Origin of the sequence: Polaribacter sp. KT25b, from assembly GCF_900105145.1 — a bacterium.
Lineage (GTDB): Bacteria > Bacteroidota > Bacteroidia > Flavobacteriales > Flavobacteriaceae > Polaribacter.
In genome coordinates this window covers 3,145,858-3,203,528 of the sequence record NZ_LT629752.1, presented here as the reverse complement: position 1 = coordinate 3,203,528, position 57,671 = coordinate 3,145,858, and the positions used below count along the sequence as shown (strand labels likewise).

Genomic DNA, 57,671 nt, shown 5'->3' with positions numbered 1-57,671 from the left:
AATAGATTATTCTTTGGATAAAACAGATGATGATAAATCTTGGGATATCTCAAGAGACTTAAATGAGTTTGCAAAAGTACTTTTGAATGAAGATGATATCAAGCATTTTAGAGCGCTTTCTGTTAAGAATTTAGAAGATTTTACTAGTTTGAAATCGAAACTATTTACACATCAAAAAGAATTAAAAGAAGCGATAAAAAAAGTTGGTGAAGATTGTTTAGAGTTGATAGAAAATAATGATTTAGTGCATAAGGATTTTATGCGAGCTACAATTCCTAAATTCTTTACTGATTTAAGTGTAAAATCTGTAAATATTGATTTTTTAAAACGAAGTGAAACAATAGAAAGAGCAATTGATAATCATCAATATTATGCAAAATCAACAAAGGATGACATTGCAGCGATTATAGAAAATATAGTTCCAGAAATTGTTAGTTTTTATCAAAAATCAAAAGAAATTTATAGTCAGTTTTTGATGAATAAATTAGCGCTAAAAAACATCATTCCTTTAGCGGTTTTAAATAACATCAATCAAGAATTAGAACAGATTAAAGAAGATAATAATATTCGATTAAATTCAGAATTTAATCAGCTAATTTCTGATAATATTAAAGAGCAACCTGCGCCTTTTATTTATGAAAAAATTGGGCAACGTTTTCAGCATTATTTTATTGATGAAATGCAGGATACTTCTGTGTTGCAATGGCAAAATTTAATTCCTTTAATTGATAATGCTTTGGCGCAAGAAAGTAGTAATTTATTGTTGGTTGGCGATGGAAAACAAGCAATTTACAGATGGAGAGGAGGAAAAGCAGAGCAGTTTATTGAGCTAGGTTCTGATGTTGAAAATCCTTTTCATATTGGTAAGGAAATCAGAAGTTTAGAAACTAATTTTAGAAGTTATTCAGAGGTCATTAATTTTAATAATTCCTTTTTTCAACACACGGCAAATTTTCTTCAAAATGAATCGTATAAAAACTTATTTATTGAAGGAAATAAGCAAATTGAAAATGCTAAAAAAGGCGGATTTGTTTCACTTACTTTTTTAGAGGATGAAAAAGATAAAGAAGAGAAAAAACTAAGATATCCGAAGAAAGTTTTAGAGAAAATTAAGCATTTAAAAAATGATTTTTCTTTGAATGAAATTTGCATTTTAACACGTACAAAAAAAGACGGAGTTGCTGTTGCAAATTACTTATCAGAAAACGGAATTGATATTATTTCATCAGAAACGTTATTGCTGCAAAATAGCGCAAAAGTCAATTTTATTATTGATGTTTTAAAGGTTCTAGAAAATCCTAATGATGAAGAAACCCGATTTGAAATGCTGTATTTTTTGCATCAACATTTACAAATTGGAAGTCCAAAACATATCTTTTTAAAAGAGTTTGCAAAAGCGGATAATCAAACCATTTTTGAGTCTATAAAAAGTTACGGAATTTCATTTGAAATTGCTACTTTTCATCAGTTACCATTTTACGAGAAAATTGAAGATATTATTAGAGGTTTCAATCTCGTAAATTCTTCTGATGCGTATGTGCAGTTTTTCTTAGATGTTGTGTTAGAGCAACAGCGAAAATCTACGGATGTTGCTGAGTTTTTAGAGTTTTGGGAAATCAAAAAAGACAAGTTAAGTATTGTTGCTCCAGAAAGTAAAAATGCGGTTCAGATTATGACAATTCATAAATCTAAAGGATTAGAATTTCCTGTAGTAATTTTTCCTTGTGATGTTGATATTTATAGACAAATAAATCCGAAAGTTTGGTTAGATGAATTGCCAGAAAATTATGATAATTTCTCAGAGTTGTTAGTGGATTATAATAAAAGTTTGAGTTATGTAAATAATACAGGTTTAGAGATTTATAATCAACAAAGAGAAGAGTTAGAATTAGATAATTTTAACTTGTTATATGTTGTTTTAACGAGAGCTGTAGAGCAATTGTATGTAATTACAGAAAAGAAAATTTCATCCAAAGGAGAAGAAAATACGGATTTTTATTCTGGCGTTTTTATCAATTATTTGATGCAAAATAATCTTTGGAATGATGAACTTTTAGAATATACTTTTGGTGATGAAAATCGAGTTAGTAAAAAAGAAGAAGAAAGTTCTTTGGCAGAAATTCACGAAAAATTTATTTCAACTCCATGGCAAGAACATAATGTAGTTTTGTTGACAAGTGCATCAAAATTATGGAATACAACACAAGGAGAAGCTATTAATTTTGGAAATTTGTTTCATGAAATGCTCTCGAAAATCATCACAAAAAAGGATGTAGATAAGGTTGTTGAACAGTACCAGCAACAAGGTTTTATTGATGAAAATCAATCAAAAGAAATGATCAGTAAAATTAATGCTGTGGTAAATCATCCAGAATTGATAAACTATTTCTCAGAAGCAGTCATTATATATAATGAAAGAGAAATTGTGGATTTTGATAATCAAATTATGATTCCTGATAGATTAATTTTTACAGATAAGAATGAAGTTGTTATTATTGATTATAAAACTGGAAATCAATCAAAAGAGCATCACCAACAAGTTTTAAAGTATGAAAGAGTTTTAAAATCGATGAATTTTAAAGTTGGTAAAAAACTACTTATCTACATAAATGATAAAATTGATATTATTGAAATATAATCAAAGAAAATAAACTTTGTAACTTTGTGTTTTTTAAATCGATAAAAAATGTACGGAAAAATTAAAGATACTTTAAAAAAAGAGATTCAAGAAATTAAAGAAGCAGGTTTGTATAAGTCTGAAAGAATTATTACGTCTTCACAAGATGCAGTTATAAAAATTTCTACAGGCGAAGAAGTAATAAATTTTTGCGCAAATAATTATTTAGGATTATCAAATCATCCAGAGGTAATTCAGGCAGCAAAAGATACTATGGATACGCATGGTTTTGGGATGTCTTCAGTACGTTTTATTTGCGGAACTCAAGATATTCATAAACAATTAGAGGCAAAAATCGCAGAATTTTACACTACAGAAGATACTATTTTATATGCAGCAGCATTTGATGCAAACGGAGGTGTTTTTGAACCACTTTTAACAAAAGAAGATGCAATAATTTCTGATGGTTTAAATCATGCTTCTATTATTGACGGTGTTCGTTTGTGCAAAGCAGCGCGTTATAGATATAATAATAATGACATGGCTTCTTTAGAAGAACAACTAATTGAAGCGAATAAACAAAATCATAGATTCAAAATTATTGTAACAGATGGTGTTTTTTCTATGGATGGAATTGTTGCTAAATTAGATGAAATATGTGATTTGGCAGATAAATATGATGCTTTAGTTATGGTTGATGAATGCCATGCAACAGGTTTTATTGGCAAAACAGGAAGAGGAACTGTTGAGTTAAAAAATGTAATGGATAGAGTAGATATTATTACGGGAACTCTAGGGAAAGCTTTAGGAGGAGCAATGGGAGGTTATACAACTGGTAAAAAAGAAATTATTGAAATTTTACGTCAACGTTCTAGACCTTATTTGTTTTCTAACTCTTTAGCACCAGCAATTGTTGGCGCAATTTTAAAAGTATTCGATTTAATTTTTGATGATACAACATTACGTGATAAATTAGAATGGAATACCAATTACTTTAGAACAGAAATGGAAAAAGCAGGTTTTGATTTAGTAGGTGCAGATGCAGCAATTGTTCCTGTAATGTTATATGATGCAAAACTATCTCAAGAAATGGCAAATTTACTACTAACTGAAGGAATTTATGTTATAGGTTTCTTTTTTCCAGTAGTTCCTAAAGAGAAAGCAAGAATTAGAGTTCAACTTTCTGCAGCGCATGAAAAAGTACATTTGGATAAAGCAATTGATGCTTTTACTAAAGTAGGTAAAGCATTGGAAATTATTTAGAATTTAAAAAAAAATCGTTTATTTAATAATATTTTGTAACTTTATCTTTGTTAATAACTTTTAAGAACTTACTTTTGCTTATTATAATAACGAACTTTTAATTTAAAAAATTTTGATAATGAAACAATTAAAAATGGCTGTGATGGCTTTGTTTACGTTAGTAGCATTTAGCAACGTAAACGCACAAGATGCAAACAACCCTTGGGCTGTTGGTTTTGGTGTAAATGTTGTAGATTTTTACAACGGAAGTGATTTTGGGGATCAAGTAGATGATTTATTAGGTAATAAAGACTGGAATTTTTTACCGTCTATTTCTAGAATTACTGCAGAAAAATACTTAGACAAAGGTTTTTCTTTACAATTAGCAGGGTCTTTAAACAAGATAACTTGGTATGAAGCTGAAGATGATGTAGATGCTCTATATTACTCACTTGGTGCAAACGTGAAATACGATGTAAACAACTTGATAGGTGATACTTCTCAATGGTTTGATCCTTACGTTTATTTAGGAGGATCTTATGTTTCTTATGATTCAAATGGAGAAGGTATGCTTAATGTAGGAGTTGGTTTTAATACTTGGTTTAATGATAACTTAGGTTTGAGTTTTCAACATGGATCGATTGTAGGTTTTGCTGATAATGTAAAAGCTCACTACCAGTCTTCTTTAGGTTTAGTAGTTAAATTTGGAGGTACAGATACTGATGGAGATGGTGTATATGATAAAGAAGATGCTTGTCCAGAAGTAGTAGGATTAAAAGAGTTTAATGGTTGTCCTGATGCTGACGGAGATGGAATAAAAGATTCTGATGACGCTTGTCCTAATGTAGCAGGTTTAGCAGCTATGAATGGTTGTCCAGATTCTGATGGAGATGGTGTTGCAGATAAAGATGATAAGTGTCCTAATGCTAAAGGAACTAAAGCAAATAAAGGTTGTCCTGATTCTGATGGAGATGGAGTTGCTGATAAAGATGATAAATGTGCTAATGTTGCAGGTCCTGCAGCTAATAATGGATGCCCTTGGCCAGATACAGATGGTGATGGTGTTTTAGATAAAGATGATAACTGTAAAGATGAAGCAGGACCAGCGTCTAATAATGGATGCCCTGAAGCAGCTATGACAGAAGCTCAAATTGCAACTTTAGCTGAGTACAGTAAAGGTCTTGAATTTGCTTTTGATAGAGCAGAAGTAAACAAGAAAACAGCTGAGAAATTAGATAAAATATTTGATTTAATTAGCCCTATTAAAGATGTGATTTTTGTTATTGAAGGTTACACTGATAGTATAGGTGATGCAGGTTATAATCAATACTTGTCTGAAAGAAGAGCTGTATCTGCTAAAGCTTATTTAGTTAAAAAAGGTTTTGATGCTAATAGATTAGAAACTTTAGGATTTGGAGAAAAGAATCCTATTGCAAATAATAATACTAGCGCAGGTAGAAAAGATAACAGAAGAGTTGATGTTAAGTTAACTGAGTAGTCTTTCTTATATATTAGAATAAATAAAAACTCTGCTCTTTTTTGAGCAGAGTTTTTTTATTGCTTTTTTTTAATTAAAAATTCTTTTTAATTAAAAAAAAAAGTACCTTTGCACCTTTGAAATTAAAGTGAATATTGCATGAGAAGGTGTATATTTCACATATTATACTAATAATTTAATTAGATACAAAATGTCTACAGCTAAAGGTAAAGTTTCTCAAATAATTGGGCCAGTTATTGATGTTGAATTCAATACAGAAAATGAACTTCCTAGAATTTACGATTCATTAGAAATAAAGAAAGAAGATGGTTCAATTTTAGTATTAGAAGTACAACAACATATTGGTGAAGACACTGTAAGAACCATTTCTATGGATGCTACAGATGGATTAAGTAGAGGAACTGAAGTAACTGCTACAGGAAATCCAATACAAATGCCAATCGGTAATGATATTTACGGACGTTTATTTAACGTTACCGGAGATGCTATTGACGGTTTAGGTAATTTGCCAAAAGAAGGAAATGATGGATTGCCAATTCACAGATCTGCACCTAAATTTGAAGATTTATCCGTATCTACAGAAGTTTTATTTACAGGAATTAAAGTTATTGATTTGATTGAACCTTATGCAAAAGGTGGTAAAATTGGATTATTTGGAGGAGCTGGAGTAGGTAAAACAGTATTAATTCAAGAACTAATTAATAATATCGCTAAAGGACATGGTGGTTTATCTGTATTTGCAGGTGTTGGAGAAAGAACTCGTGAAGGAAATGATTTACTTCGAGAAATGTTAGAGTCTGGTATTATTAAATATGGTGATGACTTTATGCATTCTATGGAAGCAGGTGGTTGGGACTTATCTAAGGTAGATAAACCAGGAATGAAAGATTCTAAAGCTACTTTCGTTTTCGGTCAAATGAATGAGCCACCAGGAGCTCGTGCTAGAGTTGCTTTGTCTGGTTTAACTATAGCAGAATACTTTAGAGATGGAGCAGGAGAAGCTCAAGGAAAAGATGTGCTTTTCTTTGTGGATAATATATTTAGATTTACTCAAGCTGGTTCAGAGGTTTCTGCACTTTTAGGGCGTATGCCTTCTGCGGTAGGTTATCAACCAACTTTAGCTACAGAAATGGGTGCAATGCAAGAACGTATTACATCAACTAAAAAAGGTTCTATTACATCTGTACAAGCGGTTTATGTGCCTGCGGATGATTTAACAGATCCGGCACCAGCAACAACATTTGCGCATTTAGATGCTACAACAGTATTGTCTCGTAAAATTGCTGAGTTAGGTATTTATCCAGCAGTAGATCCATTAGATTCTACTTCAAGAATTTTATCGGCAGAAATTTTAGGCGAAGAGCATTATAATACAGCAACTGCAGTAAAAGAAATTTTACAACGTTATAAAGAATTACAAGATATTATTGCCATTTTAGGAATGGAAGAATTGTCTGAAGAAGATAAATTAGTAGTTCATAGAGCTAGACGTGTACAACGTTTCTTATCTCAACCTTTCCATGTTGCTGAACAATTTACAGGTATACCAGGAGTTTTAGTAGATATTAAAGATACTATTAAAGGTTTTAATATGATAATGGATGGTGAGTTAGATAAATATCCAGAAGCTGCATTTAACCTTAGAGGTTCTATTCAAGATGCAATTGATGCTGGAGAAAAAATGTTAGCAGAAGCTTAAAATAGTTGATAGTTGCTGGTTTAGACTAACAACTATCAACTAAAAACTATATAAATATGTTTTTAGAAATTGTAACACCAGAAGCTATTTTATTTTCTTCAAAAATTGATTCTTTTTCTGTACCTGGTATTGATGGTGAGTTTCAAATGTTGAATAATCACGCACCAGTAGTTTCAGTTTTAAAAGAAGGTAGAGTTAAGATTCACATGCATACACAACAGCATTTAGAAATTGATATTATTAGTGGTTTAATTGAGCCTCATATAGATGATGATAAGATTTTAACACTTGCTATTAAATCAGGAACTTTAGAGTTAAAGGATAATAAAGCCATTATTTTAGCTGATTAATAAAGAGTAGCATTTCTTAATAATTAAAATCTCAAAATAGTTTTCTGTTTTGAGATTTTTTTTGTCTAAAACTTTAATTTAAGACATAAAAAAAACACCTTTAAAAAGGTGTTTTTTTTAGCAATTTCCCCTAACGAATTAAATAATTATATTCTTATTAAAGAACACTTCAAAAATCGGAAAAATAAATGAGTATTTCACTTAGGAAAAACCCCTTAATTTATAGGGGAAAAACCCCTTTTTTTTAGTTTTATTAATTTTGTATAATTATTTATGTTGTATTTTGTGAATTATTAATAAAAAACTACTAATATCATGAAAACTAAATTAATAAGGCTTTTAACTTTTTTTGTATTATCAATTTTATTTTTTTCTTGTAAAAGTGAACTTAAACACGAAGAACATATTCAAAATAGTGAAAGACCAGTACAAGCAATTTCTTACACAGAAATGGCAAGTATGTTTAAAGAATATGACAACGGTCAAAGAATTGTTTTAAATGAATATATTACTAAAAAATCCAAAGGGAAAGATAGTGTAGCTACAATTTCTCAATTTTTTAGTTTATCAGAAATTAAACAATATATAGCTTATATAGAAAGATTGTCTAAAGAAAAAGATATTGATCTAACCGGAATTAGAATATTTACTTCTGCTTATCCATCAGATTATAAAATTAAAGAATATCAAAATAGAATGTGTTTTATTTTAGCGCCAACAACAAATATTGGTGATCAAAAAAATATAGCTTATGAGCCTTTAAAATCTGGTAAATCTAAACCAGTAGCTATGAAGAGTATTTTAGATAAATATGCAGATGAAACTACCAGAAATGTTAATAGAGCTTCTTTGTTTTCTTTAAAACTAGCTCTTCGTGATAGTAGCTCTGCTTTAAATAGGGGAGAAGTTAATCCCCCAAATTAGAAACTATGTTGGGAGATTTTTATAGTTATTTTGAATATGCTTCTTTAATTTTTGCCTTAATTTATTATACAAAATATAAAGAATATAGTTTTTATAAATATTTTATCCTTTATTTATTGTTTATTGTAATTTTTGAAAAATTATCTTCCTTAGATACACCTAAAGATAATTGGTATGAATGTTTTAACAATGGGGTTAAAATTCTGAATATATTTACTTTTTTTGAATTTAATTTAGTCGCCTTAATTTATCATAGTTTGTTAAAAGAGAAAATTTCAAAAAATATTCTACTTTATTTAGTGTTATTTTTTAATATCATTTATCTTTTTAGTTTTTATTTTATTAAATTACAAAATTATACTGTGGTATTAGAAGGTATTGTAAATACTGTACTTGTAATTCTTTATTTTAGAGAACTGTTAAATTCTGATAGAATATTAAATTACAAGAAATTGTTGCCTTTTTGGGTGTCTGTTGGGTTTTTATTATTTTATTTAACATCAATACCTTTTTTTACTTTGGTATATTCTAGTTATTTTAATTCTAGAATAATGTTTCCTATACTTTATTCTATTATTATTGTATTTCATTTGTGTTTTATATATGGTTTAATTTCATGCAAGAAAGTGAAGGGATAGTTTTAATAGTTTCAACTTTATTAGTGCTTTTTATTGTTATAGCTCTAATTGTTTTGTTTACTGTTTTTCAAAAAAAGAAAAATTCATTGGTGGAAGAACGTAAGGAAGCGTTAGAAAAGTTTGAAAGAGAAATAACAGAAACTCAAATAGAAATTAGAGAAGAAACACTTAGAAACATTAGTTGGGAGTTGCATGATAATATTGGTCAACTTTTAACCTTAGCTAAAATTCAACTGCAAAACGCTACAGAAGAAAATATTAAAGATGTTTCAGAAACTATTACAAAAGGATTAACAGAAGTACGTGCTTTATCAAAATTAATTAATCCTGAAGCTATTAATAATATCGAATTAAAAGACGCAATTCAATTAGAAATAGACCGTTTTAATCGTTTAAATTTTATAGATTCGAGCATTATTGTTTTAGGTGATAAAAAGAATATTGATAAAAAACACAGCATTATTATTTTTAGAATTTTACAAGAATTTTTTTCAAATACTATTAAGCATTCAAGAGCATCAAACTTAAAAGTAGTCTTAGATTATAAAGAAGATTTTCTTAATATTATAGCTCAAGATAATGGAGTTGGTTTTTCTTCGGATGTTAAAAAGGATGGAATTGGTTTGATAAATATTAAAAAAAGAGCTCAGCTAATTGGTGCAGAGATTGATTTTGAATCAGAAAAGAATATAGGAACATCATTAGAAATACATTATAAATTATGAAACAATTTACAGTTGTTATTGTAGATGATCATACATTATTATCACAAGCAATTCAAACAATGGTTAATACTTTCCAAAAGTTTAAGGTGTTGTATACGTGTAAAAATGGAAAAGAATTATTAGAAAAATTTTCTGATCAAAAAAATATACCAAATATTGTTTTAATGGATATTAATATGCCAATTATGAATGGTGTAGAAACTACAGAATGGATTACTAAACACCATCCAAAAGTGAATGTTATGGCACTTTCTGTAGAAGATGAAGAGTTTACAATTTTAAAAATGTTAAAAGCAGGTGCTGCTGGATATTTATTAAAAGATACAGAAAAGTCTGTTTTAGAAAAAGCTTTAATTGAAATTGCAGAAAACGGGTTTTATCATACAAAAAGTGTAACCACTATACTTATGAATTCTCTTTCTGGTAATGAAGTTAAAGAAATTGATATAAATGATAAGGAACGTCAGTTTTTAAAACTTTCTTGTACAGAATTAACGTATAAAGAAATTGCAGATCAAATGAATTTAAGTCCGAAAACTATTGACAATTATAGAAATAGTTTGTTTTCTAAATTAAATGTAAAAAATAGAGTTGGTATGGTAACATATGCAATAAAAAATAAAATTTACACTCTCTAAAAATGTCGTAAATTTGCAGCATGGAAGAAACTAACAGACAAAGAAAAATTGCAGGAGTTCTGCAAAAAGATTTGGTAGATGTGTTGCAAAAAGCAGCGCAAGATGGTATGAAGGGCGTTATTATTTCTGTTTCTAAAGTACATGTTACTTCAGATTTAGGAGTAGCAAAAGTGTATTTAAGTATTTTTCCATCAGTAAAAAGAGATGAAATTATAAAAGGTGTGGTTTCTAACACGGTTTTAATTCGTCATGAAATGGCAAAAAGAACTAAAAATCAATTACGTAGAATGCCAGAGTTATTGTTTTTTGGCGATGACACACTAGATTATATAGAAGAAATTGACAAGTCTTTGAGTGGTAAAGATGAAGATCCTATTAAAAATCCAGAAGTTTTACCAAAACGTAAAAAAATATAATCCCATTCAACTCATTTGAGTTTTCCTTTATACATAGCTAAAAGATATCTATTTACAAAGACTAGTAGTAATGCCATAAACATTGTTACTATAATTGCTTCATTTGGAGTAATTGTGGGGTCTTTGGCGCTTTTTATTATCCTTTCTGGATTTTCTGGTTTACGTACTTTTAGTTATAGCATGTTAAATGCTTCAGATCCAGATATTAAAATTACATCTGTAAAAGGTAAATCTTTTTTTATTACGGATGAAGTTAAGCAAGTTCTAAAAAATAATCAATTGATAGCAGCGACTTCTAAAGTTATAGAAGAACGAGTTTTTTTAGAGTATAAAGATAAAAGTGAAATTGCTTACATAAAAGGTGTTGAAGATAATTATTCGCAAATTACACAGATAGATTCTGTTTTAAGTCAAGGCGTTTGGTTAGATACAACTTATGTAAACACAGCAGTTATTGGTAGAACTATTGCAATAAAATTATCTTTAGGTGTTAGAAGTTATGGCGAACAATTACAAATTATGGTTCCTAAACCAGGAACAGGATTTATAAACCCTACCAACGCATTTTATAAAACGGAAGTTCAAATTGTAGGTTTGTATACAGGTACAGAAGAGTTTGAAAGTAAATATGTTTTTGTAGCATTACCGCAAGCTAAAAGATTATTAAATTTTAAAGAAAATCAAATTACAGCATTAGAATTAAAATTGATTGATGATAATTTTGCTGATGCTGTTGCAAATGAACTTCAAGAAAAATTAGGAAACAGTTATAAAGTACAAACCAAAGAGCAATTGAATGAAGTTTTTTATAAGGTTATAAATACCGAAAACTTTGTTTCTTATCTTATCTTTACATTAATTGTAATTATTGCCTTATTTAATGTTATTGGTACAATAATAATGATGATTATTGATAAAAAAGACAATTTAAAAACCTTATTTAGTTTAGGAGCAAATGTAAAAGAAATTAAAAAAATATTTGTTCTTCAGGGATTTTTACTCACCTTTTTTGGAATGATAATAGGTTTGACTTTAGGAATTATATTAGTCTTTATTCAACAGCGTTTTGAGTTATTTATGATTACAGACAACTTGGCGTATCCAGTAGAATTTAGAATCTCGAACTTATTAATTGTTATTTTAACAATCACTATTTTAGGTTTTATTGCGGCTAAAATTGCTAGTAGTAGAATCTCTAAAGAGTTTATTGAAAATTAAATTTTATGAAAAGGCTATCACTTTTTTTTTCTTTTTTTATTTTTATTTCTGTAGGTTGTAGCTCAACAAAGAATACACCAAAAATTGAAAAATTTACAGAATTGGATGCTACAACTGTTAAAACCTTGATGAAAGAGTATTCTATCGATGTTCCAAATAATTGGTATTCTTATTTGGAAGGTCATAATCATTTAAGTCATTCTCCTAAAGAACTTCTTTTAAATAAATACGTACCACAAACAAACTTATATATTTTTAAGAAAAAGGCTAAGAAATACACTAATATCAATGATTTAACAATATACTTTGTTAAAAAGCTGGAAAAAAAATATCAGAATTTTAATTATGATTTAGTAAAAGGAAGTCTTCCATTATATGGTAGATATAACTTCATTATTTACAAAACGAACTATTTTAATAAAGATTATACTACTTTAAATGCTATAATTTTAAAAGACAATTATTATTATACAATTACCTATCGTGCTTTAAGTAATGACTATCAAAAATACGCAGATGATGTTGTTAAAATGATTCATTCTTTTAGAATAAAAGAATAACTATTTATATTCAGGAATAATCATATTCCCAAAAGTTTCTTCCACTTCATCAAAAGCAGCAAATACATCTTTTGCATCATCAGAAGTAACCATTTTCATTCTATATTCTTTAAAATGCGGAATTCCTTTAAAATAATTTGTATAATGTCTTCTAGTTTCTACAACACCTAAATGTTCACCTTTCCAATCAATTGCCATTTGCAAATGTCTTCTAGCCATTTCTGTTCTTTGAGCAATTGTAGGTTTTGCTAAATATTCACCAGTTTTAAAATAGTGTTTTACTTCATTAAAAAACCAAGGATAACCAATAGCAGCTCTACCAATCATAGCGCCATCTAAACCAAATTTATCACGCATTTCCATCGCTTTTTCTGGAGTTGTAATATCTCCATTTCCAAAAACAGGAATGTGCATTCTTTGGTTATTTTTAACATCAGCAATAGGTTTCCAATCGGCATTACCTTTATACATTTGTGCACGCGTTCTACCATGAATAGAAATTGCTGCACAACCAACATCTTGTAAACGTTCGGCAACTTCAACAATTCTTATAGAATCATGATCCCAACCTAAACGTGTTTTAACTGTTACAGGTAAATTGGTGTGTTTTACCATTGCTTCAGTTAATGAAACCATTAAATCGATGTCTTTTAAAATTCCTGCGCCAGCACCTTTAGAAACTACTTTTTTAACAGGGCAACCAAAATTAATATCAATAATATCTGGATTCGATTTTTCTACAATTTCGATAGTTTGTAGCATCGATTCTAAATTTGCACCAAAAATCTGAATTCCTACAGGGCGTTCTTTTTCATAAATATCTAATTTCATAATGCTTTTTGCAGCATCTCTAATTAAACCTTCGGATGAAATAAATTCTGTATATACAACATCCGCGCCATTTTCTTTGCACAAAGCTCTAAAAGGTGGATCAGAAACGTCTTCCATTGGTGCTAATAACAATGGAAAGTCTGGTAATTCTATGTTGCCTATTTTTACCAAATTAAAAATTTATTTCAGATTCAACTTCTTTTTCTCCTCTTTTTACAAGAACTTTACTTTTGTCGCCCGCTTTAAAAACCGATAAAGCACGCATATAACTCATCATATCAACAACAGTGCTGTCGCCTAATTGAATAACAATATCGCCTTTCTGTAAACCTGCTTTTTGTGCTGGTTTATCTTCGGATATTCCATCAATACGCATTCCTTTGCCATCAAACATATAATCAGGAATTACGCCTAAACCAACTTTAAATCTTGGTGTTTCTTCGCTTTCATTTTTTGTTTTTCTAAAAGCTAATTTTCCATTATTATCTAAATCAGTTATAATATTAAAAATATAATCAGAAATTAAATACATTCCTTCATAATTCAGTTTTTCAGAATCATCACCAGGTTTATGATAATCTTCATGTTGACCAGTAAAAAAATGTAAAACAGGCATGTTGTTTAAATAAAAACTTGTGTGATCGCTTGGTCCAACACCAGATTCTTTCTGAATTAATTTAAAATTATCGTTATGAGATTTTAAAGTTTGCTTAAATATTGGAGATGTTCCTGTGCCATAAACTGCCAAAGCAGAATCTTTTTTTAAACGACCAACCATATCCATATTAATCATATATGAAACTTTTTTTGTGTCAATTGTTGGGTTTTTTACAAAATAATTAGAACCCAATAAACCCATTTCTTCACCAGAAAAAGCCATAAAAAGATAATTATTACTTGTGTTTTTTCCTTTTAGTTTTGAAGCTAAATTTAATAAAATTGCAACTCCAGAAGCATTATCATCTGCACCATTATGAATGGCTTTTATAGAATCTCTGTATAAAGAACCTTCGCCACCAAAACCTAAATGGTCAAAATGAGCGCCAATAATTACCGTATTTTCTGCTTTATTGTCTATAAAACCAATCACATTATTCCCTGTAATTGTGCCATCACCATTTACATCAAATTTTACTTGTTCATGAGGATTTGTTTTTGGTCTAAAAGTAAAAGGTTGCAGGTAACCTTCTGTACCTTTTTTAGTTAACCCTAATTCTTTAAATCTTTTTACAATATAATTTGCAGCTTCTTTTTCTCCTTTTGTGCCTGTTTGTCTTCCTTCTAACTTGTCTGAAGCTAAAAAGGTAACATCTTCTTTTATTCTAGTTTCCTGATTAATTGAAGGTTTGCAAGAAATTAAAAAACATAAAAAGATTAGAAATAGGATGTTTCTCATGATGATAAATATTATTTTTGCAAAACTAGAGAAATATTATCACTTATTGAAATCTACAAAAAATGAAATTTAAATTACATTATTTACTTCTTATAGCTGCTGTATTAACTACTGCTTGTAAAAAAAGCAAAAAAGAAGATGTTGATGCAAAATCTGGCGAAACTAAAAAATGGGAAGGTGGTTTAATTTATCCAGAAGAAGTTCACTTTAAGTCGATGAAACAAATCACTTTTGGAGGCGATAATGCAGAAGCTTATTGGAGTTTTGATGACAAACAATTAATTTTTCAATCAAATAATAAAGATTGGGGCGTAGATTGTGATCAAATGTTTTTAATGAATGCAGATGAAACTTTTAAAGACTCGAAACCACCAATGATTTCTACAGGTTTTGGGCGTACAACTTGTGCTTACTTTTTACCAGGAAATAAAGAATATGTATATGGTTCAACTCATTTATCTGGTAAAGAATGCCCAGAAGCACCTTTAAGAAGAGAAGGTAAATATGTGTGGCCAATTTATGAAAGTTACGATATTTTTGTGTCAGATTTAAAAGGGAATATTACCAAACAATTAACGACAGAACCAGGTTATGATGCAGAAGCAACAGTTTCTCCAAAAGGAGATAAAATTGTTTTTACATCGATGAGAACAGGAGATTTAGAATTGTTTACCATGAATATTGATGGTTCTGATGTAAAACAAATTACAGATCAATTAGGGTATGATGGTGGTGCTTTTTTCTCTCCTGATGGAACAAAATTAATCTTTCGTTCTTCTAGACCAAAAACTCCAGAAGCAATTAAAGAATATCAAGATTTATTAAAAGAAGGATTAGTTCAGCCAACAGAAATGGAATTATACATCTGTAATGCTGATGGATCTGAATTACGTCAATTAACAGATTTAGGAAACGCAAATTGGAGTCCGTTTTTTCATCCTTCAGGAAATAAAATTTTATTTTCATCAAACTTTGAAGCAGAAAGAGGTTTTCCTTTTAATTTATATCTGATAGATTTAGATGGTAAAAACTTAGAAAGAGTTACTCATGGAGAAACTTTTGATGCTTTCCCAGTGTTTTCTAATGATGGTAAAAAGTTAATTTTTTCATCAAACAGAAATAACGGAGGAGGTCATGATACAAACTTATTTATTGCGGAATGGCAAGATTAATTCAAAATTAAAAATATGGGAGCAAAAGAAAATATTTTAAAGAAAATTCATTCTTTAATTAGTACGAAGTATAAAAGCCCAACAGAAGCATTTCATTTTTATGATGAAGATAAAGACGGGAAATTAAATAAGGATGAAGTAAAAAAATTATTAAAAAGTGCAGATATTAGTGGATTATTAAGAGGAGTTGTAGCCGGTGAGTTAATTAAAGGTTATGATAAATCTGGTGATGAATGTATCAATTTAGACGAATTTAAGATTGCAATTGCAGAATTAGAAAGAGATATATAATTTTACCAAGAAGAACATAAAGTATAACAATTGTGTTAAATTTATTTTATTTGACAAGGAATGTAAATAACATATCTTTGTAGGTTAAACGCAGTAAGAAAAACAAAGAATGAAGAATATTAGAAACTTTTGCATTATCGCACATATTGATCATGGTAAAAGTACGTTAGCAGATAGATTGTTAGATTTTACTGGCACTGTAACCTCTCGCGAAAAAAAAGAACAGCTTTTAGATAGTATGGATTTAGAGCGCGAACGTGGTATAACCATTAAATCGCACGCAATTCAAATGGATTATATCTATAAAGGAGAGGAATACACTCTAAATTTAATTGATACTCCAGGTCATGTAGATTTCTCTTACGAAGTTTCTAGATCAATTGCAGCTTGTGAAGGCGCTTTACTAATTGTAGATGCAGCACAAAGTATACAAGCACAAACAATTTCTAACTTATACTTGGCTTTAGAGAACGATTTAGAAATTATTCCTGTACTAAATAAAGTAGATTTACCTTCTGCAAACCCAGAAGAAGTTACAGACGATATTGTAGATTTATTAGGTTGCAACCCAGAAGAAGTAATTCACGCTAGTGGAAAAACAGGTTTTGGAGTCGATAATATTTTAGCAGCAATTATAGATAGAGTACCTGCTCCAAAAGGAGACCCAGATGCACCCTTACAAGCCTTAATTTTCGATTCTGTTTACAATTCTTATCGAGGTATTGAAACCTATTTTAGAGTTTTAAACGGCGAAATTAAAAAAGGTCAAGAAATTAAATTCATGGCAACTGGTAAAAATTATTTTGCTGATGAAGTTGGTACTTTAAAACTAACTCAAGTCGTTAAAAAATCTGTAAAAACTGGCGACGTTGGTTATTTAATTACAGGTATAAAAACTGCAAAAGAAGTAAAAGTAGGAGATACAATTACAGATGCATTAAACCCAACAATAGAAAGAATTGATGGTTTTGAAGATGTTAAACCAATGGTTTTTGCGGGTATTTATCCTGTGGATACAGAAGATTATGAAGAGTTGCGTTATTCTATGGAAAAACTACAACTTAATGACGCTTCTTTGGTTTTTGTACCAGAAAGTTCTGCAGCATTAGGTTTCGGTTTTCGTTGTGGATTCTTAGGAATGTTGCACATGGAAATTATTCAAGAACGTTTAGAACGTGAGTTTAATATGACAGTTATTACAACTGTACCAAACGTTTCTTACCACGCATATTCAAAGAAAAATCCTGAGGAAGTTATTATTTTAAATAATCCAACAGATTTACCAGATCCATCGAGATTAGATAGAGTAGAAGAGCCATTTATTAAAGCGTCAATTATTACAAAGTCAGATTTTATTGGTCAAGTAATGAGTTTGTGTATCGAAAAAAGAGGACAAATTATCAATCAAACGTATTTAACAACAGAAAGAGTTGAACTTATTTTCGAAATGCCTTTGGCAGAAATTGTTTTCGATTTTTACGATCGATTAAAAACAGTTTCTAAAGGATATGCTTCTTTTGATTATCATCCTATTGGTATGAAAGAATCTAAATTAGTAAGAGTAGATATTTTATTAAATGCACAACCTGTAGATGCACTTTCTGCACTTTTACATGCAGATAATGCTTATACAATTGGTAAAAAAATAGTTGAAAAATTAAAAGAATTAATACCAAGACAACAGTTTGATATTCCTATTCAGGCAGCAATTGGTGCTAAAATTATTGCTAGAGAAACTACGAAAGCTTTGCGTAAAGATGTAACAGCAAAATGTTATGGAGGAGATATTTCTCGTAAACGTAAATTATTAGAAAAGCAGAAAAAAGGGAAGAAAAGAATGCGCCAAGTTGGTAATGTAGAAATTCCGCAAGAAGCATTTATGGCAGTCTTAAAATTAAATGATTAAAAAGGATGAATAAAAATCAAATTATTGGCTTATTATTGGCAATTATTGGAGTAACGTTAGGTTTACTTTGGAAAAAACCTGAATATGCGGATGTTTTAGACTTTCTATTTGGAGTACTTGCTGCTATTGGATTAAGTATGGTCTTAAAATTTTTACCCATAAAAAGAAAGAAAAAATCAGATTCCTAAATTTTAATATTTAGACTTTATATTACATACAGAAATCCTTTTTGAGAAATCAGAAAGGGTTTTTTATTTGAAGCTATTTCCTGCTTTCAATTATATCTTTTTTTGAGAAAAACAAAAAAAGGATGCCATTTCAATCAGGGCTAGGTTTTTTTACTAGCTTTTAGTTATTTTAAGTAATTAGTGTTTTTTAAAAATCAATTATAATAAAACACTTCACAGGTTTCTAAAACCTGTGAGGTCTTTCTCAAAAATATACTTTAATTATTATCCTGAATTCTATTTTCTTCATCGTTATTAGAATTTCTGCTAGACTTTTTCTTTCCAAATTTAGAACCAAAACTATACACTAATCTTAGTTGAATATTTTGTCTAGAACCATTACTTTCAACGGCTGCAATTCCATTACCGTAATCGATATTACCAACAAAACCTCTGTTTAGCATTTTGTTAAAACCAAGATTTACTTTTAGTTGATCGTCTAAAAACTTTTTACCAAAAGAGAAATCTAATTCTGCCAACCAATCAACTTCAATTTGCCCTTCTAAAGCTCCTGTTCCGTAATTTCCACTTAATTCAAGGTTTACATCCCAAGGCAATTGATAACTTGCTTGAACAAACCAAATTAAGTTCCATTTATTTAAATCAACATCAACATCAACATCAAAAGCAGAAGATTTATAGTCTTTATTTGTGACAATAATACCGGTGTAACCTTCTAAACCTTTGGTAAAACTTAAAGGTGCGAATAATCTAAAATTCCAATTTTCACTATTTTCAATATTTACATCTTGTTGTCTAATTTGTTTGGTTTCATTGTCTTGTTTTATCAACTGGAAAATAATATCCTCAGTTTTACTATAGCCAACAGTAAAAAAAGGTTGACCTTCATACGTTAAATTAAACTGATAATTATTAGTGTAAGAAGGCGTTAAATTAGGATTTCCTACTCCTGCAGAATAAGGGTCTAAATACGTTTCAAAAGAATTTAAACTATTATAAGAAGGTCTTTGAATTCTATAACTATAAGATAAACTTGTTCCTAAAACTTCGGTTAATTTTCTGCTAATTGATGCACTTGGAAATACTTTTTTTATCGGTCTTTTTTTAATGGCTGTTTTTTGTTCACCATCTTCCATGTAAATAGAAGTTCCATCAGTATTACTATTTTCGTAACGTAATCCACCAGAAAAAGACCATTTTCCAGCAGTTGCATTTACTTTTGTATATAAAGCAAAAATGTTTTCATCAATTAAAAACTGACTACTTGCATTTTCATCAAACTCAAAATCACCAGCTGTATTATCACTAAAAGTTTGTAAATCGTTATCTGTATTTACATTTGCAAATCTTGTTCCAGCACTTAATTTTAAGTTGTCAGAAAATGTTTTTGAATAATCAGCTTTATACGTTTTTATAGAATATTTGCCATCTTGAATATATTTTCTTTCATCAAAAGAAACTGTATTTCCAAAAGCTTCAGATAGAATATTAGTGTTGTCATTAGCATAATCTACATAATTAAAATCAATTACTAATTTATCTGTGTCCGTTTTGTATTCATAATAAGGATTGATGTTAAAGTTTTTTCTTTCTCTATCAAAACTGTTTTCAGAAAGTAACGTATTTGTGTTATTTACATCAGAAATAATTGTTGTACTACTTGCAATTCTGTTAGAATTCCTGGTACTTAAACTCCCGCCAATTCCAAAAGAATTTTTGTCATTTATGTAATAATCTATATTTCCACTTACTCTAAAATTTGTAGGATCATAAGGTTCTTTAGTAAGTTGATTGTAGTTTTCATCGCCAACAGTTCTGTTTAAATACAAATCTTCTCTCCAGGTTGGTTGAGAAAAAGTGGTGCTTGCTTGCCAATTTAATTTGTTTTTATAACTGGCGATAGAAAAACCTGTTCCGTATTCAAAACCTTCATCTTCACCAACCCACAAATTTGTACTTCCGTGAGTTCCTAAATGTACATTTTTCTTTAAAATAATATTGATAATTGCGCCAGAACCAGAAGCTTCGTATTCTGCTCCAGGTTGCTCTACCAGTTCAATTTTAGAAATATTATCCGCAGGAAAATCACGTAATAAAGTTTCCACATCCATATATTCAGTGGTTTTTCCGTTGATTAAAATTCTAACACCGCTATTTCCAGCAATTGTAATTCCGTTATTCGTAACTAAAACTCCAGGAATTTTACGCATTACATCTTGTAAATTGGTGTTTATCATTTCAGAATTTTCTAAATCTACAATTAGTTTTTCTGCAGTTTGTTTTATGACAGGTCTTTTACTTTTTACAACTACTTCGTTTAAAAGCTGACTTTCTTCCTTCAAAGTGATGTTAATTGTTTTGTTAGAATTTAATTCAAATTCGGTAATATTTTGAGTTTCAAAACCCAGCATAGATATTTCAACTTTATATTTTCCTGAAGAAATGTTTTCTAGTTTGTAAGTTCCTTTATCATCAGAAACAGTTCCTTTTGGATTTTCTTTACTTCCAATTTCATATAAAATAATATTTGCAAAAGGCAATGCCACATTTTGCTGATCAATAATTTTACCTGAAATGGTATGCTGTGAGAAGGTTGCTAAAATTCCGAAGAATAAAATAAAAATGCTAGTTGTAAAAAATTTCATTTGGTTGATTTTAATTAAAAGACATCAAAAGTGCCTAATTTGTTACAGTAGAAAATTAAAATTTGTTGAATTCGGTTACATTTCTAGAAAACAAATAAAATTTCTATCATAAATAAAAGACGCCGTTAAAACCAAAAAAGTTGCCTACAAAAAAAATACTCTTGATCAAATCAAGAGTATTTAAATATAATTTATTTCTAAGTTGTGTGTGAAATACATAAAAGTGTCTGCGACACTAATCTCTTCCTCCTAAAACTTGCATTCCCCAATATAATAACATTGCTAAAGAACCTAAAGCAGCAACTAAATACGTTCTTGCCGCCCATTTTAAAGCATCCGTTGCACCCGCTAATTCTTGTTGAGAAACCATGTTTTTGCTTTTTAACCAAGCCAATGCTCTGTTACTAGCATCATATTCTACAGGTAAAGTTATAAAACTAAAAAGTGTTGCAAAACCCATAAATATTAAACCAGTAATGGCAATGTAAAACCCAATTCCGGCAGAACCAGTAGCTGAATCATAAGTAGCGCCTAAAATAATTCCACCAATTACTAACCATTGAGAAAATTTAGAAGTAACACTTACAATTGGCACTAATTGAGAACGCATTTTTAAATAACTATAAGCTTGTGCATGCTGAACTGCGTGACCACATTCGTGAGCAGCAACTGCAGCAGAAGCAGCATTTCTTTGGTTAAAAACAGCTTCACTTAAATTAACTGTTTTATCAACAGGATTATAGTGATCTGTTAATCTACCAGGAGTAGAAATTACTTTTACATCAAAAATGCCATTATCTGCAAGCATTTTTTCTGCAATTTCAGCGCCACTCATTCCGTTTCTTAATTGAATTTGTGAATATTTTTTAAATTTACTCTTTAATTTATTACTAACTAACCAGCTTATTAAAGAAATAGCACCGATTAAAATATAGAATCCTATCATATATTATATTGTTTTAAATTTTTATATCATTTTTGTTCGATAAATTTACAACATAAATTATTCCATTTTTAATTTGGATGAAAAAAATGTCATAATGTCAAAAAAACCAAACATATTACTCGTTTATACAGGCGGAACAATTGGAATGATTAAAGATTATAAAACGAATGCTTTAAAAGCGTTTGATTTTAGTCAGATTTTAGAAAAGATTCCAGAATTAGAGCAACTAAATTGTGTTATAAAAAGCATTTCTTTTGATGTTCCAATAGATTCATCAAACATGAACACTCTATATTATAAAGATATTGTGTCTATTATTGAAGATAATTATCACGATTTTGATGGATTTGTTATTTTAACAGGTTCAGATACGATGTCTTATACTTCATCCGCTATCAGTTTTATGATAGAAAACCTGCAGAAACCAATTATTTTTACGGGATCTCAACTTCCAATTGGAGATTTAAGAACCGATGCAAAAGAAAATTTAATAACATCCATAGAAATTGCCAGTGCAAGAAAAGAAGGGAAGCCAATTATTTCTGAAGTCTGTCTATATTTCGAATACAAGTTATATAGAGCCAACAGAACCACAAAAATTAATGCAGAACAATTTGAAGCATTTGCGTCTATGAATTATCCAAACTTAGCAGAAAGTGGTGTGTATTTAAACTTTAGAGATCATTATATTTATAAACCATCAGAAGAAAGAAAGGAATTAATCATCAGAAAAAATCTAGTAACAGATATTTTAATTTTAAAATTATTTCCAGGAATAACAGAAAAAGTTGTTAAAAGTATTTTAAATACTGTAGATTTAAAAGGAGTTATTTTAGAAAGTTATGGCGCTGGGAATGCTCCAGATGAAGTTTGGTTTCTTAATTTATTAAAAGAAGCGATTTCTAAAGATATTAGAATTATTAATGTTACACAATGTTCTGGCGGAAATGTAATTCAGGGGCATTACGAAACTAGTATAGAGTTAAAACAAATAGGAGTTGTAAGCGGAAAAGATATTACAACAGAATCTGCTGTAGCAAAATTAATGTATTTATTAAGCGAAAACTTAACCTTAGATAAGTTTACTTATTACTTTGAAAAACCTTTAAGAGGCGAGATTTCTGATAAATAAACCCACTAAATTTTACGGATTTCTGAAAAATGAATGGTTTGCATAAAAAAACTGCTGAATAAATAGAAATTGAACAAAAAAAATTTTTTTATGCATAACATTTTTTGTTACTTGGCGGTCTCTAATGCAAAAAAGTTAAGATTCTAAAAACTTAAAAAATTTAAGTGTCTTAATTTTTCTCTATTTGAGATGAATATTATATCTTTAACCCGTTAACTATTAAAAATTAATTTATATCTAAGATGAAAAAAGTAGTAAATGTCTTATCTGTAACAGGATTTATGTTTTTTGGAGCTATTCAATCAACTTTCGCTCAAGAAGCAGCGGCAACAGAAGCAAAAACGTTTCACCAAATCTTAAAGCAAAACTTTATAGATGGTGGCCCAGGATTCATGGGAATTGTATTAGTAGCATTAATCTTAGGATTAGCTATTGCCATTGAAAGAATTATTTATTTAAACATGGCAACAACCAACACTAAAAAATTATTAGCAAATGTAGATGATGCTTTAAGTTCTGGTGGTGTAGAAGCAGCAAAAGAAGTTTGTAGAAATACAAAAGGACCAGTAGCATCTATTTTTTACCAAGGTTTAGATAGATTAGACGAAGGTGTAGAAGAAGCTGAAAAAGCAGTTGTTTCGTATGGAGGTGTTCAAATGGGACAATTAGAGAAAAATGTTTCTTGGATTTCTTTATTTATTGCATTAGCACCAATGCTTGGTTTCATGGGTACTGTAATTGGTATGATTGGAGCATTTAACGATATTGCGGTTGCAAATGATATTTCTCCAGCAGTTGTTGCAGGTGGTATTAAAGTTGCATTATTAACTACAGTATTTGGTCTTATTGTAGCTATTATTCTTCAAATTTTTTATAATTATATCGTTGCAAAAATTGATAGTATTGTAAATAGTATGGAAGATGCTTCTATCTCTTTGATAGATTTATTAGTAAAGTATAAAAAATAAAACTCAATATGAAAAGTAATAAAATTTTAAATATTTTAATTGCTGCCATAGCTCTTATTGGAGGTGTTCTTTTCATAAGAGTTCTTATGGAAGATTCCGTAGCAATAGAAGAGAGTGTAGATTTACAAAATAGTTTAGTAAGTCCATTAATATCTTTCTCTTATTGGTTATGTATCGCAGCTGTTGTAATAACAATTGGACTCGCTTTTTGGAGTTTAATTAGAAACCCAGAAAACCTAAAGAAAACTTTAGGAGGATTAGCAGTATTAGCAGTTCTTTTGTTTGTGGCTTATTTCTTATCTGATAGTAATGTAGTTTACGATGCAGCAGGAAAAATACAACCAGGAGGAGAAGAAGGATCTGCAACTAATCATTGGGTAGGAGCAGGAATATGGTATAGTGTTATCTTAGGTGGTATTGCTGGTGTATTCTTTGTTTGGGATTTAATTAAAGGATTAATCAAATAAATAATATGGCAAGAAGAGAAAATCCAGAAATTAACGCAGGTTCTATGGCAGACATTGCTTTTCTGTTATTAATTTTCTTCTTAGTAACAACGACAATGAATGTAGATTCAGGTGTCTCTAAGAAGTTATCAGAAAAACCGCCAGCAGATTACGTTCCGCCAATTATTAAAGAAAAAAATATATTTGTAGTTCTTATAAACAGAAACAATGAGTTACTGGTTGAAGAACAAAGAATGGATATAAAAGATTTAAAGAAAGCCGCTGTAGAATTTATAGATAATGGTGGTGGAGTTGGAAAGCCAGGAGAAGATGGTTCTCCAGGTAAACCTTGTGATTATTGTGAAGGAGCTAGAAGCGAATCTTCTTCAGATCATCCTAACAAAGCAATTATATCAGTTCAAAGTGATAGAGGTACAGAATATGGTACTTATATCAAAGTGCAAAATGAGCTTCTAAGAGCATATACAGATCTTAGAAATAGGTTATGTAGAAAACGTTATGGTATGTCGTTTGATGAGCTTGAAGAGGCTTTTAAAGGAGACAAAACTAATGAGGCTTTAAAGAAGAAAGTTGAAGATATTAAAACATCATATCCTCAAATTATTTCTGATGCAGAACCAACATCATAATTAATATTAAAATATAACATATGTCTAAATTTAGAAAGAAGAAAAAAGGAATACCAGCCGTAAATACTGCTGCTCTACCGGATATCGTTTTTATGTTATTATTTTTCTTCATGGTAACAACTACTATGAGAGAAACAGACTTAAGAATTGAAAACCCAAGATTACCAAGTGCTTCTGAAGTTAAAAAATTAGAACATAAAAGTTTGGTATGTACTATTTATGTTGGTAAATCGAAAGATCCTAGCAGAGATGGAGTTGGTTATAATAAAATTCAATTAAATGATAAGATTGCTTCTGCAGAACAAGTTCCTGCATTTATCATAAATGCAAGATCCAAAGTGTCTGAAGCTGAAGTTCCATTTATGACAACTTCAATCAAAGCTGATAAAGAATCTAATGTTGGAACTATAACTGATATAAGATTAAAATTAAGAGATGTAAATGCTCTTAAAATTAGTTATTCTGCATCTAAAGGTGGAGGTAATTAAATATATAATTTAGTTTTTAAAAAAAGGGTAATTCATTTGATTTACCCTTTTTTTATGCCTTAAATTCATTTATTCTGTAAAAGTATATTATACTTTTTTATTAATTTTATCTAAAACATAATAAATACTTAATGGTATTAGTATTTATTATGTTATACATTATCTGTTAAATCTTTAAGTTATAAAGTATTTATTCTTATAAAATCGATATATTTGGAAACCTAAAAATAATCTGACTTTTAATGAAGTTATTATACATTAATTTTTGCTTACTTACATTGTTCTTTTTTTCTGTAAAAAGTTATACCCAAGAAACTTTACCTATTTATCAAGATTATCTTTCTGATAATGTGTATTTAGTACATCCTTCTGCAGCAGGTATTGGAAACTCTAGTAAATTGCGTTTTACTGCAAGACAACAATGGTCTGGCATACCTAATGCACCAGCTTTGCAAACTATGAGTTTTCATACTAGGTTAAGTGAGGATTCTAATGCAGGTTATGGATTTGTTCTATTTAATGATAAGAATGGATATCATTCTCAAAAAGGATTACAAGGAACTTATTCGTATCATTTACCAATGAGTAATGGTACATATTTTAATCAACTTTCTTTTGGATTGGCGTTTACTTTCGTACAAAATCAATCAGACCAAAGAACTTTTACAGGAGATCAAGCTGTTTCAGCTATTATTGAGAGTACAAGTTACTACAATGCAGATTTTAGTGTAGCATATCATTTAGGTGGATTTTCTTCTTATTTTACTGTTAAAAACTTATTGCTAACTGCTAAAAATAACTTAAATATTCAAGAACCTTTAGATTTAAGAAATTATATTTTTTCTACTGGATATTATTTTGGTGAAGATCTTGTTGTGCAATTTGAACCTTCTGTAATGTTGCAGTTTAGAGAAAGTACGGGAGAAAGAATCGCCGACTTAAATATTAAAGCATATAAAAATATTTCAAAAACTCAATTATGGGCAGCCTTGTCTTATAGAAAAAGTTTTGATACAAATGCTATCGAAAATTCCCAATTTATATCACCAATAATAGGTTTAAATTTTGAGAACTTTATGTTTTCATACACATATACAAATCAAATGAATGAAACAGTTTTAACAACTTCTGGATTTCATCAAATATCTCTTGGTTTAAATTTATGGACGAGAAAACAAAGAGCATCAGCTTGTCCTAATATTAATTCTGCTTTTGGAAGTTTTTAAAAATCTAATTGATTGATTTTTATTTTTTTTCCATATTTAGAAATTAGCATTTCTAAAACCTTTTTATCTTTATTTATATAAAATTGATGATTTCCATCTTTAGATGTATTGTTTAATAATTGTTTTTTTTCTAAAATAGTTTTTGTTTGTCTAGCTACGGCTTCTCCAGAGTCTATTATTTGTATTTTATCTCCAACTATTTCTCTTATCACAGGTATTAAATAAGGGTAATGTGTGCATCCCAAAACTAAACAATCTACTTGTTTTTTAAGCATTGGTTCTAAATAAGAGGTTAGTAACTCTTTCATTTTAGATGTATCAATGTCACCGTTTTCAATTAATTCAACTAAACCAGTTCCTATTTTTTCTTTGACAGTTATTTTTCGACTGATAGTACTTGAAGTTTTTTCAAATAATTTACTATTAAGTGTTCCTTTAGTGGCAAGAATTCCAATAATATTAGTCTTAGTTTTTAGTGCAGCAGGTTTTATTGCAGGCTCAATACCAATAAAAGGAATTGAATATTTTTTCCTCAATATTTTAATAGCATTTGTTGTAGCTGTATTGCACGCAACAACAATTAATTTACAGTTTTGTTTTATTAAAAATTCGGTATTTTTTATAGACAGATTAATTATCTCTTGTTTGCTTTTTTCACCGTAGGGAGCATTTCTACTATCCGAAAGATATATTGTATTCTCATTAGGTAAAAGTGTCTTAATTTCTCTCCAAATTGATGTTCCACCAATTCCTGAATCGAAAATACCAATTGGAAAATTATTTGATTTCATACTTGTAAAAATAAAAAAAACCTACTTGTTAAAGTAGGTTTTTAAATAATATAATTTTGATTAAAATTATTTATTTTCAGCAGTAGGTCTAGGTAAATCTTTTAATAAACCTAATTTAGCTTTTACAGCATCATATAAATCTTCACCCTTTTTAACTATAAGAGAATTTTCTTCTAAAACATATAGTATTCCTTTAGATGCTGCAATTTCATTAATTGCTTTTTGAGCCTTTTCAGAAATTGGTTTTAAACCATCTTGTTCTCTTTGTTGAATATCTGCAGCTGCAGTTTGTCTTAATTGCTGATATCTTGCGATCTCTTGTTGTACCTCTTGTGCTCTAGATTCATTTATTTGCGGAGTTTGAGAGTTTTGCTCAGCAGTATACTTTGTTCTTTTTGCTTCTATTTTCTTACCCATAGTTTCAATCTCATCTTGGTAAGTTTTACCTAACTTTTCTAAAGTTACTTGTAGAGCTCTAGCTTCTGGCATATTTACAATAACTCTTTGGTAGTTTATATGCCCTATTTTTTGTGCATTTGCAACACCACCTAAACCTAAAGTAAATACAGCGATTAATAGTAACGTTTTTAAATTTTTCATTCTTGTTTTAATTTAATTATTATTTTGACTTTCTTGATTTAATTATTTTCGTTTTCCTCTTGTTCTTTCTTCTCTTCTTCTTTCTTTTTTCTAAGAGCTTCTTTTTTCTCTCTTAAAATTTTTCTTTGTTCTTCTCTTTTCTTTATAAGAGCAGCTCGTTTTTCTGCTATTGCATCTTTTTTAGCTTTATTTTCGGCAGCTTTTTTAGCTAACGCTTCTTCTTTTTTATTCTTTGCGTTTTCTTTTTGTTCTAATAATTCTTTTTGTCTGTCTGTTAGATCTTCATTAGGAGTATTTGATTTTTTGTTCATCAATTCCTTTTTTTCTTTTGATAATCTAGTTCGATCGATGGTAGATAAAACAAGCTCGCTAATATCGTATTTTTTATTTGAATATAGCATAACCAACTCACTTGATTTATCAAATACAAAATCATATTTTTTTCTTGCTGCTATACTTTGTATTGCATTATAAACTTGATCTTGAATTGGCTTAACTAATTGTTTTCTTACTAAAAACATATCGCCATTTGGGCCAAAATATAAAGACTCTAACCTTCTTAATTCAACTTGTTTAATTTCTATTTCTTCTTCTTTTTCTTCAATTAAATCTTTCGTTAAAATTGCTTTTTCATTTGCTAAGTCAGATTTCAAAACCTCGATATGACGTGCTTGTTTATCTAAATTGTTTTTCCATTTAGCTACTTTTGCATCTAAAGTATTTTGTGCTTGAATATATTCGGGAACATTTTCTAGAATATATTCCATATCAATATATGCAATTATCTGATTTCTTTGTGACCAAAAATTTGTTGCTGTAAATAAAAGAACGACTAATAAAAATATTTTTTTCATTTGTATAGTGTATTAGAAAAAACCGTGCCAAAAAAACAATGACATTACAAATGTACGGTTTTCCTAGAATTGTCTTCCGATAATAAAATGTGTTTGCCAGCCAGATTTTTCTGTTTCTCCAGGTAAAGGATCAAACCCATGAGCAAAATCTATACCTAGTAGACCAAATGCAGGCATAAATATTCTTACACCTAATCCTGCTGAACGTTTTATTTCAAACGGATTAAAAGTGTCAAAATTGTCATAAGAATTACCACCTTCTAAAAATCCTAGTGTATATATCGAAGCAGCAGGAGAATCTGTTATAGAATATCTTAATTCTAATTGAAATTTATTAAAAATTGTACCACCTTCAGAAGATGATAATCTATTATTTTCATAACCTCTTAATCCTACAGTTTCTCTTCCATCTAGCTGAAATTGAGAAATACCATCTCCACCTACATAGTATCTTTCAAATGGATTTTGACCTAATTCAGAATTATAGTATCCTAAATATCCCATTTCTGCATTAGTCATTAAAACTAATTTATCTGTAAATGCTGTATACCATTTACCTTTAGCAGTAAATTTATAATACTCTAACCATTTATATTTTTCTTGTGGATCTAAATTGTCATAATCTTTATTTGTAAATAAAGAATAAGGCAAAGTCGCTTTAACAGCTAGTGAAAATTCTGATCCATATGTAGGGAAAATTAAACTAGGTCCTGCAGAGTTTCTGCTAATAGCTGCATTATAAGATAAGTTATTTAATGTTCCTTCATTTAAAATATCTGTTCCTACTTGAAAACCATAATTATTTAGTTTGAAGCTTTGGTAGCTAATAGTTTGAGAAAGTTGAAAGAAATCATCAGGCCAATTTAAACGTTGCCCTAAACCTATAGAAGCACCAATAATACCTAAACTTTGATCTTTATTTACATCACCTGTTGTGTAATCATACTGATATTGATTAGAAGAATAAATAGAAAATGACAATGATTTTGGTTTTCTACCTCCTAACCAAGGTTCTGTAAATGAAAAACTATATGTGTTAAATGTTCTACTTGTTTGTAGTCGTAAAGATAAACTTTGACCATCTCCCATAGGTAATGGTTTGTATGCGTCTTTATTAAATAGGTTTCTAATAGAAAAATTATTAAAAGATAAACCTAAAGTACCAATGAAAGAACCACCTCCATAACCACCTTGTAATTCTATTTGGCTACCACCTTTTTCTGCAACAGTAAAATCTATGTCTGCTGTTTTATTTTGATAATCTGGAACAACATCTGGAGTTACATTTTGATCAAAGAAACCTAATTGACCAATTTCTCTAATAGATCTAATAATTGCACTTCTACTAAATAAATCTCCTGGCTTAACACGTAATTCTCTAAATATTACATGATCATTTGTTTTGTCGTTTCCAGAAACAGTTACTTTTTTAATTCTTGCTTTATCATCTTCTCTAATTCTAATTTCTACAGTTATAGAATCATTTTGTACTTTAGTTTCTACTGCATTTACTTGAGAAAACAAGAATCCAGAATCTTGATACATGGTTGATAAATCTTCGGATGTTGGGCTTCCATCTCCTTTTACACGTTCTTTTAAAACAGCCCCATTATAAACGTCTCCTTTTTCTATCCTTAAAATAGCTCTTAATTGATTGTCTGAATATTCTTTATTCCCTACAAATAAAATATCAGCAAATCGATACTGTTTACCTTCTTCTAAATCAATATTTATATTAATTGTATTATCATCATTCCAAGAAATATTATCACTTAAAATACGAGCATCTCTAAACCCTAGTCTACTATATTTGTCTAAAATACTTTCCAAATCTTCTTGATAATCTTCTTCTATATATTTAGATCCTTTCCAAAAACGACCAATAAATTTTCTTTTGGTGTTAGACATTACTTTTCTAAGTTTTTTGTCTGATAATTCTTTATTACCTGTAAAAACTATGTCTTTTATTTTTATTTTAGATCCTTTATCTACAAATACATTAATATTAACAGAATTAATATCTGAAGAGTCTTTTTGTACATCTAAATTAACTTTTGTTTTTAGAAATCCTTTATCTGTATATTTTTTAGTAATATAGTTTTTGGTAGTTACAATTAAATTGTCTGTAAGCATGGCGCCAAGTTTTAACTCGGCATCTTTTATAAGTTCTTTGGCTTTAGATTTTTTTACACCTGTAATTTTAACCTTATTTAATTGAGGTAGTTCTTGTACATCAAACTGTAGATACACTGTTTCTCCATCTAGTTTTGCTAGATATACATCTACATTACTAAACTGTTTACTTTCGTATAGTTTTTTTATAGAACTTGTAAGTTTGTCTCCTGGTAACTTTATTGTTTGACCGTCTCTTAATCCGGTAAAAACTTTTACTGTTTCTTCGCTAAATTTCTTTAAACCAGTTACAGTTATGCCACCTAATATGTATTCCTTTCCTTTTTCGAATGAAATATTGTTGTTAATTATGGTGTCTTTTACTGTTTGTGCAGTAGAATTAAAAGTAAATAATAGTGCAAAAGGCACTAATACAGCAGAAAATAATTTCTTAGAAACTTTATTCTGTAAGTTGTTCGCTAGTTTTTCCAAATCGTCTTTCTCTGTTCTGATATTCTATGATTGCATCATAAAAATGTTCTTGTCTAAAATCTGGCCAAAGTATATTTGTAAAATATAATTCGGCATATGCCATTTGCCATAATAAGAAATTACTAATGCGTTGTTCTCCACTAGTTCTTATCATCAAATCTACATTGGGCAAATTAAATGTATATAAATGGTTATTAATAGTATTTTCATCAATATTTTCTAAATCGAGCTCTTTATTAACAACTTTTTTAGATATGTTTTTGATTGCTTTAACAATTTCTTCTCTTGAGCCATAACTTAGTGCTAAAGTTAAAATGATTCTAGAATTATTTTTTGTAAGTTCACGTACTTCTGTTAAAGTTTTTTGTGCGTTTTCTGGTAAACTTTCAATGTTACCAATTGCATTTACTTTTACTTCGTTTTTTTGAAAAGTAGGTAGTTCTTTTTTAAGAGATTTAATAAGAAGCTGCATTAAAGCATCTACTTCCATTTTAGGTCGATTCCAATTTTCTGTAGAAAAAGCATAAAGAGTAATTGCTTCTACACCAATTTCTGCAGCAGATTCAATAGACTCTCTTACAGCTGTTAGTGCGTTTTTATGACCAAAAATTCTATTCATTCCTTTACCTTTTGCCCAACGACCATTACCATCCATAATAATGGCAACGTGTTTAGGAACTCTCTGTAAATCGATGCGTAGTTTTTTATCCATATAATTATAATCCGTTAGTGTAACAAGCAGGTCGTCCAAAAGTATAAATTAATGAAAAACCTGTAAACATATACCAATCATTACCTGTGCCTTCAAAATCTAGTTTTGCTATTTTATCTGTTGTGTAATCTAAATCATCTTCAAAGGTATATCTAAATTTTGCTTCTAAAGCAAAAGCAAAAGAACCAGATATTTTTGATTTAAATCCTATGCCAAAAGGGACTGAAATTGAGTTTTTAGAATCAAATTCATATTGGTTTGGCTGTGGTTCTGAAACAACATAATTGTAGTTAAATGCTGCTAGTTCTAAAAGAATATAAGGGGTCCAAGTTTTACCAGGTGTTGATAAATCGTATTCATAAAAATTATATTCTAAACCTACAGCCAATTCGTTTATTGTATTTTTAAAGTCTAAATTTCTATCTCTTTTAAAATCTGTATCTGCATCGATATCATTAGCCTCAATAGGTAAATAACTATAAGTTGCTCTTAAGGCTATTCTTGGGTTCCAATTGTATTTAAAAAAAGCTGCCCCAGCGATTTTATTTGGGTAAATGTAATCGGTTCTGCCAATATCTCCAACATAATTAGAGCCACCAATAGTTATTCCTGCTTCGTACATTTGCCCTAATGTAATATTAGAAGAGCATATAAAAATAAGTAATAAAATACAGTTTTTCATCCTAAAAAATAGCGTGCAAATATAGGTATTTCAATTTGCTTTAAAAAGTTAATATTCAGTCTTTTTTGAATAACAACTATTTTTCTGTTTTATTGTAATTAATTCGTTAAAGATTGGTTTCATTTCTTGTATCTTCTCCCCATAATAATTTACTTCGTAAGGTTTTTAGAAAAGATTGATTATTGGGAGTAATACTTTTAATTGTAAAATTTGCTTTTTCTATATAAACTTTAGTGTTTTTAGGTACAGAGCTTATTCTCGAATCTAAAGAAATTAAAAAATCTTTTTCTCTAGAATCTATAGTGAGTTGAATGCTTGTTTCATCAGAAATAACCATAGATCTTGCACTTAAATTATGTGGTGCAATTGGTGTGATAACTAGGTTTTTTGAGCCAGGAGAAATTACTGGGCCATTACAGCTTAAAGAATAACCTGTAGAACCTGTTGGTGTGGCAATGATTAAGCCGTCTGCCCAATAATTTGTTAAATATTCTTTGTTTAAACAGGTTCTAACGCCAATCATAGAGGTGGTGTTTTTTCTTGCTATTGTAACTTCGTTTAAAGCAAAATTAAGTTCGTTAAATTGTTCTAGTTCGGGTATTGTTTTAATAGAAAGTAGTGTTCTTTCTTGAATTTTAAATTCGCCTTTTAAAATTAGTTCTACACTTTCTTTTATAGAATTTTTGTTGATAGTTGCTAAGAAACCTAATCTACCTGTATTAATACCTAAAATAGGAATTCCTAAATCTCTTATATAAGTTACAGCTCTTAAAATGGTTCCGTCTCCTCCTAAAGTAAAAAAGGCATCAAAAGAATTGTTTAAATCAGAAAAATGTGAAAAAGTATTATATTTTTTTTCTAAAACATTTTCTTCAACTAATAATTTGTAAAACTGTTGTTCAATTAAGCAGCTAATATTATTTTCTTGGAGTACATCTAGTAAAATTTGAATTTCTTTCTCTGCAGAAATGGAATATGATTGACCGTAAATTGCAACTTTCTTCATTTTTTATTGATTGTCTTTTAAGAAATACACGAACTAAATTTAAATAAAACCATCAGAAATATTACATTTCTAGATATTTTTGTAAATATTCAGATCTGTTTTTTAAATCTTCTAAATAAATATCATTTTCATGGGTTGAAATAATTTTGTAATCATATCGTCTAAAAGTATGCATTATTTCATTTATTTCATCAGCAACTATTTTTAATGTAAGTTGAACAAAGCCATTCTTTCTTTCAGAAATATAGCTTCCTAAAATTTTGCCACCATTTGTTTCAGTAATTTGTGCAATTTCACTCATAGAATAATCATTTTCTAATTTTTCTACAATTAAAATTTTGCTTTCTTCAAGCATAAAAGGGCTTGCTGCAAAAACTTCTAAAATATCGTTTAAATCGTAATAACCAATGTAGTTTTTATCAGCATTTAAAACCGGAATTATAGTTGCATTATTATCTGCAAAAATCTTTATCAATTCTATAACTGTTGCTTTTTCATCAGCAAAAAAAGGATTTAATAAATAGGTGTATTCTTCTAAAGTGTCTTCTTTATTTTCGATAGTTTGCGCATCTTCTTCTGCAAAAGATCCCAATAGTTTATCGTTATCTACAACCGGAAAATGAGTTATAGGAAAGTTTTTAAATAAATTTTGTGCACTTTTTACACTATCGTTTAAACGAAATGCTGAAATATCTTTTAATATGTAATCGTTTGTGTTCATTATCTACGAATATAGGATAAAATGATTTAATGAGTTACCTTTGCTGCCTAATTTTATATAATGACAAAGTTAAGTGTAAATATTAATAAAATTGCAACTTTACGTAATTCAAGGGGTGGAAATGTGCCGAATTTATTAAAAGTTGCTGCTGATATTGAAGAATTTGGTGCACAAGGAATTACAATTCATCCAAGACCAGATGAACGCCATATTCGTTATCAAGATGCTAGAGATTTAAAAAACATTGTTACAACAGAGTATAATATTGAAGGAAATCCTGTAAAATCTTTTATGGATTTGGTATTAGAACTTAAGCCAACGCAAGTTACTTTAGTGCCAGATGCTGTAAATGCAATCACTTCAAATGCTGGTTGGGATACCATTAAACATCAATCTTTTTTACAAGAAGTTATTGCTGAATTTAAAAATAACGGAATTAGAACTTCAATTTTTATTGATACGGATGCAAAGTTGATCGAAGCTGCTGCAAAAACCGGTGCAGATAGAATTGAATTGTACACAGAAGATTTTGCAACTCAGTTTGATTTAGGAAATAAAAATGTGATTAAATCGTATACAGAAGCTGCAATTTTAGCGCATAAATTAGGTTTAGGTATTAATGCTGGTCATGATTTGAGTTTAGATAATATTCAGTTTTTTAAAGAAAACATTCCTAATTTAGACGAAGTTTCTATTGGTCATGCACTAATTGCAGAAAGTTTGTATTTAGGATTAGAGAACGTTGTAAATATGTATTTACATCGATTAAAGTAGTTAGTAAGCAGTGTTTTAGCTTGAATCTATAATAAGTAGTTTAAAATTGTAGTCTTAAATTTTACTAAAAGTTTGCGAAATTTTATAATTTCTCGGTGAAATTCTGTAAAATATACTTACAATAAAATAATTTTGTGCATCTCTGCGTAAAAATACAAAAATGAAAGAAAATAATATTTTACATTCCATAATTCAAGGCGAAGGAAATCCGTTATTAATTTTACATGGGTATTTTGGATCAAGCGATAATTGGAAAACGTTAGGAAATAAATTTGCAGAAGATTTTCAAGTTCATATTATTGATCAACGAAATCACGGAAGAAGTTTTCATGAAGATGAGTTTAATTATGAAGTTTTAGTAGCTGATTTGTATAATTATATACAGTTTCATCAGTTAGAAAAAATCTATTTAATTGGGCATTCTATGGGAGGAAAGACAGCAATGTTATTTGCTGTAACCTATCCAGATTTGGTTGATAAATTAATTGTTGTAGATATTTCGCCTAAAGAATATCAGCCACATCATAATGCAATTTTAGCGGGTTTAAATTCTATTGATTTTTTAATTCAGAATTCAAGAAAACTGGTTGATGAGCAACTTTCTAAGTTTATTCCAGAGTTTGGAGTTCGTCAATTTTTGATGAAAAATGTGTATTGGAGAGAAAAAGGAGTTTTAGATTTTAGATTTAATTTAAAATCATTAACAGAAAATAATGTTGAAGTTGGTAAAGCTTTGCCTGTTGGTTCTGTTTTTAGAAAACCAACATTGTTTTTAAAAGGAGAAAAATCTGGTTATATTTTATTATCAGAACAAATAATTATTGATACTTATTTTCCTAACAACAAAGTTGTAGAAATTGCAAATGCTGGTCATTGGTTGCATGCAGAAAATCCGAAGCAATTTTATGATGAAGTTTGTAATTTTTTAAAATAGATAAAAAAGAAAGAGCCATTAAATAATTTAATGGCTCTTTCTTTTTATAAATAATATTCAAACTTTTTTAAGGATTTGTAGACCATAAAGCAGCACTCTTAAGCATTGCTCTTCTTGGTAATTTTAATCCGGCAACAATTAATTCTGCAAAATCTTCTGGTTGTAAAACACTGTCTTCAGAATCTTTATTTGCTATTCCTAAATTGATAGACATATCAGAAGCAATTGTACTTGGTGTTAATGTGCAAACTCTAATATTATTTTTACGCACTTCTTTCATTAAGGATTCTGACATGCCAATTACAGCAAATTTTGATGCAGAATATGCAGAAGTACTTGCGTTACCGTTTAAGCCAGCAGTAGAGGATACGTTAATAATATCACCTTCGTTTTTTGCAATTAAATAAGGTAAAACTTCTTTAGTAACATAATACATACCCATTACATTGGTTTGTATAATTTGGCTCCATTGCTCAACTTTCATGTCGTTAAAAGTGCCAAAAGCTGCAATACCTGCATTGTTTACTAAAATATCTACGGTTTTAAATTTTTCTATAATGCTTTTAATTCCTGTTTTTACTTCTTCGTAATTACCAACATCAAATACTGCATAAATGGCTTTAACCCCAAGTTTTTCAATTTCAGAAACTGTAGCTTTTAAAGTAGCTTCATTTCTGCCAGTTATTGCAACGTCAATTCCTTCTTTTGCAAATGCTATTGCTGTGGCTTTACCTAGACCTTTACCACCTCCTGTTATGATTGCTTTTTTACTTTTCATTTTTTGTATTATTCTGTACTTTATTTTTTATAAAATCTAATGTAAAGTTAAGAAGTTTAAATAAAGTTTCAGAATTTTTAAGATGAAGTTAACAATATTTTATTATTTAAGAATTGAAGTGATTTATATTTTTAGATAAGTTGTATTTGTTAAATTTAGATAACGCAATTAATGTTAATGAAGATTTGTTGTGTAGAAATAAATCTAGTTAAATAGCAAATATTATTTTTGATATAATCTAATTTTAAGATCAGAAAATAAAAACAAATAGAAAATTGGTATAGTTAAAGAGTTTTGTCTAGATAAGAGTAAAAAGTTGTTCTTAAAACTAAGATTTAATATAGATTTATAAGTATGTTCTTTGTAGTTTAACTCTAAGTAAGCATAAATTAGGTTAAACAATTTTAAGAATTTATATGCAAAAGTAAAATGAGAATCTATTGGTCGTAAAAAAAGTCTAGATATTAATTTATTGGATTGATAATTCTTTGTAAAACTTCTGCAGAGATTGGTTTTGTAATAAAATCTGAAATTTGATCGTATTTTTTTGATCTTTCTAAATCTACAGGATCAATAGAAGAAGTGATCATGTAAATAGTAATTTTCTTGTTAATTTCATTATGTATTTTGGTGTATTCATCCATAAACTGAAAACCATCCATAATGGGCATATTAATATCTAAAAAAATGATATCTGGTAATTTTTCTAGATTTTCTCTGTTTTCTTTTATAAATTTATAAGCCTCTTCTCCGTCAGGAAAAGTTAATGCATCTTTAGCTAAGTTCTTTATTTTTAGTATTTTTTTTACAAAAAACTTATAAACTTCGTCATCATCTACGATACAAATATTTGGGTTTTGTGGCATGTTTTAATTTTAAAATGTTATGGTAAATGTTGTTCCTTTATCTATTTCGCTTGTACAAGAAATAGTTCCTTTTAAAGATTCGATTTGATTTTTTACAATATATAAACCAACGCCTTTAGAATCTTTATGTCTATGAAAAACTTGATTTAATCCAAATAATTTATGTCCATGTTTTTCTAAATCTATTCCAAGTCCGTTATCTGTAATCTTTAACTCTATTTTTCCTGCATTTATTGTTGTTGTTACTTCTATTCTTGGAGCTCTTTCTGGTGATGAATATCTTAAGGAGTTGCTAATTAGGTTAATAAATATGCTTTCTAAATAAGATTCGTTATATTTAATTGTATCAATACTTGAAAAATCAGAAATAATTACGGCATTTAATCTGCTAATTTTTTCGGATATTATTTCTTCTGTTTTCTTAAAAACCTTACTAAAAGATAGTGTCTTAATTTCTATATTAGATTCTCTTTTTTCTCTTATTTTAATAGCTTCTATTAAAGTGTTTAATGTTTCTGATAAATGAGCAATTACAGTTCTAAATTTGCCAAAAGTAAACTCTTTTTCTTCTGATGTTTCACAAATATCATATAAATCTAATAAAGAGCTTAAATTACTAACAGGAGCTCTTAAGTTGTGTGAGGCAATTTGAGCAAAACTTGCCAATTGCTTATTTTGTTCTGTTAGTTTAGTAATATCTGTACCAACACCAAGAAAAGCTACAATATTGCCCTTTTTATCTCTTATTGCACTTACGCTTAGTTGAACATCTATTGAGGTTCCGTCTTTTTTAATATAAGTCCATTTTGTAGAGTCAACTTTGTTATTTCGTGCTAACCTGGTTAAAAGATCAAAACCAGTAATTTCTTTTTTGTATTTGGTAGAAAGTTTTTTTCCTCTTTTTAAAACTTCTTCTTTATCATGAAATATTGCAGTAGTTTTTTTATTAATTAATTCTTCACTTTTATACCCTAATAATTTTTCTGCACCTTCATTAAAATAGGTAATTATACCATTTGTGTCTGTTCGTATAATTGAAATAGTACCAGAGTCTAAAATGGCATTTAACTCTTCATTTGCTTTTTTTAGCTCAATTTGTGCTAATTTAACAGTGTTAATGTCTTGAAAAGTTCCATATAAACGAACACATTCATTATTTATAAATTCTGGTTGACCAATTGCTCTAACCCAGATATTTTTTCCTTGGGCGGTTACAATTTGTAACTCTTCATCCCAAGAGCTATTATTTTTAATAGAATTATCAATTACTTTTGTAATTCTATCTCTGCTATAGCCTTCTTTATAGAAATCTATGCCCTTCTCTAAAGAAGGAATATAATCATTTTTAGTATTATGAATTTCTTTGGTTACTTTACTCCAAGAGACTTCTTTATTTATTAAATCTACTTCCCAAGTTCCTATTCTTGCTACAGAGTTTGTTCTGTGCAAAATTTCCTCAACGCTTTTTTTATCTTTTTCTTTTTGTTCTATTTCTTTTTTAAATTTCTCTAATTCTTTATTTAAATTAGTTAGTGCTTTGTTCTTTCTAAACATTGGCAGAAACATAAAAAAGATAATAGCAAAAAGTGAAATGGAAGTAAATGTGATAAAAAAGTATTCCATTTTTTTTAAAAAGGACAATCTATTTTCAGAAAGTTTTTGATACTCATTTACAATGGCATCCATTGAGTTTAAAAACGGCTGTTCGTTATTTTTAATTGTTTCAAAAAACTGATTAAAAACGACTTCATTATTCGGGTCTTCTATTAATTTATTAGAAGATGAAATAATCTTATTAAAATAGGGTGTGTTTTTGTTAAAAAGAATATCTAAAGACTCAATATTATACTGCAGTTTATTTTTTTGCTTAAGATAAGTATCTGCCTTTTTAAAGCTATCAATAACTTTCTTTAAATTTGAAATATTATCGTCTTGTAAGTTAGCATTTTTAGTGTATAAAGCCATTTTAGTAATTAGCTGACTATACATTCTCTGTTTACCAGCTATATTTATGGTTTCAGCATCAGAACTTTGTTTAGAAATAGAATTACTAATAATTATCTGATTAGCGATAATTATCAATATGAAAAATATAAGCAGTATTTTGTATTTGTTTTTTTCCAATTTTTTGGGGGTTGGATTTAAACTAAGTTTATAACGGTTATTTAAAAATAGTATTTCTATTTTTAAACAGAAAAACGTAAGCAAATATAAAATAGTTATTTTGATAAACGGCAGTTTATTTTGTGAAATTATTTTTTATTATCTGATTGATAGTGGTATAGAAGGCTTAAAGTGATGTTTGAAAATTGTAAAAATATAGCAAAGTTCCAATAGAGCGGTGATTTTTTACATTATAAATATCAACTAATTTATTTTTAATTTCTTTGTTATTTAAACGATATTTTAAAAACAGTAATCAAAACAATTAAATTAAGAAACTTTATATTTGGCGCTTTGTAACTTTACCTATTTAGAAAAGACAATAAAATGAACATAGAAAACGCACAAAAACAAGTTGATGATTGGATTAAAACTCACGGAGTTCGATATTTTAACGAGTTAACAAACATGGCGCAATTAACTGAAGAAGTTGGAGAAGTTGCAAGAATTATAGCTAGACGTTATGGAGAACAAAGTGAAAAAGAATCTGATAAAAATAAAGATTTAGGAGAAGAATTAGCAGATGTAATGTTTGTGGTTTTGTGTTTGGCAAATCAAACAGGAATCGATTTGCAAGATGCTTTTGAAAAGAAACTAGATATTAAAACAAAACGAGATCACGACCGTCATCACAATAATCAAAAATTAAAATAATGAGTTTTATTAAAAACTTTACAGAAGGAGCTAAAATTGTTTTCTCAAGATTTCAGACTCGTTTTTTTTGGATAAAATTTGCACAATTTGCAATTCCCTTTTTTGTTATTGTTACTCTAATTTCTCTGTTGATGAACAGCTCTAGAGAAATTTTTGCTGGCGATTTTACAGCAGTAATCAAAGAAAATTTTAGTGATGGTAAGTGGCAAAATTTCTTTGGTTTTAAAATATTTTTCAGCATTATTTATGCATTATATGTTACCAATAAAAATTTAAAATAATGTCTTTAAAAAAAATAAATGATCAACTTAATAAAAATGTAAATGAAGAAACGCAATTGATTAACTCACTTTCAATTGGTAAATATTTTTTAATTTATATTCCAATTTTATTTTTGATGTTTGCTGTTAGTCAGTTGGTTGCGGGTTTGTTTTTCGAGTTTGAATTTGATTGGCGAATGGTTTTAGTTCAAGCTATTGGTTTTGCAATATTTTTTAGAGTTTTTCATAAAGTTAGAAAATATACCCAACAAAACTGGAAAAACAAACACAATTAAAAGTAGTTTTCACCTTACTTTATCCTATTTGAAAAATTATGAAAAAAATAATATTTATACTTATTTTAATAAGTTCTATTGGTAAAAATTTTAGTCAAAATTCTACAGTTTCTTTAAATCTAAATAAAGATAAAAATTTATGGCAAGAATTTACGTACGATTTAGGAAACATGGCTGGAGGAATGGGGTATGCTTACAGTAGACCTTTGTATTGGAAAGGAAATCAATTTAGTAATTTAGCATATGTTGCAGCAGGTACTTCTGCTTTATATTTAGTTGATAATCATGTAGATAATTGGTCGGATAATTGGAGGGGAAATGTGCCTCGTTGGTTGGCAGATTATGGTAATGAATACGGAAGCCCAAATAATAATTTTATGGTAACAGGCGCGGTTTATTTAACGGGGTTATTTACAAGAAACCCAAAATTAAGAAGAACAGGTGTGTTGTTAATTTCATCAGCTTCAGCATCTGGATTGTTGCAACAAGTATCTAAAAGAATCATAGGTCGTGCAAGACCAAAAGCAAATGTTGGTAAAGGTACATTTGATCCGTTGCATTTTGATAGAGTTTATAATTACGATTCTTTTCCTTCAGGACATGTAATGCTAGGTTTTACAAACGCTTATATTCTTGCTAAACATTTTGATAATCCATGGGTAAAGGCAGGTTTATATACAGTAGGATCTATACCTGGTTTTGCTAGGATTGTAGATCGTTTTCATTGGTTGTCTGATGTTGTTTTTTCTACTGCTTTAAGTATTTTTATTGTGGAAGCAATAGATAAATATTTAGATACAAAATACGATCAGAAATATAATGATAAAAGAAAAACAAAAAAAGTTGCTTGGGATTTACATTTTACTCCACAAAGTTTTGGGGTTGTTATGAATTTTTAAAGTTAATATTTTCTATTAATATTTTCTCCTTTGGGTTTAATAAGAATATTCTAAGCTTGGTGTTTTAAATTTTCTAACGTTTTTGTGTATGATGTTTTGTTAGTGTTTGAATAATTGTCTTTTAAAAAAAGTATTCATGTTAATTGTGGATAGAAATTACTGTCAAAAAAAAGGCTTATCAGTATTAATAATTGTTTTTAGAAAGAAGTTGTATTTGCTAATTTTAATGCAATAAATCTAATTTTGGATACATAAATAATAGATTTAAAAAAATAGAAAGAATCTTTATTATAGCAATCAAAAATTATTTTAGATTTAAGTTTTTGTTTTTTAATAACGGAATAATGATAGAAAAAATGCTAAAAATGGTAAGTAACACCATAATAGCATTAAAAGTAAATTCTCTACCTTTAATTTTAATAGCTCTTGTTTCTGCTATTTTCTCATATTCGTTTACAATATCATCCATTATTCTTAAAAACTCACTTTCATTGAATTTGATGTTTTTTATGAAATTAGCTTTTACTTGGCTGTCATTAGGAGAATTAAGGTACTCTCTAGAGCTATTTATTATTTTTAAATAAGAATGCTCAATATCTTTAAAATATTGATTTAAAAGCAAGCTCTTATACTGTTTTAAGTGAGATTCTTCTAAAAATTGATGCGCTTCAGAAAAATTAGTAATAATTTCTTTTAGCCCTTCAAGCCTTAAAGTAGAATAATTATCTTCTTTTTCCTCATTTAAATATAAGGCCAATTTTGTAATTTTTTGACTATACATTCTTTGTCTTCCGGCTAAGTTAATAACTTTTGCAGTGGAAACTTGTTTTTCTAAATCGTTATACAGTAAACTGTTATTGATACCAAATAATAACATAAAAGAAATAAACGCAAAGATAATTTTACTTTTCATAAACAATTTAGGGGGTGTTATATTCCAAATATAAGAATAAAATTCTTTATAAAATAAAAGTAATCATAAAAGAATCAATACTTTTGTTTGATAAAATTATTAAATTGATGTCTTTTTTAGAGAAAATTAAAAATCCAGAATTTTGGTCTAACTTTTTAAAAGTTGCCATGCCTTTTTTTGTTGTTGTAATTCTTGTTTCTTTGTTTATTAATAGTGGTAGAGATATTTTTAATGGAGATTTTACTAAAGTTGGTGAAGCCAATTTTGGTAATGGGAAATGGAAGAACTTTTTTGCATTTAAAATTATTTTTAGTGTCTTTTACGGTTTGTATATCACTAATAAAAAAATGGAGTAGTACAAGTGGTTAAGTTTCTACTTTAAAATATTCTTCAGAAACTTTGGTATCTTTCTTTTGTAACTTAACTTTGGCACTCATAAAAATTGATTAATAGAATTTAAGAAATGGACATACTTTTAAATGTTTTACAGAATAAAAAAATAAACGAAAATATTACCATTTCAGGTTCTAAAAGCGAATCGAACAGATTGCTAATTCTTCAAAAATTATTTCCAGAAATTACAATCGAAAATTTATCAGATTCAGATGATTCAATTCACATGCAACATGCACTTTCTACAAGTGATGAACTTGTAAATATTGGTCATGCAGGTACAGCAATGCGTTTTTTAACCTCTTATTTTGCAGTAAAAGAAGGTAGAGAAACTGTGCTTACAGGTTCTGATAGAATGCAAAACAGACCCATAGAAATTTTGGTAAATGCTCTTAAAGATATAGGTGCAAATATAACTTACGAGGCTAAAGAAGGATATCCACCAATAAGAATTAAAGGAACAAAAATCACAAAAAATAAAGTACAAATAAATGGTAATGTAAGTAGCCAGTATATTTCTTCTCTTTTGTTGATTGCCTCTAAACTCGTAAACGGATTAGAAATAGAATTAATTGGTGAAATTACATCAGTTCCTTATATAGAAATGACATTAAGTTTGTTAAATCAATTAGGAATTGAAACTAGTTTTAAAGAAAATATTTTAAAAGTTTTTCCAAAAAAATCAATCAAAAAACAAACGGTAGTTGTAGAATCAGACTGGAGTTCTGCTAGTTATTTTTACTCAATTATTGCTTTAGCAGATGTTAATTCAGAAATTAATTTATCAGCTTATAAACAAGAAAGTTTACAAGGCGATTCTTGTTTGGCAGAAATCTATAAACATTTTGGCATACAAACTACTTTTGGCGAGAATGCTATCAACCTAAAAAAAGTTAAAAAAAGCAGTAAAGAAACTTTAGAAATAGATTTAAAAAATGCGCCAGATATTGCGCAAACTATTGCTGTAACTTGTTTTGCAGAAGGTATTGCGTGTAATTTAACGGGTTTACATACTTTAAAAATTAAAGAAACAGATAGATTAGTTGCTTTGCATGATGAATTATCAAAATTAGGAGCAACAATTTCTGTTACAGATGTAAGTTTACATCTAGAAAAATCATTAGTAATAAATAAAAATGTTGCTATAAAAACCTACAACGATCATAGAATGGCAATGGCTTTTGCGCCTTTGGCTTTTAAAGTTCCTATTCAAATATTAAATGCAGAGGTTGTTACTAAATCGTATCAAAAATTTTGGGATGATATGCAACAAATTGGTATTAAAATAGATAAACTATAAAGATAAATTGCCAAACACTTGACAACGCCTATTGCGATATCGTATATTTGCCTCTTTTATAGCTAAATATATATATGAAATTATCACAATTTGATTTTGAATTACCAGAAGAATTGTATGCAGTATATCCTGCAGAACATAGAGACGAGTCTCGTTTAATGGTTTTAAATAGAAAAGAGCAAACTATAGAACATAAAATGTTTAAAGACATTATCGATTACTTTGATGAAGGTGATGTAATGATGTTAAATAACACCAAAGTTTTTCCAGCAAGAATGTATGGAAATAAAGAAAAAACAGGTGCTAGAATAGAAGTTTTCTTATTAAGAGAACTAAATGCAGAAAATAGATTGTGGGATGTTTTAGTAGATCCGGCAAGAAAAATTAGAATCGGAAACAAATTATTTTTTGGAGATGATGATAGTTTAGTAGCAGAAGTTATAGATAACACTACTTCTAGAGGTAGAACTTTACGTTTTTTATTTGACGGAAGTTATGAAGCTTTTAGGGAAAAATTATTAGAATTAGGGCAAACTCCTTTACCAAAATCTATTAATAGAGAAGTAGAACCGTTAGATGACGAACGTTATCAAACAATTTATGCAAAAAATGAAGGAGCAGTTGCTGCACCAACTGCAGGTTTGCATTTCTCTAAACATTTATTAAAACGTTTAGAAATTAAAGGTGTAGATTTTGCAGAAATGACTTTACATGTTGGTTTAGGAACTTTTAGCCCAGTAGAAGTAGAAGATTTGTCTAAGCATAAAGTAGATTCTGAGCAAATAGCAATTCCTGCAGCTTCTGTAGCAAGAATAAATCAAGCAAAAATTGATAAGAAAAGAATTTGCGCAGTTGGTACAACTGTAATGAGAACTGTAGAATCTTCTGTTTCTTCTAAACAAGAATTAAATGCTTATGAAGGTTGGACAAATAAATTTGTTTTTCCTCCATACGATTTTAGTATTGCCAATAGCATGATTACTAATTTTCATCCACCAAAATCTACATTAATGATGATGGCTGCAGCATTTGCAGGTTACGATTTTTTAATGGAAGCTTACAAAGAAGCAATTAAAGAAGGTTATAAATTCTCTACTTATGGAGACGCAATGTTAATTATTTAAGGTAATTAAGAATTTAAAATTTTATAAATTAAGCTGGCAATTAGTAATTTAATTGTCAGTTTTTTTATTTTGGGCGTTCCCTAAAAAGGTCGCGCTTTCCGTTACAATCTTTTGTTCGTACCTCACAAAAGGATTTCCACTTCAATCCCTAACGCAGTCAATTTGCCAACAATAGTAATAAGCTAAAATTATATGTGTATTTTTGCAGTTGTCAATTTTTAATCATTAATTTTTTTGACTTTTAAATAAATTTATTTTGGATAAAAAGAAAGATATTAGAGCCTTAACCAAAGAACAATTACGCGATTTTTTTGTAGAAAATGGCGATAAAGCATTTCGTGGAAATCAAGTGTATGAATGGCTTTGGAGCAAGTCTTTACATACCTTTGAAGATATGACAAACATTTCTAAACAAACTAGAGAAATGTTAGAAAACAATTTTGTAATCAATCATATTAAGGTAGATTCTATGCAAAAAAGTGCAGATGGCACTATCAAAAACGGAATTAAATTACACGATGGTTTTGTAGTAGAATCTGTTTTAATACCTGCTAAAAAAAGAACAACAGCTTGTGTCTCTAGTCAAGTTGGTTGTAGTTTAGATTGCAAATTTTGTGCAACGGCACGTTTAAAAAGAATGCGTAATTTAAATCCAGATGAAATTTACGATCAAGTTGTAATTATAGACAAACAAAGTAGATTATATCACAATCGTAAATTAACAAATATTGTTTTTATGGGAATGGGAGAACCCTTAATGAACTATAAAAACGTGATGAAATCTATAGAAAAAATAACTTCTCCAGAAGGTTTAGGGATGTCATCAAAAAGAATAACAGTTTCAACCTCTGGTGTTCCTAAAATGATAAAAATGATGGCAGATGAAGAGGCTAAATTTAATTTAGCAGTTTCTTTACATTCTGCAATTGATGAAGTTAGAACAACTATAATGCCTTTTAATACTAACTTTCCTTTAAAAGATTTAAAAGAATCTTTAGAATATTGGTACGCAAAAACAAAACGAGAAATTACATACGAATATATTGTTTGGGATGGAATTAATGACAAAAGAGAAGACATTACTGCATTAGTAGAGTTCTGTAAAGCTGTGCCTTGTAAAGTTAATTTAATAGAATACAACCCAATTGATGATGGCGAGTTTCAACAAGCAAGTTCATCAGCAATAAATAATTATATTTCTAATTTAGAAATGAATGACATTACTGTAAATGTAAGAAAAAGTAGAGGTAAAGATATTGATGCTGCTTGTGGGCAATTGGCAAATAAATCTTAATTTTTTTCTTTTATTAATATTGCTTTCTGCACAACAGAAATTGGAAACCCAAAAACTTCAGGAATTTCTTTAGATGTTCCGCCAGTTGTGGTTTTGTTTTTTGTTGCAGAAAATAAAATTTCAAAATCTAATTCGTTTTCAGAAAAAGAAAAACGTGAGCTTAAAAAATTTCCTTGAACTTCAAAAAAACTATATAAAGTATTATTTGCAAAACGAGAAGGTAAGATAATTCCGTTGTTTTCATCAATCTCATAAATGCCTTTTTCTCGATCTTTTATAATTAAAGTATAATTTCTTGGGTTATTATTATACATTAAAACATAGTTAAATTTGTGTACAGAATCAGTTTTTTTAAGATGAAATTCCATTGGTATTTCCTGTTTTCCTTTAGGAGAATCTATAAGTAAAATACCTTTATAAATCCCTATTGCACTTTCTGGAAATTCTGTAGATGCTTTTTGAGAAAATCCAGAAAAAAACACTAAAAAGGTAAAAAATAAAAGAAAAATATTTTTCATAATAATATTGTTTTGTCAAATATAAACAATCATAATTTATTTCCTATTTTTGACGTCTTATGAACCAAGTAGAACTTATAAAACTTCCTATTTTATCCGAGATGGAGCTCTTTGAAAAAAAATTCAAAGATGCTATGTTGTCTAAAGTTCCACTTTTAAACAGAATTACCTATTATATTGTTCGTAGAAAAGGAAAACAAATGAGACCAATGTTTGTTTTTTTAGTAGCAAAAATGGTTTCTGATGGTGGTTTTGATGAACGAACTTATAGAGGAGCAGCTGTTGTAGAATTAATTCATACCGCAACTTTAGTACATGATGACGTTGTAGATGACAGTAACAGACGTAGAGGTTTTTTCTCTATTAATGCACTTTGGAAAAATAAAATTGCTGTTTTAGTGGGTGATTTTTTATTATCTAAAGGGTTGTTATTATCTATAGATAATGAAGATTTTGATTTATTAAAATTAATTTCTATTGCAGTTCGTGAAATGAGTGAAGGCGAGTTGCTTCAAATAGAAAAAGCCAGAAAATTAGACATTACAGAAGATGTATATTTTGATATTATCAGACAAAAAACAGCAACTTTAATTGCTGCTTGTTGCGGAATTGGAGCTGCTTCTGTAGGTGCAAATCAAGATACTGTTCAGCAAATGCGAAAATTTGGAGAATATATTGGTATTGCTTTTCAAATAAAAGACGATTTATTTGATTATACAGATGATAAAATTGGTAAACCTACAGGTATTGATATTAAAGAACAAAAAATGACTTTACCATTAATTAATACTCTAAATACTTGTTCTAAGAAAGAAAAAAGTTGGTTGATAAACTCCATCAAAAAACATAATAAAGATAAAAAACGAGTTAAAGAGGTTATCGCTTTTGTAAAAGAAAATGGAGGTATAGAATACACTACCAATAAAATGTACGATTACAAAAATAGAGCTTTAGCTATTTTAGAAAACTACCCTAAATCTCCTTATAAAGATTCTTTATTAACGATGATTAATTACGTTGTAGAACGTAAAATTTAGTAGTTTATAACCTTAATAATTCCTCTACAAATTCTCTAGAATTAGATAGTCTAGGTATTTTATGTTGTCCTCCTAATTTATCTTTATGCTTTAACCAATCATAAAATAAACCATCTTTAGCAACATGAATTTTAGGCATTGCAAGTGTTAAAGAATTGTAGCGTTTTGCTTCATAATCAGAATTTATAGACTTTAGTGCGTTGTCTAAAATTTCTGTAAAATAATTCATGTTTTCAGGAGCTTTGTTAAATTCAATTATCCATTCATGACCACCACTTTTTTTATCCTTCATAAAAATAGGACCAACCGTATAATCTGTAATTAAGGCTTCAGTTTTTTCGCAAGCTAATTTTAATGCATCTTCTACGTTTTCTATATTTAACTCTTCTCCAAACACATTTATATAATGTTTTGTTCTTCCGGTAATCATAATTCTAAACGGATCTAAAGAGGTAAAACGAATAGTATCACCAATTAAATAGCGCCATAAACCTCCGTTTGTAGTAATAATTAAAGCATAATCAATACCTGTTTTTACTTTCGATAAAGGAATCGTTTTAGAGTTTTCTCCTTTGTATTTTGTCATCGGAATAAACTCATAGAATATGCCGTAATCTAACATCAACAATAATTCTTTAGAACCATTTATGTCTTGAATAGCAAAAAATCCTTCGGAAGCATTATAGGTTTCGTAATATTGAAAATCTTCTTTTGGAATCAGTTTTTTATATTGTTCTCTGTAAGGATTAAAGTTTACTCCGCCGTGAAAATAAACCTCTAAATTTGGCCAAACTTCTAAAATATTATCTTTTCCTGTTCTTTCTAAAACTCTGTTTAAAAGTACCAACATCCAACTTGGTACGCCAACTAAACTTGTAATATCTTCATTGATAGTTTCATCAATAATAGCTTCCATTTTGGTTTCCCATTCTGCCATTAATGCAACTTCTTGACTTGGTGCAGAGCTGTAATCTGCCCAAAATGGTAGGTTTTCTGTAATAATTGCAGATAAATCTCCAAAGTAAGAATTGTTGTCTTTGTAAATTTCAGAACTTCCTCCTAATTTTAAACCTTTACCAGTAAACAATTGCGTTTCTTCATTATTATTAATGTACAAACACAACATGTCTTTACCAGCTTTCATGTGGCAATATTCTAAAGCTTCATCACTAACAGGTATAAATTTACTTTTAGCATTTGTTGTTCCGCTAGATTTTGCGAACCATTTTATTGGCGTTGGCCAAAATAAATTTTGTTCGCCTTTTCTACAACGTTCAATTAGGGGCTCTATACTTTCATATTTCTGAATAGGAACTTTATTTGTAAAATCTTTATAATTTCTGATGGTTGAAAAGTCATATTCTTTTCCAAATTCAGTTCTTTTAGCAGTAGAAATTAATTTTAATAAAAGTTCTTCTTGTACATCAATAGGATATTTTAAAAATAATTCTATTTGATGTACTCGTTTTTTCAAAAACCAAGAAATTATAGAATTTACAATGGGTAAAGCCATAGCTAAAGTTACGTTTTTTGTGTAAGTTTGTTGAACAGATAAAAATACTAAAAATTGGTTATGAAATATCAAGGAGTTTTAAAAAAAATGTCGACTGAAAATTTAGAAGAAATTCAGTATTATTTAGATATGAAATCTGATTTTTTAAATATGAATCAGTTGTTAAACAAAGAGATAACTATTAAATTTGTTACTTACGAATGTTTAAACTGTCATTTAGAGAAGAAAATTTATAGACAAGGTTTTTGTAAATCGTGCTTTTTTGAGATTCCTAATGCAGCAGATTGGATTATGAAACCAGAATTAAGTAAAGCGCATTTAGATATTGAAGATAGAGATTTAGCTTACGAAAAATCGGTACAATTAAAACCTCATATTGTGTATTTGGCAAACTCTAGCAATGTAAAAGTTGGTGTTACTAGAAAACAGCAAGTACCTACAAGATGGATAGATCAAGGAGCGCATGAAGCAATAGAAATTGTAGAGGTGCCAAACAGATATTTAGCCGGAATTACAGAGGTTGCTTTAAAAGATTATGTTGGCGATAAAACAAATTGGCGCAAAATGCTTAAGAATGATATTGAAGATGAAAATTTAGTTGAGTGGAGAGAAAAACTAAAACAATACATTCCTGATGAAGCAAAACAGTATTTTATTGAAAATAATTCTGAAACACATTTAAATTTTCCTGTTTTAAAATATCCAAAGAAACCTAAGAGTTTAAACCTGATAAAAACGCCAATTTTTACAGGTAAATTAGTTGGCATAAAAGGGCAATATTTAATTTTTGATGATGAAACTGTTTTTAATGTAAGAAGTAATGAAGGATTGGTGGTTTCTATTGATGTGTAATAATAATTTGTTTATGTCAATTATTTAATGAATTTATACAGCCTTTTTTTTGCAAAGATTTATATAAGAATATTTTTTTCTGAGTAAATTTTAAAGAATCTGTGAATAAAAAAAATAGAAAATTTTAATACTAATGAGTTGTTAAAAAAGTACATGAATAAACAACTATTTACTTTTAATTAGTTTTTCTAAAATCTTTTCAACACCAAAGTTATCATTGCTTTCTGTTTCATAATTTGCCAATTCTTTAATGTCTTTGTGCGCATTTTTCATTGCAAAACTAAAGTTGGCTTCTTGCATCATTTCGATATCATTATGATAATCACCAAAAACCATTGTTTCTTCTTTAGTAACTTTTAAAAGTTTTTGAACTTCTCTTAAAGCATTTCCTTTGTTGGCTTTTTCATCAGAAATATCTAGCCAATTTTGTCCAGAAATTTTTAGTAAATAATCATTTTTTAAATGTTTTATTGCTGGATAAATAAACTCTTCTGAAGAATCAAAATGATAAATAGCAATCTTTAAAACAGGAATTGTTTTTGCAATTTCCAATAAATCATCAACAATTTGAAAGCTACTATAATATTCTTGAAACATTGAAATAAAATGCTGATCAGTACTTTCTATAAAAGCAGCATTTTGCGAACACAAAACAATATTTGCTTTTTTAATATTTCTTAAAGCAGGAATAATTTTAGTAATTTTTTCTGATGCTAAAGAGTTTGTTAGAAGAGTTTTATTGCCTTTTTTAGCAATTGCACCATTTTCTGCAATTACATGAATTTCATTTTTTATAGCAGATAATTTATGCACAATACTATTGTATTGTCTTCCGCTTGCAGCACAAAAATTAATATTATGTTTTTGTAATTCTTTAAAAAGTGTAAAAAATTGCGAACTTACTTTACCTTCTGAGTTTAGTAAAGTTCCGTCCATATCAGAAACTACAAGCTTTACTTTAGAAAAATCAATCATTTTTTATTTTGTAGAATCTCTAATTACTAAATCGGTTTTTATTACTCTAGTAACAATTTCTTTATGTTTTTTTTCTAACTTATCAATTAAAATTTTAGCTGCCATTTCTCCCATTTGTTCTCCATGTTGACTAATAGTTGTCATTTTAGGGCTAGAGTGTCTTGCTAAAATTCCGTTAGAAAAAGCAACTACAGCTAAATCTTTTGGTATTTCAAGACCAGATTTTAAACCAGCTTTCATAGCAGCAACAGCAGCAGATTCTCCAGTTGTAATTATGCTGTCAATTTTATTTTTTTTGTAAAAAGGAGTCAAAATAGATTCATATTCCTTGTAACCTTTATCTAAAATATTAACAACTAGATCTTCATTATAAGGTAAACCAACATTTTCTAAGCCTTTTTTGTATCCTAATAAACGCTGCTCGCCCATATGTAAATTACTAATAGTAGATACAAAAGCAATTTTTTTATGCCCCGTTTTGTATAAATATTCAACGGTATTTAATACACCATTAAAATCATCAGTAATAATTTTATCGCAAGCTATAGGTTCTGCAACTCTATCGAACATTACAATAGGAGTACCGTTTTCTATCGTTTCTTTAAAATGACTGAATTCTTTTTTAAGTTCAGTTTCTTTAGACATTGATAAAATAAAACCATCGATACTTCCGTTAGAAAGCATTTCAATAATTTCTACCTCTTTATTATAAGACTCATTAGAAATACAAGCAATTACTTTATAACCTCTTTCTATCGCTGCTTTTTCTATTCCTTTAAAAACTTGTGCAAAGAAATATTTTAACATTGTTGGTATAATAATTCCAATAGTTTTGGTGCTTCTATTTTTTAAACTTAATGCATTAAAGTTAGGTTTGTAATTATGCTCTTTGGCATATTTTTGAATTTTTGATTTTGTTGCTTCACTAATTTCATAGCTGTCATTCAGTGCTTTAGACACAGTTGAAATGGAAACATTAAATTCTTTTGCAATATCTTTTATCGTAAGCTTCTTCATCTAAACAAAATTAGGCACTAATATATAAAATAAAACCACTCCTTTTTTAATAAATTATTAATTTATCATATTTTTTACCTTAACTTTTTTCATTTCATAAATTAAAAAGGAAAATACAGTAATATATTCAATTGTAACAAACCATAAATTCTCTTTCCAAGGCAAATTACTGTATGCTTGATAGCTTAAAACAACTACTAAACTCCAGACTATTGGAAATTTATATTTGGTAAAAACAGATAAAATTATTGGAGTTGCTAAATACCAAGGATGTACAGTTGATGCTGTAAAATAGTAAAAACACAAACCAAATAAAAGCGCTGTTATCAATTGAATTTCAGATTTATTTTTTCTAAAAAAAGTGATAATCAGTAAAAAAAGAATGGTTAAAATTGGCGTAATTTTTCCAATAATTCCAATTTCATTCCAACCTCTAAATAAGTAGCCAATTTCTCTAAAAAGATAATAAAAACTAGCATTATATTCAAAATTTCTAAACCATAAACCAACTGTTTTAGTGTAGTTTGTAATTAATTCTGATGAATAAAAAGGTAGGAAAAATAGTATTGTAGTTGATAAAATAATTGCGTAAAAACTTATTAATTTATAAAATTCACGACTTTTTAATTGTGCTAAAAAAGTAGTAATGATATTACTTTTTGATTGTTGGATCGATTTTTTTACAAACCACTGATAAAACAAAGGCAAAAATAATAACGGAATTAATTTTACAGAAATAGAACAAGCTATTAAAAATGCAGAAAACACCCATTTTTGTTGATGTAATTTGTATAATCCCCAAATTAAAAAGAAAATCATAACAGGTTCAAAATGTAAATTTCCTGTCATTTCTATAATAATAAACGGATTTAATACATACCAGAAAATATTTTTAATAGGTAGGTTTAGGTTTTGTAAAAGTTTCTTGCCAAAGTATAAAATTCCTATATCAGCAAGAATAATTAATAACCTTAATACAATAACAGAACCGAATATGCTTTTGCTAGAAAATAAAGCTGCAATAAAAAAACATAATTGATTTAATGGCGGATAATTGGTGTAATGACTTCCGTTTAATTCTCCCATTCCACTATACAATTCTGATGCATCAGAAATTGGGTAAATTCCTTGTTGAATAAAGGTTTCTGGTAATGATAAATATGGATTAAAACCTTCAAAAATCATTCTTCCATCCCAAATAAATCTATAAAAATCTTGAGATAAATTTGGCATTGCAAACAAGAAAATTAACCTAAAAAGAATAGAAATACCTACTAAATTAGTAAATGAAATAGCGCTTTTTTTTATCAGAATATAAAAACATCCAAAGAGGAAAACCCACAAGAAGGTAAGTTTATAAAACTCTATTCTTTCTAAAAAATAGGCAAATATAAAATAGAGAATTGTACTTATTAAAGTTACTAACGCAACTTTATTTTTTAAGAAAAAAGACATTATGCTTTAGAGAAAATCGATTTAAAAAAGACGTAAGAAAACCCAATAAAAAGCATTAAGTGAAAAGGAAATAGCCCAAAATCTCCACCTTGATTACCAACAATAAATGCACTATACATACCAAAAACAAAATAGAGTGCTAATAATCCTTCTAAAATTACATGAATAGATGGTTTTTTCTTGATGTATTTATTGTTTTTCCATCCATCTTTTAAAGTTATGATATTAAATTTTGGAGTTCTAACAAATTCACTCTTTTTACCAAAATGACCTTCTAAAACAGCAATTGTATTGTGTAAAGAAAAGCCCATTGCTACAGAAAAAAATGTTAAAAAAGCAAATATATATCTAAAGAAATTTTTTATTCCGCTACCATAAATATTTTTGTACATATACCAATAGCAAACAAAAAATATTAATGAGCTAACTACAAAAAAGCTCATTATATAAAAGTAATTTTTTAAATGGGCATATTCATTTTTAATATACAACATTGGTATGCTTAAAATTGCTACGAGAAAAATACAAATAAACATCGAGCTGTTTAATAAATGTAGTAAACCATGAATTTTTGTTTTAGCAGAAATATTTTTATTGGTGAAAATGCGTTTTGCCATTTTTTGAAAATTCTCTGCGCCACCTTTATTCCATCTAAATTGCTGAGTTCTAGCTGCACTAATAACTACCGGGAGTTCTGCAGGAGTTTCTACTTTTTCTAGATATTTAAATTTCCAGTTTTTAAGTTGCGCTCTATAGCTTAAATCTATATCTTCTGTAAGTGTATCTCCTTCCCAATTGCCAGCATCATAAATACATTCTTTTCGCCAAACGCCAGCAGTACCATTAAAGTTGATAAAATGCCCATTACTATTTCTACCTACTTGTTCTAAGGTAAAATGTGCATCGAGCATAAATGCTTGTATTTTTGTAAGTGTAGAGTAATTTCTGTTAATATGACTCCATCTTGTTTGAACAACACCAATTTCTGGATTTTTAAAATAAGGAACAGTTTCATATAACCAATTTGGTTTTGGTAAAAAATCTGCATCAAAAATGGCAATAAATTCACCTTTTGCAGTTTTTAAACCTTCTTTTAAAGCACCAGCTTTGAATCCTTGTCTGTTTGTTCTTCTAATATGTTGTATGTCAATACCTAAATCTTGTACTTTTTTAATGAGTTTAGCTGTCATTTCTACAGATTCATCTGTAGAGTCATCTAAAACTTGAATTTCTAATTTATTTTTTGGGTATTTTATTTTAGCGATATTTTTTAACAAACGTTTCATTACATACAACTCATTATAAACAGGTAGTTGTATTGTTACATAAGGAATTTCGTCTGGATTGTTGAAGTCAAATTTAGGCGATTTGTCTTCTTTATTTTTATACTTTAAATAATTAATAAGTAGGTTTAATTGCGCAATTGCATACATAAAAATGAGCAATAACGATACAGAATAGACGACAATAATAAAATATTCTAAAAACATTATTTAAAACTGTATTTAAAAATCCAACCTAAAATTTTAATTCCTGCAAATATAGTACCTTTTATTGTACCAGACACTTTAGAAACACCAATTCTGTTTCTGTATTTCATTAAAATTTCTGTGTACGTTAATTTTTGTTTTAGTGCTTTTAATTGCATTTCTACAGTCCATCCGTAGGTTTTATCTTGCATATTTAAAGCTAATAATTTATCGTATTTAATGGCTCTAAAAGGACCCAGATCTGTAAATTTTGCTCTAAATAACAGTTTCATTAAAAAGGTTGCTAACCAATTTCCAAAAACTTGTTGAGGCGTCATCGAGCCATTTTCTCGTAATTCTTTTACACGAGAGCCAATTACAAAATCTATATTATCATTTATAATTGGTGCAATAAGTTCTGTTAATTGCTCTGGATAATCTGAATAATCGCCATCTAGAAATACAATAATTTCTGGTTTTACCTTTTGGTTAGCAATATAATCCATCCCTTTTAAACAAGCAAAACCATATCCTTTTCTTGTTTCTTTTAATACAGTTGCACCAGCATTTTTTGCATTTATTTCTGTATTATCTGTAGAATTATTGCTGATAACAATTGTTTCATTAACAATTTTTGGAATGTCATTAATAACTTTTGCTATAGAAGCTTGTTCATTATAAGCTGGTATAATTACTTTTATAATCGGTTTTTTATCGTAAATCACTTAGTGAATTCTCTTTTTTAAAAGATGAAAAATCTTTCCATTCATTAATCTTTTTTCCATTTTTAAATTTAGATGCTTTTATGAGATTGCCTTTTTTATAAATTAAACAATACCCATTTTTTTGATTGTTTTGTAATTGACATTTATGACTTACTTTTCCTTTTTTATCATAAAATAACCACCAATCATTTTGCAGCCCTTCTTTAAAATGTCCTTCTTTTTCTTTAATAGAATTTTCGTTGTAAAAATACCAATATTTTGTTTCTAAATTATCTTTATAAGACCCTTCTTTTTTTAAGTTACCATTTCTATAATAAAATTTCCAATAATCAATTTTATTATTATTTAAAACCCAACCTTCTTGTTTTGGTTGTCCGTTTTTATAATATTCTTTCTGATATTTCTTCTGATTAGAAAATATAAAAGAGGTACATATTATGTATATAATAATAAAATGTTTCATTTTAAAATGGTATTACGCTATTGTTTTTAGTTTTTTTAAAAGTTTTATTTAGGATGTTAAAAAATATTATCAATATTAATGATCTATTTTTTATTAATTAAATCCATTAAATCAACATCATTTCCTAATAATATTTCTGTCGGATTTATTCTTCCATCTTCAGGACCATTTTCTAATTTTAAAACTCCTCTTGGACAAACTGCAGAACAAACACCACAA

The 57,671-nt window shown here is 28.5% G+C and carries 58 protein-coding genes (2 of these 58 only partly in view); 33 read left to right on the top strand and 25 right to left on the bottom strand.

Annotated elements, in window-relative coordinates:
* From BLT70_RS13850 to BLT70_RS13795, 11 genes are all read left to right on the top strand, one after another.
* Positions 1-2,638: the 3' portion of an exodeoxyribonuclease V subunit beta gene (locus BLT70_RS13850; RefSeq protein WP_091895543.1), read on the top strand. 491 nt of this gene lie to the left of the window's left edge; only the last 2,638 of its 3,129 coding nucleotides appear in the window; its start codon lies beyond the left edge, outside the window; its stop codon occupies positions 2,636-2,638.
* A 48-nt stretch (positions 2,639-2,686) separates the two neighbouring features.
* On the top strand, positions 2,687-3,880 hold the full coding sequence (gene kbl, locus BLT70_RS13845) for a glycine C-acetyltransferase (RefSeq protein WP_091895540.1): 1,194 nt from the start codon (positions 2,687-2,689) through the stop codon (positions 3,878-3,880).
* Positions 3,881-3,998: 118 nt separating this feature from the next.
* Positions 3,999-5,357: an OmpA family protein gene (locus tag BLT70_RS13840; RefSeq protein ID WP_091895536.1), complete on the top strand. Its 1,359-nt coding sequence runs from the start codon at positions 3,999-4,001 to the stop codon at positions 5,355-5,357.
* A gap of 190 nt (positions 5,358-5,547) precedes the next feature.
* On the top strand, positions 5,548-7,056 hold the full coding sequence (gene atpD, locus BLT70_RS13835) for a F0F1 ATP synthase subunit beta (RefSeq protein WP_091895533.1): 1,509 nt from the start codon (positions 5,548-5,550) through the stop codon (positions 7,054-7,056).
* A gap of 56 nt (positions 7,057-7,112) precedes the next feature.
* A complete protein-coding gene (locus BLT70_RS13830) occupies positions 7,113-7,406 on the top strand; it encodes a F0F1 ATP synthase subunit epsilon (protein WP_091895530.1) in 294 nt (97 codons plus the stop codon).
* Positions 7,407-7,721: 315 nt separating this feature from the next.
* Positions 7,722-8,330, top strand: coding sequence for a hypothetical protein (locus tag BLT70_RS13825; RefSeq protein ID WP_091895527.1), 609 nt, complete (start codon positions 7,722-7,724; stop codon positions 8,328-8,330).
* A 616-nt stretch (positions 8,331-8,946) separates the two neighbouring features.
* On the top strand, positions 8,947-9,693 hold the full coding sequence (locus BLT70_RS13815) for a sensor histidine kinase (RefSeq protein WP_091895521.1): 747 nt from the start codon (positions 8,947-8,949) through the stop codon (positions 9,691-9,693).
* A complete protein-coding gene (locus BLT70_RS13810; protein WP_091895518.1) occupies positions 9,690-10,331 on the top strand; it encodes a response regulator transcription factor in 642 nt (213 codons plus the stop codon). Before BLT70_RS13815 ends, BLT70_RS13810 begins: the two co-directional genes overlap by 4 nt.
* A 20-nt stretch (positions 10,332-10,351) precedes the next feature.
* The gene (gene rbfA / locus BLT70_RS13805) at positions 10,352-10,747 is read left to right on the top strand and encodes a 30S ribosome-binding factor RbfA (protein WP_091895516.1); all 396 of its coding nucleotides are present in this window, start codon (positions 10,352-10,354) and stop codon (positions 10,745-10,747) included.
* A 15-nt stretch (positions 10,748-10,762) separates the two neighbouring features.
* On the top strand, positions 10,763-11,965 hold the full coding sequence (locus tag BLT70_RS13800; protein WP_091895513.1) for an FtsX-like permease family protein: 1,203 nt from the start codon (positions 10,763-10,765) through the stop codon (positions 11,963-11,965).
* A gap of 5 nt (positions 11,966-11,970) precedes the next feature.
* Complete coding sequence (locus BLT70_RS13795) at positions 11,971-12,525, top strand: hypothetical protein (protein ID WP_091895510.1); 555 nt, start codon at positions 11,971-11,973, stop codon at positions 12,523-12,525.
* On the opposite strand, the gene dusB is transcribed toward BLT70_RS13795, so the two are convergent.
* Both dusB and BLT70_RS13785 read right to left on the bottom strand, forming a co-directional pair.
* Positions 12,526-13,527: a tRNA dihydrouridine synthase DusB gene (gene dusB / locus BLT70_RS13790; RefSeq protein ID WP_091895507.1), complete on the bottom strand. Its 1,002-nt coding sequence runs from the start codon at positions 13,525-13,527 to the stop codon at positions 12,526-12,528. It lies immediately after the preceding gene.
* Between the two features lies 1 nt (position 13,528).
* Positions 13,529-14,752 (bottom strand): M28 family peptidase, encoded by a 1,224-nt coding sequence (locus tag BLT70_RS13785; RefSeq protein ID WP_091895504.1) that lies wholly within the window; start codon positions 14,750-14,752, stop codon positions 13,529-13,531.
* A 62-nt stretch (positions 14,753-14,814) separates the two neighbouring features.
* Here BLT70_RS13785 and BLT70_RS13780 point away from each other — a divergent pair, with 62 nt between their 5' ends.
* The 4 genes from BLT70_RS13780 (at position 14,815) to BLT70_RS13765 (ending at position 18,309) form a co-directional block, all read left to right on the top strand.
* A complete protein-coding gene (locus BLT70_RS13780; RefSeq protein WP_091895501.1) occupies positions 14,815-15,924 on the top strand; it encodes a TolB family protein in 1,110 nt (369 codons plus the stop codon).
* A gap of 15 nt (positions 15,925-15,939) precedes the next feature.
* On the top strand, positions 15,940-16,215 hold the full coding sequence (locus BLT70_RS13775) for an EF-hand domain-containing protein (RefSeq protein WP_091895498.1): 276 nt from the start codon (positions 15,940-15,942) through the stop codon (positions 16,213-16,215).
* Positions 16,216-16,324: 109 nt separating this feature from the next.
* Entirely contained in the window at positions 16,325-18,121 is a 1,797-nt protein-coding gene (gene lepA, locus BLT70_RS13770; RefSeq protein ID WP_091895495.1) for a translation elongation factor 4, read from the top strand.
* Between the two features lie 5 nt (positions 18,122-18,126).
* Positions 18,127-18,309, top strand: a complete 183-nt coding sequence (locus tag BLT70_RS13765) for a hypothetical protein (protein WP_091895492.1) — start codon at positions 18,127-18,129, stop codon at positions 18,307-18,309.
* 257 nt (positions 18,310-18,566) lie between these two features.
* On the opposite strand, the gene BLT70_RS13760 is transcribed toward BLT70_RS13765, so the two are convergent.
* Both BLT70_RS13760 and BLT70_RS13755 read right to left on the bottom strand, forming a co-directional pair.
* Entirely contained in the window at positions 18,567-20,954 is a 2,388-nt protein-coding gene (locus BLT70_RS13760; protein ID WP_091895489.1) for an outer membrane beta-barrel protein, read from the bottom strand.
* 235 nt (positions 20,955-21,189) lie between these two features.
* Entirely contained in the window at positions 21,190-21,900 is a 711-nt protein-coding gene (locus tag BLT70_RS13755; protein WP_091895486.1) for a zinc metallopeptidase, read from the bottom strand.
* Between the two features lie 94 nt (positions 21,901-21,994).
* Here BLT70_RS13755 and BLT70_RS13750 point away from each other — a divergent pair, with 94 nt between their 5' ends.
* The 6 genes from BLT70_RS13750 (at position 21,995) to BLT70_RS13725 (ending at position 26,810) form a co-directional block, all read left to right on the top strand.
* Complete coding sequence (locus BLT70_RS13750) at positions 21,995-23,032, top strand: asparaginase (protein ID WP_091895483.1); 1,038 nt, start codon at positions 21,995-21,997, stop codon at positions 23,030-23,032.
* 242 nt (positions 23,033-23,274) lie between these two features.
* Positions 23,275-24,000, top strand: a complete 726-nt coding sequence (locus BLT70_RS13745; RefSeq protein ID WP_091895480.1) for a MotA/TolQ/ExbB proton channel family protein — start codon at positions 23,275-23,277, stop codon at positions 23,998-24,000.
* 8 nt (positions 24,001-24,008) lie between these two features.
* Positions 24,009-24,467: a hypothetical protein gene (locus BLT70_RS13740; protein WP_091895477.1), complete on the top strand. Its 459-nt coding sequence runs from the start codon at positions 24,009-24,011 to the stop codon at positions 24,465-24,467.
* Between the two features lie 5 nt (positions 24,468-24,472).
* Entirely contained in the window at positions 24,473-25,096 is a 624-nt protein-coding gene (locus tag BLT70_RS13735; protein WP_091895474.1) for a biopolymer transporter ExbD, read from the top strand.
* A 20-nt stretch (positions 25,097-25,116) separates the two neighbouring features.
* Entirely contained in the window at positions 25,117-25,584 is a 468-nt protein-coding gene (locus BLT70_RS13730) for a biopolymer transporter ExbD (RefSeq protein ID WP_091895471.1), read from the top strand.
* A gap of 242 nt (positions 25,585-25,826) precedes the next feature.
* Positions 25,827-26,810 carry a type IX secretion system membrane protein PorP/SprF gene (locus tag BLT70_RS13725; protein ID WP_091895468.1) on the top strand — a complete coding sequence of 328 codons (984 nt, stop codon included), beginning with the start codon at positions 25,827-25,829 and terminating at the stop codon, positions 26,808-26,810.
* Here BLT70_RS13725 and murI read toward each other — a convergent pair.
* The 8 genes from murI to BLT70_RS13685 form a co-directional block, all read right to left on the bottom strand.
* Positions 26,807-27,601 (bottom strand): glutamate racemase, encoded by a 795-nt coding sequence (gene murI / locus BLT70_RS13720; protein ID WP_091895465.1) that lies wholly within the window; start codon positions 27,599-27,601, stop codon positions 26,807-26,809. The two genes, BLT70_RS13725 and murI, sit on opposite strands and share 4 nt — an antisense overlap.
* A gap of 66 nt (positions 27,602-27,667) precedes the next feature.
* A complete protein-coding gene (locus tag BLT70_RS13715) occupies positions 27,668-28,201 on the bottom strand; it encodes an OmpH family outer membrane protein (protein WP_091895462.1) in 534 nt (177 codons plus the stop codon).
* Between the two features lie 38 nt (positions 28,202-28,239).
* Positions 28,240-29,055: an OmpH family outer membrane protein gene (locus tag BLT70_RS13710; protein WP_091895459.1), complete on the bottom strand. Its 816-nt coding sequence runs from the start codon at positions 29,053-29,055 to the stop codon at positions 28,240-28,242.
* Between the two features lie 63 nt (positions 29,056-29,118).
* Entirely contained in the window at positions 29,119-31,659 is a 2,541-nt protein-coding gene (gene bamA, locus BLT70_RS13705) for an outer membrane protein assembly factor BamA (RefSeq protein ID WP_091895456.1), read from the bottom strand.
* Positions 31,628-32,371 carry an isoprenyl transferase gene (locus BLT70_RS13700; RefSeq protein ID WP_091895453.1) on the bottom strand — a complete coding sequence of 248 codons (744 nt, stop codon included), beginning with the start codon at positions 32,369-32,371 and terminating at the stop codon, positions 31,628-31,630. Before BLT70_RS13700 ends, bamA begins: the two co-directional genes overlap by 32 nt.
* 4 nt (positions 32,372-32,375) lie before the next feature.
* Complete coding sequence (locus BLT70_RS13695) at positions 32,376-32,993, bottom strand: DUF6089 family protein (RefSeq protein WP_231962733.1); 618 nt, start codon at positions 32,991-32,993, stop codon at positions 32,376-32,378.
* Between the two features lie 166 nt (positions 32,994-33,159).
* The gene (locus BLT70_RS13690) at positions 33,160-34,059 is read right to left on the bottom strand and encodes an NAD kinase (protein WP_091895447.1); all 900 of its coding nucleotides are present in this window, start codon (positions 34,057-34,059) and stop codon (positions 33,160-33,162) included.
* Between the two features lie 61 nt (positions 34,060-34,120).
* Positions 34,121-34,780, bottom strand: coding sequence for a CBS domain-containing protein (locus tag BLT70_RS13685; RefSeq protein ID WP_091895444.1), 660 nt, complete (start codon positions 34,778-34,780; stop codon positions 34,121-34,123).
* Between the two features lie 60 nt (positions 34,781-34,840).
* On the opposite strand from BLT70_RS13685, the gene BLT70_RS13680 reads away from it, so the two are divergent.
* Positions 34,841-35,554, top strand: coding sequence for a pyridoxine 5'-phosphate synthase (locus BLT70_RS13680; protein ID WP_091895441.1), 714 nt, complete (start codon positions 34,841-34,843; stop codon positions 35,552-35,554).
* A 160-nt stretch (positions 35,555-35,714) separates the two neighbouring features.
* Entirely contained in the window at positions 35,715-36,488 is a 774-nt protein-coding gene (locus BLT70_RS13675) for an alpha/beta fold hydrolase (protein ID WP_091895438.1), read from the top strand.
* 67 nt (positions 36,489-36,555) lie between these two features.
* Here the strand turns inward: BLT70_RS13675 and BLT70_RS13670 are convergent, their stop codons facing one another.
* From BLT70_RS13670 to BLT70_RS13660, 3 genes are all read right to left on the bottom strand, one after another.
* On the bottom strand, positions 36,556-37,275 hold the full coding sequence (locus tag BLT70_RS13670) for a 3-ketoacyl-ACP reductase (RefSeq protein ID WP_091895435.1): 720 nt from the start codon (positions 37,273-37,275) through the stop codon (positions 36,556-36,558).
* 455 nt (positions 37,276-37,730) lie between these two features.
* Positions 37,731-38,132, bottom strand: a complete 402-nt coding sequence (locus BLT70_RS13665; RefSeq protein WP_091895429.1) for a two-component system response regulator — start codon at positions 38,130-38,132, stop codon at positions 37,731-37,733.
* A gap of 9 nt (positions 38,133-38,141) precedes the next feature.
* Positions 38,142-40,214, bottom strand: a complete 2,073-nt coding sequence (locus BLT70_RS13660; RefSeq protein ID WP_157691911.1) for a PAS domain S-box protein — start codon at positions 40,212-40,214, stop codon at positions 38,142-38,144.
* Positions 40,215-40,622: 408 nt separating this feature from the next.
* On the opposite strand from BLT70_RS13660, the gene BLT70_RS13655 reads away from it, so the two are divergent.
* From BLT70_RS13655 to BLT70_RS13640, 4 genes are read left to right on the top strand one after another with little or no spacing between them, the layout of a single operon-like run.
* Positions 40,623-40,949, top strand: a complete 327-nt coding sequence (locus tag BLT70_RS13655) for a nucleotide pyrophosphohydrolase (RefSeq protein ID WP_091895423.1) — start codon at positions 40,623-40,625, stop codon at positions 40,947-40,949.
* Positions 40,949-41,230 carry a hypothetical protein gene (locus BLT70_RS13650; protein ID WP_231962730.1) on the top strand — a complete coding sequence of 94 codons (282 nt, stop codon included), beginning with the start codon at positions 40,949-40,951 and terminating at the stop codon, positions 41,228-41,230. The genes BLT70_RS13655 and BLT70_RS13650 overlap by 1 nt, the downstream gene beginning before the upstream one ends.
* Positions 41,230-41,505, top strand: a complete 276-nt coding sequence (locus BLT70_RS13645) for a hypothetical protein (RefSeq protein WP_091895420.1) — start codon at positions 41,230-41,232, stop codon at positions 41,503-41,505. Before BLT70_RS13650 ends, BLT70_RS13645 begins: the two co-directional genes overlap by 1 nt.
* A 38-nt stretch (positions 41,506-41,543) precedes the next feature.
* Positions 41,544-42,404: a phosphatase PAP2 family protein gene (locus BLT70_RS13640; protein ID WP_091895418.1), complete on the top strand. Its 861-nt coding sequence runs from the start codon at positions 41,544-41,546 to the stop codon at positions 42,402-42,404.
* Positions 42,405-42,708: 304 nt separating this feature from the next.
* Here the strand turns inward: BLT70_RS13640 and BLT70_RS13635 are convergent, their stop codons facing one another.
* A complete protein-coding gene (locus BLT70_RS13635; RefSeq protein ID WP_091895415.1) occupies positions 42,709-43,317 on the bottom strand; it encodes a type IV pili methyl-accepting chemotaxis transducer N-terminal domain-containing protein in 609 nt (202 codons plus the stop codon).
* Between the two features lie 107 nt (positions 43,318-43,424).
* Here BLT70_RS13635 and BLT70_RS13630 point away from each other — a divergent pair, with 107 nt between their 5' ends.
* From BLT70_RS13630 to rlmN, 4 genes are all read left to right on the top strand, one after another.
* Complete coding sequence (locus tag BLT70_RS13630) at positions 43,425-43,673, top strand: hypothetical protein (RefSeq protein WP_091895412.1); 249 nt, start codon at positions 43,425-43,427, stop codon at positions 43,671-43,673.
* Between the two features lie 107 nt (positions 43,674-43,780).
* Complete coding sequence (locus BLT70_RS13625) at positions 43,781-45,010, top strand: 3-phosphoshikimate 1-carboxyvinyltransferase (RefSeq protein WP_091895409.1); 1,230 nt, start codon at positions 43,781-43,783, stop codon at positions 45,008-45,010.
* Between the two features lie 74 nt (positions 45,011-45,084).
* Positions 45,085-46,134 (top strand): tRNA preQ1(34) S-adenosylmethionine ribosyltransferase-isomerase QueA, encoded by a 1,050-nt coding sequence (queA, locus tag BLT70_RS13620; RefSeq protein ID WP_091895406.1) that lies wholly within the window; start codon positions 45,085-45,087, stop codon positions 46,132-46,134.
* Between the two features lie 253 nt (positions 46,135-46,387).
* The gene (gene rlmN, locus BLT70_RS13615; RefSeq protein WP_172824453.1) at positions 46,388-47,428 is read left to right on the top strand and encodes a 23S rRNA (adenine(2503)-C(2))-methyltransferase RlmN; all 1,041 of its coding nucleotides are present in this window, start codon (positions 46,388-46,390) and stop codon (positions 47,426-47,428) included.
* Here the strand turns inward: rlmN and BLT70_RS13610 are convergent.
* Positions 47,425-47,946, bottom strand: a complete 522-nt coding sequence (locus tag BLT70_RS13610; protein ID WP_091895401.1) for a hypothetical protein — start codon at positions 47,944-47,946, stop codon at positions 47,425-47,427. The two genes, rlmN and BLT70_RS13610, sit on opposite strands and share 4 nt — an antisense overlap.
* 59 nt (positions 47,947-48,005) lie before the next feature.
* On the opposite strand from BLT70_RS13610, the gene BLT70_RS13605 reads away from it, so the two are divergent.
* The gene (locus BLT70_RS13605) at positions 48,006-48,983 is read left to right on the top strand and encodes a polyprenyl synthetase family protein (protein WP_091895398.1); all 978 of its coding nucleotides are present in this window, start codon (positions 48,006-48,008) and stop codon (positions 48,981-48,983) included.
* A 4-nt stretch (positions 48,984-48,987) separates the two neighbouring features.
* On the opposite strand, the gene BLT70_RS13600 is transcribed toward BLT70_RS13605, so the two are convergent.
* A complete protein-coding gene (locus BLT70_RS13600; RefSeq protein ID WP_091897707.1) occupies positions 48,988-50,496 on the bottom strand; it encodes a GH3 auxin-responsive promoter family protein in 1,509 nt (502 codons plus the stop codon).
* Positions 50,497-50,556: 60 nt separating this feature from the next.
* On the opposite strand from BLT70_RS13600, the gene BLT70_RS13595 reads away from it, so the two are divergent.
* Positions 50,557-51,348, top strand: a complete 792-nt coding sequence (locus tag BLT70_RS13595) for a DUF2797 domain-containing protein (protein WP_091895395.1) — start codon at positions 50,557-50,559, stop codon at positions 51,346-51,348.
* Between the two features lie 165 nt (positions 51,349-51,513).
* Here BLT70_RS13595 and BLT70_RS13590 read toward each other — a convergent pair whose 3' ends face one another.
* From BLT70_RS13590 to BLT70_RS13560, 7 genes are all read right to left on the bottom strand, one after another.
* Positions 51,514-52,323: an HAD family hydrolase gene (locus tag BLT70_RS13590; RefSeq protein WP_091895392.1), complete on the bottom strand. Its 810-nt coding sequence runs from the start codon at positions 52,321-52,323 to the stop codon at positions 51,514-51,516.
* Positions 52,324-52,326: 3 nt separating this feature from the next.
* Positions 52,327-53,340, bottom strand: coding sequence for a LacI family DNA-binding transcriptional regulator (locus BLT70_RS13585; RefSeq protein WP_091895389.1), 1,014 nt, complete (start codon positions 53,338-53,340; stop codon positions 52,327-52,329).
* A 57-nt stretch (positions 53,341-53,397) separates the two neighbouring features.
* Positions 53,398-54,795, bottom strand: a complete 1,398-nt coding sequence (locus tag BLT70_RS13580; RefSeq protein WP_091895386.1) for a mannosyltransferase — start codon at positions 54,793-54,795, stop codon at positions 53,398-53,400.
* Positions 54,795-56,285, bottom strand: coding sequence for a cellulose synthase family protein (locus BLT70_RS13575; protein ID WP_091895383.1), 1,491 nt, complete (start codon positions 56,283-56,285; stop codon positions 54,795-54,797). Before BLT70_RS13575 ends, BLT70_RS13580 begins: the two co-directional genes overlap by 1 nt.
* Positions 56,285-56,989, bottom strand: a complete 705-nt coding sequence (locus BLT70_RS13570) for a glycosyltransferase family 2 protein (RefSeq protein ID WP_231962727.1) — start codon at positions 56,987-56,989, stop codon at positions 56,285-56,287. The genes BLT70_RS13575 and BLT70_RS13570 overlap by 1 nt, the downstream gene beginning before the upstream one ends.
* Positions 56,976-57,452, bottom strand: a complete 477-nt coding sequence (locus tag BLT70_RS13565; RefSeq protein ID WP_091895380.1) for a toxin-antitoxin system YwqK family antitoxin — start codon at positions 57,450-57,452, stop codon at positions 56,976-56,978. Before BLT70_RS13565 ends, BLT70_RS13570 begins: the two co-directional genes overlap by 14 nt.
* Before the next feature lie 83 nt (positions 57,453-57,535).
* Positions 57,536-57,671, bottom strand: partial view of a 4Fe-4S dicluster domain-containing protein gene (locus tag BLT70_RS13560; RefSeq protein WP_091895377.1) — the 3' portion only. It continues 1,487 nt past the right edge of the window; only the last 136 of its 1,623 coding nucleotides appear in the window; its start codon lies off the right edge, out of view; its stop codon occupies positions 57,536-57,538.

Bases quoted from the DNA above. Each gene is read 5' to 3' on its own strand.
- kbl (WP_091895540.1), top strand. From the start codon at position 2,687: ATGTACGGAAAAATTAAAGATACTTTAAAAAAAGAGATTCAAGAAATT.
- BLT70_RS13840 (WP_091895536.1), top strand. From the start codon at position 3,999: ATGAAACAATTAAAAATGGCTGTGATGGCTTTGTTTACGTTAGTAGCA.
- atpD (WP_091895533.1), top strand. From the start codon at position 5,548: ATGTCTACAGCTAAAGGTAAAGTTTCTCAAATAATTGGGCCAGTTATT.
- BLT70_RS13830 (WP_091895530.1), top strand. From the start codon at position 7,113: ATGTTTTTAGAAATTGTAACACCAGAAGCTATTTTATTTTCTTCAAAA.
- BLT70_RS13825 (WP_091895527.1), top strand. From the start codon at position 7,722: ATGAAAACTAAATTAATAAGGCTTTTAACTTTTTTTGTATTATCAATT.
- BLT70_RS13815 (WP_091895521.1), top strand. From the start codon at position 8,947: ATGCAAGAAAGTGAAGGGATAGTTTTAATAGTTTCAACTTTATTAGTG.
- BLT70_RS13810 (WP_091895518.1), top strand. From the start codon at position 9,690: ATGAAACAATTTACAGTTGTTATTGTAGATGATCATACATTATTATCA.
- rbfA (WP_091895516.1), top strand. From the start codon at position 10,352: ATGGAAGAAACTAACAGACAAAGAAAAATTGCAGGAGTTCTGCAAAAA.
- BLT70_RS13795 (WP_091895510.1), top strand. From the start codon at position 11,971: ATGAAAAGGCTATCACTTTTTTTTTCTTTTTTTATTTTTATTTCTGTA.
- BLT70_RS13785 (WP_091895504.1), bottom strand. From the start codon at position 14,752: ATGAGAAACATCCTATTTCTAATCTTTTTATGTTTTTTAATTTCTTGC.
- BLT70_RS13780 (WP_091895501.1), top strand. From the start codon at position 14,815: ATGAAATTTAAATTACATTATTTACTTCTTATAGCTGCTGTATTAACT.
- BLT70_RS13775 (WP_091895498.1), top strand. From the start codon at position 15,940: ATGGGAGCAAAAGAAAATATTTTAAAGAAAATTCATTCTTTAATTAGT.
- lepA (WP_091895495.1), top strand. From the start codon at position 16,325: ATGAAGAATATTAGAAACTTTTGCATTATCGCACATATTGATCATGGT.
- BLT70_RS13765 (WP_091895492.1), top strand. From the start codon at position 18,127: ATGAATAAAAATCAAATTATTGGCTTATTATTGGCAATTATTGGAGTA.
- BLT70_RS13760 (WP_091895489.1), bottom strand. From the start codon at position 20,954: ATGAAATTTTTTACAACTAGCATTTTTATTTTATTCTTCGGAATTTTA.
- BLT70_RS13755 (WP_091895486.1), bottom strand. From the start codon at position 21,900: ATGATAGGATTCTATATTTTAATCGGTGCTATTTCTTTAATAAGCTGG.
- BLT70_RS13750 (WP_091895483.1), top strand. From the start codon at position 21,995: ATGTCAAAAAAACCAAACATATTACTCGTTTATACAGGCGGAACAATT.
- BLT70_RS13745 (WP_091895480.1), top strand. From the start codon at position 23,275: ATGAAAAAAGTAGTAAATGTCTTATCTGTAACAGGATTTATGTTTTTT.
- BLT70_RS13740 (WP_091895477.1), top strand. From the start codon at position 24,009: ATGAAAAGTAATAAAATTTTAAATATTTTAATTGCTGCCATAGCTCTT.
- BLT70_RS13735 (WP_091895474.1), top strand. From the start codon at position 24,473: ATGGCAAGAAGAGAAAATCCAGAAATTAACGCAGGTTCTATGGCAGAC.
- BLT70_RS13730 (WP_091895471.1), top strand. From the start codon at position 25,117: ATGTCTAAATTTAGAAAGAAGAAAAAAGGAATACCAGCCGTAAATACT.
- BLT70_RS13725 (WP_091895468.1), top strand. From the start codon at position 25,827: ATGAAGTTATTATACATTAATTTTTGCTTACTTACATTGTTCTTTTTT.
- murI (WP_091895465.1), bottom strand. From the start codon at position 27,601: ATGAAATCAAATAATTTTCCAATTGGTATTTTCGATTCAGGAATTGGT.
- BLT70_RS13715 (WP_091895462.1), bottom strand. From the start codon at position 28,201: ATGAAAAATTTAAAAACGTTACTATTAATCGCTGTATTTACTTTAGGT.
- BLT70_RS13710 (WP_091895459.1), bottom strand. From the start codon at position 29,055: ATGAAAAAAATATTTTTATTAGTCGTTCTTTTATTTACAGCAACAAAT.
- BLT70_RS13700 (WP_091895453.1), bottom strand. From the start codon at position 32,371: ATGGATAAAAAACTACGCATCGATTTACAGAGAGTTCCTAAACACGTT.
- BLT70_RS13695 (WP_231962733.1), bottom strand. From the start codon at position 32,993: ATGTACGAAGCAGGAATAACTATTGGTGGCTCTAATTATGTTGGAGAT.
- BLT70_RS13690 (WP_091895447.1), bottom strand. From the start codon at position 34,059: ATGAAGAAAGTTGCAATTTACGGTCAATCATATTCCATTTCTGCAGAG.
- BLT70_RS13685 (WP_091895444.1), bottom strand. From the start codon at position 34,780: ATGAACACAAACGATTACATATTAAAAGATATTTCAGCATTTCGTTTA.
- BLT70_RS13680 (WP_091895441.1), top strand. From the start codon at position 34,841: ATGACAAAGTTAAGTGTAAATATTAATAAAATTGCAACTTTACGTAAT.
- BLT70_RS13675 (WP_091895438.1), top strand. From the start codon at position 35,715: ATGAAAGAAAATAATATTTTACATTCCATAATTCAAGGCGAAGGAAAT.
- BLT70_RS13665 (WP_091895429.1), bottom strand. From the start codon at position 38,132: ATGCCACAAAACCCAAATATTTGTATCGTAGATGATGACGAAGTTTAT.
- BLT70_RS13655 (WP_091895423.1), top strand. From the start codon at position 40,623: ATGAACATAGAAAACGCACAAAAACAAGTTGATGATTGGATTAAAACT.
- BLT70_RS13650 (WP_231962730.1), top strand. From the start codon at position 40,949: ATGAGTTTTATTAAAAACTTTACAGAAGGAGCTAAAATTGTTTTCTCA.
- BLT70_RS13645 (WP_091895420.1), top strand. From the start codon at position 41,230: ATGTCTTTAAAAAAAATAAATGATCAACTTAATAAAAATGTAAATGAA.
- BLT70_RS13640 (WP_091895418.1), top strand. From the start codon at position 41,544: ATGAAAAAAATAATATTTATACTTATTTTAATAAGTTCTATTGGTAAA.
- BLT70_RS13635 (WP_091895415.1), bottom strand. From the start codon at position 43,317: ATGAAAAGTAAAATTATCTTTGCGTTTATTTCTTTTATGTTATTATTT.
- BLT70_RS13630 (WP_091895412.1), top strand. From the start codon at position 43,425: ATGTCTTTTTTAGAGAAAATTAAAAATCCAGAATTTTGGTCTAACTTT.
- BLT70_RS13625 (WP_091895409.1), top strand. From the start codon at position 43,781: ATGGACATACTTTTAAATGTTTTACAGAATAAAAAAATAAACGAAAAT.
- queA (WP_091895406.1), top strand. From the start codon at position 45,085: ATGAAATTATCACAATTTGATTTTGAATTACCAGAAGAATTGTATGCA.
- BLT70_RS13610 (WP_091895401.1), bottom strand. From the start codon at position 47,946: ATGAAAAATATTTTTCTTTTATTTTTTACCTTTTTAGTGTTTTTTTCT.
- BLT70_RS13605 (WP_091895398.1), top strand. From the start codon at position 48,006: ATGAACCAAGTAGAACTTATAAAACTTCCTATTTTATCCGAGATGGAG.
- BLT70_RS13600 (WP_091897707.1), bottom strand. From the start codon at position 50,496: ATGGCTTTACCCATTGTAAATTCTATAATTTCTTGGTTTTTGAAAAAA.
- BLT70_RS13595 (WP_091895395.1), top strand. From the start codon at position 50,557: ATGAAATATCAAGGAGTTTTAAAAAAAATGTCGACTGAAAATTTAGAA.
- BLT70_RS13590 (WP_091895392.1), bottom strand. From the start codon at position 52,323: ATGATTGATTTTTCTAAAGTAAAGCTTGTAGTTTCTGATATGGACGGA.
- BLT70_RS13585 (WP_091895389.1), bottom strand. From the start codon at position 53,340: ATGAAGAAGCTTACGATAAAAGATATTGCAAAAGAATTTAATGTTTCC.
- BLT70_RS13580 (WP_091895386.1), bottom strand. From the start codon at position 54,795: ATGTCTTTTTTCTTAAAAAATAAAGTTGCGTTAGTAACTTTAATAAGT.
- BLT70_RS13575 (WP_091895383.1), bottom strand. From the start codon at position 56,285: ATGTTTTTAGAATATTTTATTATTGTCGTCTATTCTGTATCGTTATTG.
- BLT70_RS13565 (WP_091895380.1), bottom strand. From the start codon at position 57,452: ATGAAACATTTTATTATTATATACATAATATGTACCTCTTTTATATTT.